This window comes from Saccharibacillus kuerlensis DSM 22868, from assembly GCF_000378145.1.
In the GTDB taxonomy this organism is placed as follows: Bacteria; Bacillota; Bacilli; order Paenibacillales; family Paenibacillaceae; genus Saccharibacillus; species Saccharibacillus kuerlensis.
Genome location: NZ_KB899279.1, coordinates 194,470 through 252,140 on the forward strand (window position 1 = coordinate 194,470; position 57,671 = coordinate 252,140).

Consider the following 57,671-nt stretch of genomic DNA (forward strand, 5'->3'; position numbering starts at 1 on the left):
CCAAATCGGAAGACTGAATACTAAACCCGCCTTTCATTCCTAACGATCAAGCCCATTTCACAGATAAAATGATATATTCCCTCAAATCGACGAATATATGCCATCATTTCGTTGACACTCCAAATCGAATAGTCTATCATTCTCGGCGAATAGGGAAGCGATTACATCATGAATATTCCTTCGCTGTTCTCTTACTTCTGACTATCTTACATAAAGGATACGATGCCATGAAATCAAATAGACGCTTAACCGTGAAAGAAATCGCCAAGGAGGTTGGTCTGTCTGCAGCCACCGTAGACCGTGTGCTGAACAATCGGGGCAAGGTCAAGCCGGAAACCGTGCAGCTTGTGACGGATAAGGTCCGCGAAATGGAAAATGCCTCCGACCATTCGGCGAATGCCCTGCCAAAAAGCCGCAGCATTTCGCTTGCCGTCGCTTTCCCCGAGCTGCCGGAATATTTCTGGAGCCAAGTAGAGACCGGCATTGACGCCGCTGTTCACGAATTCCGGGAATTGGGTCTTCATGTACATACGATACGTTCCAAAGATTACGATCTTACCGACCAAAAAAATACGATGCTTCAATTGATCGAATCCGGCGAATACGATGCAATAGCCATTTCGCCCAATGATCCGCAGGAAATGACAGACGTCATCGACCATGCAGTAAGCCGAAATCTGACCGTAGGCACTTTTAACAGTGATTCTCCGCTCAGTTCCCGGCTTTTCTATGTAGGATGCGATTATCGGGTTGCCGGTCGTTTGGCCGCTGATACGCTGTGCCGATTCATCGGGCGGCAGGGACGAATTGGCCTGATCATGTCGTATACCAATTTTCAGATGCAGCAAAAAGTCACCGGATTCCGTGAAGTCATCGGCAGCTGTCCGCTTGTGGAGCTTCGGGCGCCGCTTAAGGTCGAGCAGGAAGAATATACGTCGTTCGAGACATTTGCCGATTATTTTGACGGACTGGACGGCATCTATGTAGCCAGTGCCAAGCTGCATGTTATTGCTCGGCATCTTGAAGCGGCAGGCCTTGCAGGACATGTAGCGCTGATCGGGCATGATATGAATGAGGAGATTCACGAAGCTCTGCAGCAGGACATCGTTACGGCGACAATCTGCCAGAATCCGTTTAACCAAGGTTATCTGATTATCAAGTTGATGTTCGAATATCTTTCTTCCCGAAAGCTGCCCGCAGTGAAGGAAAAAATGATGAAACTTGAGCTTGTGACGAAAGAGAATGCGCAATACTATATTTGAACGTATAGGCTTGACTGAGTTGTTGGCAGAGGGAGTGCCGCACATGTCGGAAACTCTCCTTTTTAGCGCGAAATGATGGATGTACGTCATTATCGAATGGACGTCTTTCGTCATTCACATCAATCATTCACATTAATCATTCTCATCAACATCCGGGAGGGAACCCGAATGAAATTCACCGACGGCTACTGGCACATGAGACCCGGCATAACGCTGAATTATCCGGTGGAAGTGCGCGATCTGCATGTGCAGCAGGATGGGATCGAAGCATTCGCTGCCTGCAAAAAGATTGTTACCCGCGGAGACACGCTCAATACGGCTATCCTCACTTTCCGCTATTCTTCTCCGATGCCCGACGTGATCTGCGTGGAATCGGTGCATCACGAGGGGAAGCGGATAATCGGACCCCATTTTGACAAAAATATTGATGCCGATACACAGCCGATCGTAACGGAAGACGACGAGGCAGCAGTGCTGACCAGCGGAAACTTGAGCGTGCGTATCGATAAAAATAATGGTTGGAGCACTCACTTCTACTACCGGGATCGGCGGCTGACAGGCAGCGGCTTCAAAAGCCCGGGACACCTCAAAACGGCGGATGGAAGTTATATGCGCGAACAGCTTGATCTTGGCGTCGGTGAGCGCATCTACGGGCTTGGCGAACGCTTCACTCCTTTTGTCAAAAACGGCCAGGTGGTCGATCTATGGAACGAAGACGGCGGGACGTGCAGCGAGCAGGCGTACAAAAACGTCCCGTTCTATCTGTCGAGCTTTGGCTACGGCGTGTTCGTCGATCATCCGGAAAAAGTATCGTACGAGGTCGGTTCGGAACAGGTGGAAAAAGTACAGTTCAGCGTTCCCGGCGAGCGGCTGCGCTATTATATCGTCGGCGGCGACACGCTGAAAGAAGTATTGAAAAACTACACGGCACTGACCGGACGCCCCGCTCTGCCTCCCGCTTGGTCATACGGCCTGTGGCTGAGCACTTCGTTCACGACTCCTTATGACGAAGATACGGTCAATCACTTTGTTGACGGCATGTTTGAGCGGCATATTCCGGTGCATGTGTTCCACTTCGACTGCTTCTGGATGAAGGAATTCCAGTGGTGCGATTTCCGCTGGGATACCGAGCAGTTCCCGGATCCTCAAGGCATGCTGGATCGGCTCAAAGCCAAAGGCATGCATATCTGCGTATGGATCAATTCCTATATCGGGCAGAAGTCGTACTTGTTCCGGGAAGGGATGGAGAACGGCTATCTGGTCAAAACGACCGAAGGCGACGTATGGCAGTGGGATCGTTGGCAGGGCGGGATGGGGCTAGTGGACTTTACGAATCCGGAAGCGGCGGAATGGTTCAAGTCCAAGCTTCGCCCCTTGATCGAAATGGGCGTAGACAGCTTCAAAACGGACTTTGGCGAACGGATCCCGACAGAAGGCATTGTCTACCATGATGGCTCCGATCCGGTGAAAATGCATAATTACTATACACTGCTGTACAACAAAGCCGTATTTGAAGTGCTGGAAGAGGTCAAAGGACGCGACCAGGCTCTCGTATTCGCCCGTTCGGCAGCGGCAGGCGGCCAACAGTTCCCCGTACACTGGGGCGGAGACTGCACAGCCTCCTACGTCTCGATGGCCGAAAGCCTGCGCGGCGGATTGTCGCTTGGCCTATGCGGGTTCGGATTCTGGAGTCATGATATTAGCGGCTTCGAGAACACGGCTTCGCCGGACATCTACAAGCGCTGGAGTGCATTCGGCCTACTGTCTTCGCACAGCCGATTGCACGGCAGCCAGTCGTACCGGGTACCGTGGCTGTTTGACGAAGAGGCGAGTGAAGTGCTGCGGCACTTCACCGCTCTCAAAATGCGCCTGATGCCGTATCTCTTCGCGGCTTCGATCGAAGCGGCGGAGAGCGGCCTGCCGATGATGCGGGCCATGCTGCTGGAATTCGGCGAAGATCCGGCATGCGAGGAATTGGACCGCCAATACATGCTGGGCGGCTCGCTGCTCGCAGCGCCGATCTTCAACGAGCGCGGCGAAGCGCTCTATTATTTGCCGGAAGGCCGCTGGACCCACCTGCTCAGCGGCGAAGAAGTTCAGGGCGGACGCTGGCGGCGCGAACAGTACGATTATTTCAGTCTGCCGTTATTCGTACGGCCGAACAGTCTGCTGGCGCTTGGCGCGGATCATTCGCGTCCGGATTATGACTATGTCGACGGTGCGGAGCTGCATCTGTTCGCACTGGAGGATGGCCGCGAGGCACGCGCGGAGATTTATGCGGTGTCCGGAAGCGAGGCCGTGACGCTTGGCGATCCCGAGAGTCAGGGCGCGGAGCGGAACGCACGGGAGGCGGATCAGGGCGCGGAGCAGAACCTATGGGAGACGGGCCGGAGCGCGGACTGGGACGCGGATCAGGACATCCGAAGCACGGACCGGGACCGGGGCACGGACTGGGACGCGGACCTTGACGTTCAGGACGCGGAACGGGACGCATGGAATGTGGACCGAGACATAGGCCGGGGAGCCGACGCAGCTTCGAAGAAGCGACAGCCTGAATTGTCCGTCGCCGTACGACGCGACGGGCGAGTATTAACGGTAACCTCGACGATGGCAGATGCAGCTTCGCTTCCGCGGGTAGAGACTTCTGCGTCTTCGGCGGCAAATGCATTCCCGCTTCCACCGGTAGAGACTTCTTCATCTTCGGCGGCAGACACATTCCCGCTTTCGCCGGTAGAGACTTCTTCGTCTTCGGCGGCAGACACATCCCCGCTTTCGCCGGTAGAGACTTCTTCGTCTTCGGTAGAAGGCGCATCCCCAGGTTTTGAGGCCGCAATGTCTCGACGCCCTTGGACGCTTGTGCTTCGGGGAATCGGCTCTATCGAATCCGCCGATGGAGCAGAGTTTACTGTCACTGAGCAGGGCGTCATGCTGACACCGGACAGAAACGGCTCATTTACCATTACACTGAACCGCCGTTAAGTCGAGCGGCCTGTCTCCAATAGACGGGCCGCTTTTTTTCGCCTCGACCTCCTGCTTTCCAGCCCGGCTGCTCCGCAGAAATTATTCGCCTGTTTGTTAACCTTACTAGGGCATGTACGCAAACTCATCAACTTTTTCGAATAGAAGATGCTTTCAACACCCAGGTCTGGTTTCCAAATTCAAATGAAGTCTTTGAACGTAAATACGAAGCCAATTATTGGTTCGCGTATATGCCGTAATGGAACGCGTCCCATAAGAAATGCTGAATAAGACGCGTTCAACAAGAAACGATGAATAGGATACTTCTAATAAAAAGCGTCTAATAAGATTCCATCAATAAGATTTAAGGTAAGGCCCAATAAGTGCTTATATGCAATTATTTTCCGCAAAAGCTCACCTAATCGTACAATAAGTGCGTAGGTGCAACTATTTCACATAAAAGTAAGGTTAGAAACGCGAAAACGCTGAAATAAGTGTATGGGAGCACTTATTTCAGCGAAAGTTAAAAATGTGAGAAAAATAAGTGTATAAGCGCACTTATTTTCTTTCCCCCTATTACACCTTCAATAAACTCTTTTGGATTTTGTGGAAACAGGTTTGCATACAGGCCCTAAACGTTTAAGTTTAAAATATTGCGGGGTTCGCTGCACGCGTACTCCATTCTACTCCACTCGAAAGAAGGCGAGATTTTGTCCAATGTCATTCTGCGGCTCAAGCAGTTCACTCAGGCTTCCCGCATGCTGTTTCTTCCGATCATGGTCATCTGCATTGCACTCGGGACTCTGGCAGCTTATTTATGGAACGACGTTTTTCATCCCGTCTTATTCCTGATCGCGCTGATCGGCTCCTGTGCCGCGCATCTATTCTCTACCATGTTCAATGACTTCTGGGACTACCTCAGCGGCGCGGATGTGGCAGCCTACGAAACAGAAGATACGGCTTCGACCGATTCCGGCTTTCTGACCCAGAAAATCTGGAGTCTGCCGGTATTCCTTGGCGTAACTCTTCTGATGGGAGGAATAGCGGCTCTCAGCGGATTGATCCTGTTCCTGACCAGCGGTTGGGGAGTCATTCCGCTGTGCGTCATAGGTGGATTTCTTGCCTTCTTCTATGTGGCGCCTCCGGTACGTTTCGGTTACTGGGGTCTTGGCACAAGCGAATTGGCGCATGTGATCTGCTTCGGCGTTCTGCCGGTCATGGGCGCTTTTTATGTCCAAACCTCGCATTTTGACTGGAAGCTGCTGCCGCTATCGCTGCCGATCGGCCTGCTGACGACGCTTGTTTTTTTCAACCATCATTTCCTGCATTGGAAAACGGATCGTCAGGTCGGAAAACGCACGCTCGTCGTTTCGCTCGGCGAATCGAGATCGTTCCGCCTTTCGACCGTCATCTTCCTGCTCGTCTGTCTGAGCGTGATTGTCTGCGTGCTGACGAATACGCTGCCGGTGTACGCACTGCTTGCCTTGATTACGGCCTGGCCGCTTATCCGGATGTACCGCAGCATGCGAAGCGAACGCAATCTGCAGTCCTACAAATCGCTTATGGCCATGTCCATGACAATGACGATTCGCTGCGGAGCGATCCTGATTGCAGCGATGTTCGTGCAGGGCTTCAGTCCTTTTTAACAAAGTCGGAATCAGGTTCTGATACATTCCGATTTTTCCGTCTTCCTACCGCCTTAGGGCGGTTTTTTTGCGTTTTATCGATTTTTCGAAGCAAGATTACCCCATGAAATTTGGAAAGATCAAGCAAAAAGAAAAGGAAATTATAGCCTTAACGGCAAACCTGTTTTAAAATAGAAAAAACAAAAGAAATATAATTGTCATTTTCAGAAAAGGAGGTCTAACATGCCTGACCGCAACAAAAATAAGTGGCTGTTGGCAATGGCCGCTGCGCTGCTGCTGACGAGCGCTTGGACGTGGAGTCACGGAGCCGCTTCACTGGCCAGCCACAGTACACCCGCACCGTCGTCTTCGTCGGTCCTGACGTTTCTCGACTGATCCTGCGGACAATCGCGGATTTTCTTCGCCTACATAATTCAACATCCTATGTTGATTGCATTTCTCGCTTGTCCGCTCTTCAAACTGATGGATGTGCTAACCCACCCGCCTTCGCACTCGCTACGGGTATTTTTCCGCGTGCTCTGGCGGGATTTTTGTCTGCCTTGATCGGTTTGCATCGGGATTAATTGGAATGACAAACAGACCCTCCATCTAAGACAGAAGGCCTGTTTGTCGTTTTGTCTGTTTGTCTGTTTGGTCGGACCGAAAGATTCATCGGCGCGGCAGAAGACGGCTTTACAGCGGCCGCCTGTCCGCCTCCTGTCTTGTACCCCTTGCCTCTTCGCTTTTCGCTTTTCCCTTTTCCCGCCGCCTTGCTTATCCCTGCCCTACGCCAATTCGGCGGCGATAAGCCCAATGGGCGGTTGGTCCATGTCCTCCGCCCAGATTCAGCTCAGGCGCACCTTCGATTGCGGCCTGGATGAAATCGCGCGCGGTTCGTACCGCTTCGCGTACATTCGAGCCCGCAGCCAATCGTGCGGCGATTGCGGCCGAGAACGTACAGCCCGTGCCATGCGTATGGCGTGTCGGAATGCGCACTCCCGACAATTCCTCGAAGCCGCGGCCGTCATAGACCAGATCGACGACCAGATCCTGCACGGACGTTCGGGATTCCCCACTTTCCGATTGCGCTTTTTCTTCTCCATGTTCCCCGGCATGTCCGCCTTTGATCACGACGGTCTTCGCTCCGTATCCGGCGATGCGCTTCGCCGCTTCACGGCGATCTTCCATCGTCTTGATCTTCATCCCGGCCAGTACCTCGGCTTCCGGAATATTCGGCGTAGCAACAAGGGCAAGCGGCAGCAGATGCCGCTTCATCGCTTCCACCGCCTCCCATCTCAACAGTTCCGCACCGCCCTTAGCGATCATCACCGGATCGACTACCACATTGGTCCAGCCGAAAGCGGAAATTCGCGCAGCAGCCGCTTCAATGATCTCCGCATCGAACAGCATGCCGGTCTTCAGCGCATCGACTCCGATATCCGAACCGACGGCATCGATCTGCTCCGCTACCGCACGAGCCGTCATCGGATAGACGCCGCTGACGCCAAGCGTATTCTGCACGGTTACCGCAGTTACAGCCGACATGCCGAAGACACCTAGTTCCTGAAACGTCTTCAGATCGGCCTGCAGACCGGCACCGCCGCCGCTGTCTGATCCGGCGATCGTGAGTCCGCGCGGCGCCGTCATCTTGCACCTCCGCCGATTACCGGCGAGAGAGACAAAGCCCGGACCCTGCCTTCAGACATAGAATCGGAGCGGAGTCCCGCCAGCTCATCCAAGAGCGAGACCTGGAAGCTGCCCGGACCGCGGCCGCCCGATGCGGATACTGCCGATTCGGCAGCGGCTCCGTACAGAGCCATCGCAGCCGCTCCAGCTTTCAGCATATCCCGCTCCACGGCCGCGAATGCACCCATCACCGATGTGAGCAGGCAGCCTGCACCCGTTACACGGGCAAGCAGTTCATCGCCGCCGCTTACGACGTATCCCGATGCTCCGTCCGTAATGACATCTTCGCGGCCTGTCACCGCAACTGCTGTGCCCAGTTTGATCGCCGCGCGTACCGCCAGATCCACCTGCGCTTCGCCGCCGCCTGCTCCGGCGTCCACTCCCTTGATCTCGCGGATTTCACCGGTCAGATGCGCAATCTCTGCCGCATTGCCCCGCACGATCGAGACTTTCACTTCGCGCAGGATGCGCAGCGACGAGTCCGTCCGGTAAGGCGTAGCTCCGGCTCCCACCGGATCGAGCAGTACCGGCACACCGACTTCGTTCGCCGCTTGTCCCGCGATGATGCAGGCTTCGACCAGCTCTTCCGTCAGCGTTCCAATATTAAGCACTACCGCGCCGGCGATCTTCGCCATGTCCGCGACTTCCTCCCGCGCATAAGCCATCACTGGCGATGCGCCCAGTGCCAGCAGACCGTTAGCTGTAAAGTTCGTCACCACCGTATTTGTGATGTTATGTACCAACGGTCGCTCACTGTGCAGCTTGTCCAACAATCCGCCCAGTTCTTTTTCCATACTTGTCAGCCTCCCGATTTCTTTGTCGCCGCAGCTTGTGCCGCTTTGCTGCGACCGCTCCGATTTCTGCGCAGCCGCCTGACCCTCTTTTAGACCGGCCACTCTTCCAGCTTGTAAGCCATATCCCAGAACATATACTCCAATCTGCAGCTGGAATCGTACTGTTCTTTGAGTTTGAGCTTGCGCGATTCGCTCAGCGACCCCGCCCACTCGTCAAGCAGCACGCGCATTTTATCCGTGACGCCCGCTCCGCGGCTGCCGTAGAACTGCATCCATTCGTAGAACGGATGATCCGGTCCCGGTTTTACTTCTTCCAGCAGCCGTTCTCCAATCTCCGCATACGTCCACGGGCAAGGCAGCAGTGCGGCCAAAATATCTTCCAATGTACCTTCATAGGCCGAAGTCAGCATATGCTGGATATAATGATGTGCGGATGGAGCAAGCGGGTAACCCTGCAGTTCTTCGTACGTTACACCGGCCCGATCGCAGAAATTCTGATGCGGATGAATCTCGCTGTTCAGAATAAACGCGATCTGCTCGTTGAACATCTGGATATGCTCGCGATTCTCGCATTTGGAAATGGCAATGCCGTAGATGCGCATGTACGCATTGAGGTATTCAAAATCCTGTTTCACATAGTGGATCAGCTGTTCCTTGTCCAGAGTCCCTTCTGCAATACCGCGTACGAAAGGATGCTTAAAGATAGCTTGATAGATCGGGTCGGCCCCGCGGCGAAGTTCTTCAGTGAAAGACATAAAATGATGCACCTCCGATAAGTTTGGGCTGCCGCTCGGTACCCATTCCACGAGAGAGAACGCAAAAAAACCGCTCCGAAATGGAGCGGTTCCTGTTGGATGTATAAGGGATAAATATATCCGTTGCAGATAAGGACCGGCTCCACTTCCCTACGCCGGTACGAGCCGGATCAGGTTCGAAGGGTCCAAGAACTGTTCTTGTCTCAGCCGCGCCGCGGCTCCCCCAGTGGAATGCGATATTCGATTGACGAACGGGCAAGCTGTGTTACGTGTCTACTGTAGCTTCTCCCGCTATGTCTTGTCAATGCTGCCGGTAGCGGAAATAATAATCGATCAGCGGTAAACACATAAAAGCCGCAAGACTTGCAAGTCCGATCGCCACACTTGCAGCGCTCATCGTCAAGCCGTCAAAGCGGTTCAGATCGAAGCTTATAAAGATCATTATAAAACTTGTCAGCAATGTCGTTCCCGATGGAATATATGTGAGCTGCTGCCGGTAAGGATATTTTTTGTAGATCAAGTATGAAGCGCCCATCAGGATGATAAACGTGGAGACTGACAGTAAAACGATGCCGTTCAGCTTGAACACCTCCTTGCCCACGAGAATATCATAAATGCCCATCAAAGAAGTAAAAATATTGTTAATTTTATGTTTCAATCCCACATTTTAGAAGAGTCAGAAAGCTTTTTGTTCAATGAAATTCAGATTATACAAAAAAACGCCCTACGTCAACCAAGCGAATCGGGGCCAACGAATCTTTTTATACTTTTCGGATCAACCCAAAAGCCCTTGATCTACAGCTGAATAAGAATTTTATATTTATGCAGCACCTTTCACTCTTTTTGACAGCTGGTCTATTAAACTTCTTTACGGAGCAAGCATTTTTATGCAAAAATAGGGGTTAAGCAAAAACAGTTGTTCATTAAAGCGAAAACGCGAAAACGCAAGAAAGCAGAAGGAGGCTTACTGATGATCAAATCCCACGAACTGGACTCGGAAATCATTGCGGCACATTTGAGAGAGGCGCTGGAACGGAAACGACTGCTCTTCACCGAACGTGCGGAACGGGACATGGAACGTGCCCATTTCGACGGCGAAATGCTGAGTGAGTTTCTCCGTGCACCACGCAGGATCGACAAGTACGAAGGCCGACGCGACAACGGCTGTTCCTACATTTTGTACGGCGAACGTACAACACGCGCGGTCGTATCTGTACATGACGGTTACGTCACCCTTGTCTGCTTGAAGCATAATCCTTTTCCCGCCGTCGGCTGATTAGATGCAATTTTCGATAATTTCTCACACTTGTTTATACAAAAGCTCCTATCCTGCATTAGCGGGTTTAGGAGCTTTTCTCGTTTTAATGCGCTTTGCTTGCATTTTCCAGTAAACATTGAATATAAAAAACCCTTAGGCTTTTTATAACTTATACAACTCGGCTTATATGAATATTTGATTAACCTAAGTGCTATATTAACGGGCATGCTATTTTGTTTTTTTTAAATATACCTTGAAATCATATGTGATTTATGTTTATTATTTATTGCAAGCGCATTCAAGATTCAGCATTATATAAATCTAATCACTAAATACTTAATTAGATTAACTTTTTAATTAACTAAAACAATCATAAAGGAGATTATGAATGAAAAAGAATTTTGGATACAAGACTGGAGTTACCGTCATTACCGCCGCCCTGCTGCTTCCGGCTTCCGCCGGGGCAATCTCTCCTGCGAACGGTTTGTCAGCGTCTGCCGCACCTGCAGCTCTGCACAAGTCTGTCGAACTGCCGACTTTTAACGCCAAGGCAAAAGCACCGGTATTCCGCGAAGCTTCCGTACATGATCCTTCCGTCATCAAAGTCGGCGATACGTTCTATGTATTCGGTTCGCATTTGGCAGCAGCCAAGTCGAAGGATCTGATCAATTGGGATCAGATCGCCTCCGGCGTAACGAACGACAACCCAATTATCCCGAATGTGAAAACGGAACTGAAAGAAGCTCTGGATTGGGCGGAGACCGATACGCTGTGGGCGGCTGACGTAATCCAATTGGCGGACGGCAAATTCTACATGTACTACAATGCGTGTAAAGGCGATTCCCCGCGTTCGGCCATGGGCATTGCAGTTGCCGACAAAGTTGAAGGCCCTTACAAAGACACGGGCATCTTCTTGAAATCCGGCATGTGGGATCAAGAAAGTGAAGACGGCACGATCTACGACGCAACAGTGCATCCTAACGCGGTCGACCCGGACGTCTTTTTCGATAAAAACGGCAAACTGTGGATGGTCTATGGTTCTTACTCCGGCGGTATCTTCATTATGGAAATGGATCCGACTACCGGCAAGCCGCTGCCAGGCCAAGGTTACGGCAAAAAGCTGATCGGCGGCAATCACAGCCGAATCGAAGGTCCTTACATGCTGTACAACCCGGAGACGGACTATTACTACATGTACCTCTCGTTCGGCGGACTTGACGCAATCGGCGGTTACAACCTGCGTGTCGTTCGTTCCAAGACACCGGACGGCCCTTTCCTCGACGCAGCGGGCAACGATATGACGAACGTCAAATCCGATCCGAGCAAGCCGCTGTTTGACGACGATTCGATCGAGCCTTTCGGCGTCAAGCTGATCGGCAACTACTTGTTCGAAAGACAGTTGGGCGAGCCAGGCACAGGAATCGGCTTCGGCGCCGTATCTCCGGGGCATAACTCCGCTTATTACGACGAAAAGACCGGCAAACAGTTCCTGATCTTCCACTCCCGTTTCCCGGGACGCGGCGAGCAGCATGAGATTCGCGTACACGAAATGTTTATGAACGAAGACGGCTGGCCGGTTGTGGCTCCATACCGTTATGCAGGCGAAACCGATACATTGGCGGCAGTCAAAGCTTCCGAGATTCCGGGCAGCTACCGCTGGATTGCACAAACCAAAGAGATCAGCGCCGATATCGTCACCGACGTTTCCATTACATTGAAAGCTGACGGTACACTGGGCGGCGCCGTATCCGGCACTTGGAAACTGGACGGCACAAACAATGTCACGATCACAACAGGCGGTCAGACTTACAAAGGCGTGTTCCTGCGCGAGACGCATCCGGTAACAGGTGAAAAAACGCTGACGCTGAGCGCTCTGTCGAAAGAAGGCGTCGGGGTGTGGGGAACCAAAGTCGATTCCTCCAAAGCCAAAGACGCGGTATCCGCTGTCAGCAAGGCGCTCACACTGAGCACTTCCGGCGACGTTTACTATGACCTGACACTGCCGACTTCCGGTACGCAGGGTACTCAGATTACTTGGAAATCGTCGAATCCGGCCGTTGTGTCGAACACCGGCAAAGTCACGCGTCCTGCCGCAAAGCAGCGCGATGCTAAAGTGACGCTCACCGCTACGATTACGAACGGCAGCGTCAAGAAAAACAAAACGTTCAAGGTGACCGTGCCGGCAGCGGCGCAGGGTCCATTGATCGCTTCGTACAGCTTCGAAGATGCATCGAAAAACCGTCTGAAAGACGCTTCGCCGAACGGATACAACGGTACCCTCGTGAACGGCGCTTCGTACGTCAAAGGCGGCAAGAGCGGCAAAGCTGTTCAATTGAACGGCAAAGACGGTTACGTGAATCTTCCGGGAGCTGTGACCGACGCACAGGACTTTACCTTCGCAGGTTGGGTGAAGTGGGACGGCGGAGCGGCTTGGCAGCGAATCATGGACTTTGGCAAAGGTATGGAAGGACATATGTTCCTGACACCGTCGCAGGGTCAGGGCGTTCAGTTCACCATCCATCGTGAAGGCAAAGACCAGAGCATCCTGACTTCTTCCCCGCTGCCTACAGGCAAATGGGTGCACGTCGCCGTTACGATCTCCGGCAATACAGGTACGCTGTACCTCGACGGCAAGCCAGTCGGATCGAACAGCCAAATGACTTACGATCCTCGCGATCTGAAAACAACCGAAGCTTGGCTCGGCAAGAGCCGCTTCGCATCCGATGCTTACTTCAAAGGCAGCATGGATGAAGTACGCATTTACGACAAAGCGCTGAGCGCTGCGGAAATTGCGAAGCTGGCCAAGTAATGAAGTGAGATAAAGCAAATGAAGTAAGCGAATCATACGGCAGTACAGCATAAGATGCACAGCATAAGCTGCATAACATGAGATGCACCAAGAGCACCAACAAAAGCCGGTGTCTGCGGATTCTGTCCGCAGACACCGGCTTTTACTATGTTTTAATGAAATTTGCTGAGATTTACTGAGATTTGCTGAGATTTACTGTGCTTCTCTACGTTTTGCTAGGATTTTCTGGGGTTTGCTGTGTTTCACTATGATTCTCTAATCATGTAATCCCCGACAAGGCAGATGTACGAACTTGTCTGACCTCTCTCTGAGCGTACTCTTACTTGTTTTCTTACTTGTTTTCCAACAGATCGTCTAACCAACGCTCCGCAAGACTCGTTGCACCGGGCAGAAACGGCAGCGCACCTACTCCAACTTTGCTGATGCTTCGATAAAAGTGGTGCTCCGCATATTCCTTTTCATCCGTGTATGGAAACAGCACACAGGCGGACGATACGCTCCGCTCGTATTTGTCGCTGCCTTCGCTGCGGTGCACGATGGCATCCCGATATCGGTGCATGACATTGATATCTTCTTCCAGCGGTCCCGGCGTTCCGTATCGTGAAGCGTAGCTGCTGCCGGGAACAGCCGGATCAAGCCGGTATTTGGCGTCCAGTACGAAAGTGACTTCTTTGTCTTGGGCTTTATCTTGGGCTTTATCTTGGGCTTGGTCTTGCTCTTTGTTTTGCGCTTGGTCTTGCACGTCGCCCCTTACGCTTTCCTTTACGCTCTCCTTCGTGTTTTCCTTCGTACTTCTCATCCCTTTATCGTTCTCTTCATCATTCTCTTTATTGTTTTCTTTATTGTTATCTTTATCGTTCCCTATATTGTTCCCCTTGTCCTCGGCTTCACGACTTTGCTCCTGTCCGCTGCTTTCCGATCCCGCTGCGGCTGGAATAGTCCGCTCAGGAGCAGTAGGCCGGCGCAGGGTCAGCAGCAGATCGGGACGCTGTTCCGTTGTTGGTCTGTTTCGGCCAAATATCGACGGGTTGTAGAGCAGCGATATTATAGTCCCACTCTCCCGATGCTCGTACTCAATACGGGAAAATCCGCCGCGAATCAATGACGGGAACAGACCACTCCGATCAATACCGGAACCCTCACGGCGAATCATCCGGCACCGCTGCTTCAACAGACGGTGCAGTTTTAAGAAGCACCAATACTCGTACAGCTGCGCCGTGTCCTTAAGCGATAACCGAAGCATTCCTTCACGGATCGACAGCCCCTTGAGCAGCAGCAGATGCAGCTTGTACATTTCCCGGTAGCCCGGAGCCATCTGAAGCACGAGACTGACATTCATCCGCCGCAGCGGACCGGCATCGCGCAGGAAGTCCGCATTCAGCATGACGCCGATTCGCCGCCGAATCCGCTCCAGTTCCGCAACCAGCAGCGGGTCGCGTCCGGGACGGCTCTCCTGCAGCTCCCGCCGAAGTTCTTCCACACGCCGGACCGTGCGTTCGAGCATCCAGCGAAGAAAACGGTTCTCGTCCGTATCGGTCGAGATGACCCGGCGCGTCTCAAGCAGACGATCCGGCGTATAGCGCATCGGACTCCCAAACCTCAACGGTCCGCCGGACCTCTCCCGATTGCTGCCGGATGACGAATGAAGATGACTCGGCGCCAGATCGATCTCCAGCCATCCCCGTTCATCCGCCTTCAGTCGCTGTGGATGCCGGCGCAGATCGTCCAGCGCGGATCGGCCCGCCCGGCGGACCCGTCCGCTCTCCATCAACCGATGCTCTTTTTCCAGACGCTGATGAGGATTGCTCTCGATCTGCAGCATGGCACTCTCCAGCCGCTCGAACACCCGGCGAAGAATGGCATGGAATTCGGTCAGGCTCTGTCTCGGCGTCTCCGCTTCTCCGGCAGGGCGATAAGTCCGGCGCAGAAAATCAAAGGTCAGGTCGTAGGCTTCTTCATTCACTTCATCCATCAGTCGAACGTAATCCCGCCGGTAATCCAGCTTGGCCGGAAAAATCTCGATTCCGATCGTCAGCACGGGACGGCCGTTCAGGCGAATCTCAAGGTCCGTCTCCCCGATCTCGCTGCCGAAATCCAGTGTGCCGGACAGCACGCTGCTTCCTCTTGGCTTGATCCGTCCGCGCAGATTGACGTTTTCATGATGAAAAGTCAGCTCCAGCGCCGGATCGGCCTTGATCAGCGTCAGTTCGTAGGTCTTGGTTTCGTAAAAACAAGGAAACGCCGGCATCCCCGGCTCCCATTCTTCGGACTGTCCGGTCTCCGGTGAAAAGAGACGTATCCGGCAGTCTGCCAGCCTGGGCGATTGTACGGCGGCTTCGAAACGGGCCGTCAGCCGTTCACCGCTGCCTGGATCGCGGTGCAGCGCCAGACGTTCGGCCGCTTCATGAAACGGCTCTCCCGCAATATACAGTTCGAACAGATTGCACTCGATCCGCAGCAGTTCGGTGCTGGAATCGAAAGCGGCATCGGCAGAAGGCGGCCGGTAAAAGGTCATAGATTCCAGTCCTCCAACAAGAGAATTGATTTTTGTTACTTGTACTTTCTTTTACCTGTACCTTATTCGCAACCTTATCGCCTATGATGCTCCCACTTAAGCCTCTCTAGTGGTTTCTAATAATTGTCCATACCTTCAACTTCCATTCACAATTCCTTTGTACACCTCAATCGCTGCTGCGCGAGAAGCTTTCAGATCGACGATAGCGTCGGGGCGCGGCTGATGCACTGTTGCGACGTCTTCCTCCGTAAGTTCCGGCAGCCATTCGCGGATATGTTCGCCGTTCGGATCGTATTTTTCGGACTGGGTCACCGGATTTACCACGCGGAAGTACGGAGCGGAATTCGCCCCGAGCGACGCGCACCACAGCCAGTTGCCGCGGTTCTGAACGTTGTCGTAATCCAGCAGCTTGCGGCGGAAATATTTTTCTCCCAGCGTAAACGGGCACTGCAGATTTTTGGTCAGGAACATGGCACACAGAATCCGCAGCCGGTTGGGCATCAGTCCGCTCTCGTTCAATCCCCGCATAGCCGCATCAATCGCCGGAATACCGGTTTCCCCTTTGGCCCAGCGCTCGAAATGTTCGTCGGTCAGCGCCGAGAGATCATACTTTTTCTCGTAGGAGAAGTAGTCTTCGTCATAGATCGCCAGATAATAGTAGAATTCGCGGAACGCCAGCTGGCGGACCCACTCATCGCTGTTCTCCAGACGGGTCGCCCGGGCATACAGCTCGCGGATCGAAACGGCTCCGGCATTTACGTGCGGATTGATGCCGCTCGCCGGAAGTTCCGGGTAATAGTCGCGCTTGTCACCGTATTCTTCGATACCATTTTGCAGAAAAGGCTCCAGTTTCTCCGTCCATTCGTCCGCCGGCTCGTAATCATTCAGATCAAACGGAACACGGAATTCGTCCGCCCACTCCCGGTCCACCTGTCCCTCCGTCAGATCGCTAAGTACAGTCGAGGAAGGTTCGTTCGGCGCATGCGCCAGATATTCAAGCCATTTCCGGTGAAAAGGCGCGAAGATCTTGTAGTACCCGTCCTTGCCCGTGAACTCAGCGAATGTCTGGGGATCGATCATCAGCGTATCCAGCAGCGGCGTGAATGCAGCTCCATGCTTATCGGCCGCTTCTGTCAGCTTGCGATCGCGGTCGCGCGCATACGGCGTAAAGTCCCGGTGAACAACGACTTCGTCGATCTCCAATTCTCCTCCTTTGAGCATGTTCAGCAGACGGTCCAGCACCTCGTCCGGCGCGCCGTAAACGATATGCAGCGTGCGCCCTTCCTTCTCGTATAGATCGCGCAGCCGTCTGACGTGACGCAGAAAGTTGACGCCGCTGTGCTCTTTGTCCCGGCCTTTTTGCAGCAAAAAAGGATCGAGAATCAGCAGATGCATCACCGGAGCCCCGGCTTCCTGCAGGTAGTCGAAAGCGGCAAGGTCTCCGGTGCGGAGGTCTTTCCGGTGAATGAACAATTTCAAAGTAAAATCTCCCTTCCGGCAGTGAGATCTGCAGTGCGATTATGGTTTGTGTCTCTTTTATGATCTTTATTTCTTTATGGTTGTGTATCTTTTTTATGGTCTATGTTTCTTTTTAAGACGATTATCCATGTTTCTCATCCTAACCGATCCTGCCGGATTCCGATAATTTGCAGGTGCTCGCCGGACGCAGAGCTGGGAATCTTAACATTCGAGCTTATTTGAGCTACTTTGAACTTTTTTGAGCACTTTTGGCTTTAGGCTTCTTTGGCTTCTTATCGTTTAACGAATCCTGATATCGCTATTCCTCACTTTTCGGTCTTTTTCAGAATCTAACGAATCCTGATATTCTTATTTGCTGCAGTTAGGACTTTCTACAATCAATTCGGCCTAAATAGCGTGATAAGGATTCGTTAGAATTTAAAAAAGCCGTCTGAAGAGCGAATAGCGTGTTTAGGATTCGTTAGATACCATAGCTGATTAAGGGCATCTAACGAATTAGGATTCGTTAGATGCCATAGCTGATTAAGGGCGTCTAACGAATTAGGATTCGTTAGAGTCTTACAACTGATTAAAGCGTTTAATGAATTAGCACTCCTTAGAGGCTCCTAACTGATTAAAAGCATTTAACGAATTAGAATTTGTTAAACGCTCATAACTAGATAAAAGCATCCCACGAATTAAGATTCATTGGTGTGCTAGATTGTGCAGGGTTTCTAAGTCCCTTCACGGATGTTCTCTCGAAAGAAAATCCGCTTTTTTTTGCGTACTCGCAGCATTTGGCTGCGGAACACAGCTGTAGAGCTGCATAGAGCTGCATGGATCTGCATAGAGTCGCATCGTGTCGGCCATTCAATTCGGCCAACTCAACAAAGTCATGCGATCCTATGCGACTTCATCCAATTAGCTCAGCCAATATGACGTAAACCCATCTTCGTCCAGCCGCCGCAGCATGTACGATATCTTGCGCGCACTCTGCGGATAACGAGCCGCCGCCAGCGACTCCCGGCTGCGCCGTCCCGAGTAGACGGCTTCCGCGGAATCTTCCAGCTCACGCCAGTCGAATGCTTTGGACGCCTCGCTGCCGAGGCAGTGGCGCAGCAGATCCAGCAGCACCCTTTTGACCGAATAACGGCTTCCCTGGATGCGGGGCAGAATCTTCTGCATCAGTTGGGCATCGAAAGCTTCCGCGCGCGTCATCAGCTTAAAACGCTCGTTGTAGATCAGATAGAAGCAGATTGCGTCGCGCACCCGGAATCCGACGTGTGCTTGGATTTCTTCCAGCATTCCGTTGATCTCCGACAGTTCTTCAGCCGTCCGTTCGATCAGCTTGGCATAGTCTCCCATAGCGTCTACCAGCTGCAGATAATCGCTGCCCAGCAGATGCCGGTCCGCCAGCAGCGCTTCCTCTTCCTGCTCGGCTTCGGCATAGAGCTGCGGCAGCTGCATCAAGTCGATATGATTGAACTCGATTGTGCCGGCGCGGTCGAGAACCTTTTTGCTGAACGGATATGTGGTCTCGTCCATGTTCACTGTACCGATTACATACACATTGCCCGGAATATACAGATTGCCGTATTCTTCGCGGTCTTCCCGACGATCGAACATCGATTCCGGCAGCAGCGGCTGCGTCACGATCTCCCCGAGCGGGTGCGCCAGACGCTGCGGATCGGTCGAATGCCCGCGATCGGCAGGACCTGTGAGTCCTGCCAATCCTGCGGGATCGGCCGTCCTGTCTTTCCGTCCGATCGATCGCCGGCGTGTCTCCATCAAGCTCAGCACATCGCTAAAGTAATGCTCAACCCGTGCCAGATTCATCTCATCCAGCACGATAAAATAAGGCTTGTCGGCATTGCCCGGACGTGATGCTTCCTTCAACGCCAGCGTCAGCGGTCCAGGCTTGAAGACACCGGACAGGTCCCTATAGCCGATCAGATCGGCGGGATCGCTCCAGTCCGGACGCACCGGAATAAGCGTAAACTGCCCGTTGTCCGGCGCCGCGCCGAGCGCTTCCGCAAACAGCCGCGCAAGCTGCGTCTTGCCCGTACCAGATATGCCCGCGAGGATCACAAACGGACGGGTCTTGAGGGACAGATAGAAATGCTCCACCAATCCATCGGGGAATGAAAAGCCCCGCTGCCGGATGTAAGCCGACACACCGGCTATCGCGGCGCGAACTTCGTCGTCGGGAATATGCGGTGGAGCCGGTTCAGCAGGAGAAAGTGCCGCTGAATCTTCATCTGACCGCCCGTCTTCGGCCTGCGGGGGAGCGACCAAGTATTCGGCGCCAGTCTCCGCAATAATGAAATGCGAAGGACGCATCTCTTGGCCGCCCAGGGGGCGCAGCTCCAGCCGATACGTAAACGGCGTATCCGTGCGGTACAAATAGAGATATTCGGCGCGGTCTTCACGCGGCAGATATGCATCCGGCGTATCGAACGGGCTGCGGACGGCGCCCTTATCCGGCGCTGTGCCGCGCGGCGGAATACGGCGGCTGCCGGAAGCTGTATTCCCGGCGGCACCCGCCTGTGCCTGGCCGGTCGGCATCTGGCTGGTCTGCGTCTGACCTGTCTGCGTCTGACCTGCCTCTGCCGCAGCGGCATAGACGCCGGCCGGGCCGTATTCGCGGTTCTGCACGCGGGTACCGTTCTGGCGATTCGCTTGATCGACAAAACGAGCCGCCCATTCCTTCACTTCCAAATAAGTGGAGGAGAAGACCGACAGCAGGAACTGCTTCAACTCCTTGTTGGAGTCGTAGCGAACTTCAAGCGAGGATTTGCCGCTCGGCACAGCGATACGCCAGTGCTCCAAGCGGGCCTCGTAGGTGGCGTACACGCCGCCGTTTTCGTGCAACAGACGGATCGGCCGGCTCTCGCCAATTGCCGGAAGAGAACCGCCGCATGCTTCTATGAAATCCGGGTAGAAATCGGCCGGAATCTCGAAGCCGTGCCCGAACAGAAATCCGTCGACCTGTTTGCGCGCGATCAGGCCGGGGATGCGATCATCTTTCCACCAGCTTCCGTTTTGTTTGATCATGATGACGTACTCCTCCGTTACAGATCGTCGGGCATCAGCCCGGATTTCTTCGATGAGTTTCTTCTATAGATCACATTATATCTAAGAACGCATATGATATCTAAGAACGTAGCAGCTTGTCTGACTCAAGCAGTCGGTTTACATTCGCTTGAATCGCACACTTTTTAAGTGGAAATCAAGCGGGCTAAACCGAACATTTATATAAAACAAACCGGTATCGATAAACACTCTTATAAAGGTTATACCCAAACAGCAAAAAGCCGCTCCCTGAAACGAAGGGAACAGCTTCTTGATGCACACGGATAAACAGCTTTATTAACGAATAGACAAAAAAGGCTGCCCGGCACGCCTTTGGCGTTCCGGACAACCTTTTCTTGTGCGGCACCTTTCTTATGCGGCATTATCTGCCCTTCATCTTCGGATCGAACGTATCGCGCAGTCCGTCGCCCATCAGGTTAAAGCCGAGCGACGTCAGCAGAATACACAGGCCCGGAAAAATGACGGTCCACGGCGCGGTCTGGAGGAACTGCCGGGAATCGGACAGCATCTTGCCCCATTCCGGCTCCGGCGGCTGGGCGCCGAGCCCCAGGAAACCGAGTCCCGCCGCTTCAATGATCGCTGTCGCAACCCCCAGTGTTCCCTGGACAATGATCGGCGTCAGACTGTTCGGCAGAATATGCTTGAACAGAATACGGCTGTCGTTCGCGCCAAGCGCACGCGCCGCCGTAATGAATTCCTCCTGCCGCAGAGACAACACCCTTGAACGGACCAGCCGACCGTAGGTGGGAATGTTGACGATCGCGATCGCATACAAGGCGTTTTGCAGCGACGGACCGAGAATAGCTACGATGGCGATGGCCAACAGAATACCCGGGAAGGCCAGCAAAATATCGAATACGCGTGAAATGATCATATCCACCCATTTGCCGTAAAACCCGGCGACGATACCGAGCAGCGTGCCGATCACGATCGAACCGACAACCGACAGGAAGCCGACCCAGAGCGAGATACGTGCACCGTAGATCACGCGGCTGAACACGTCACGGCCCAGATCATCGGTTCCGAACCAATGCTCGCCGGACGGCGGCTGCAGACGGTCGGACAGCACCTGTGCCTTGTAATCGAACGGCATGATCAGCGGCGCGGCCAGTGCCAGCAGCACGAAGAAGACCACGAGACTCAGACCGACGACAGCCGTTTTGTTACGTACAAACGATCGGGCTGCTTCCCGCCAGGGGCCGGGCTGCACTTTTTTGTTCGCCAGATTTTCGGACGGACGAATATCGGCTTTCAGGAATGCATCGCTCATACTATTCCCCCTATTTATACTGGATCCGCGGATCGAACACGACGTACAGCAGATCCACCAGCAGATTGATTAAGACGAAGATGACCGCGACAATCAGAATGCCGGATTGAATGACCGGATAATCCCGATTGCTGATCGCTTCGAAAATGTATCGTCCTACACCCGGCCAAGCGAAAATCGTTTCAGTCAGCACCGCACCGCCAAGCAGCGCGCCTGTCTGAAGACCGATAACCGTCAGCACCGGGATAAACGAATTTTTGAGCGCATGCCGGTACACGACGGCAAACTGCGACAGCCCTTTTGCCCGCGCCGTGCGCACATAATCGAGCTGCATCACTTCCAGCATGCTGGAACGTGTCATCCGCGCGATGACCGCCATCGGAATCGTGCCGAGCGCGATCGCCGGCAGCACCAAATGTTTCGTGACCGTCCAGAGCTGCGCGAACTGTCCCTGAATGATTGCGTCGAGCACGTAGAAGCCGGTGACCGCCTCCATCGGATCGCGCGCGTTCATCCGACCGCTCGAAGGCAGCCAGCGCAGCTCATTGGCGAAGATCCACTGCTCCATCAGACCGAGCCAGAATACCGGCATCGAGACGCCGAGCAGCGCAATCAGCATACTGACGTAGTCGAACCATGAATTGTGCTTCCATGCGCTGATAATTCCCGCGTTAACGCCAATGAGTACGGCAAACAGCATACTCGCCATCGTCAGCTCGAACGTCGCCGCCAGATACGGTCCGATCTCCTGTGAGATCGGTGCGCGTGTACGGATCGAGTTCCCCAGATCGCCGCTCAGCAGATCACCTAGATAACTGAAATACTGCTGCAGCCACGGCTTGTCGAGTCCCAACTGATCGCGCAGTGCCTGCTTGGACTGCTCAGTCGCTTTTTCCCCCAGAATCGTATCCGCCGGATCGCCCGGTATGGCATGAATGATCGAAAAAACGATCAGCGTCATGCCCAGCAGTACCGGAACAAGCACCAGCATTCTTTTGAATATGTAAGAACTCATTGTCTATCACCCGCCGTAGGTTTGGTACGGGTAGCCCCGTTGGTACAAAGGACGGCCCGAAAGTCCGCCGCAGAGCGGCGTCCCTCTCGGGCCGAAGAAAACCTTTTTACTGCTGGATTGAACTTACCTTTGGACCGAAATTACTATTAACTCAAATTACTGTTGAATCTAAATTACTCTCGGATCGAAATTACTGTTGGATCGAAATCTCCGCATAAGGTTCTGAACCTGTCGGAGACGGTACATACCCTTGCACCTTGTTGGAAGCGGCCAGCAGCGGTGTGGAATGCACGAGCGGCACCCAAGGCGCATCTTCGTGCACGATGACCTGCGCTTCTTCGTACAGCTTGGTCCGCTCGTCCTGATCCGTCTCCTGCTGCGCCTTTACCAGCACCTCATGCAGCGGATCGCTGGCATATTGGCTGTAGTTGTTGCCGCCGATGGAATCCTTGTCGAGCAGCGGGTAGAAGAAGTTGTCCGGGTCGCCGTTGTCTCCCGTCCAGCCGATGATGAACAGATCGTCCTTCTCGCCCTTGCTCAAATCGTCCAGGTAAGTCGCCCATTCCGGCGATTCGATATTGACCGTTACGCCGATCTGCGCGAAGCTCGCTTGAATCACTTCGGCGACCTTCCGGCCGTCCGGCATGTACGGACGGGATACCGGCATCGCGTAGAACGTCAGCGGCTGCTCGATTCCGTTGGCGTATCCGGCATCGGCCAGCAGCTGCTTGGCTTTCTCCAGATCGTAAGGATAGTCTTCGATGCTGTCGTTGTAGCCCCACAGCGACGGCGGGATCGGGTTCTTGGCCGGCTCCGCTTGTCCTGCGAAGAAGGCGTCGACGATGCCCTGTTTGTCGACTGCATGACTCAGCGCAATACGTACGGCCGGATCGTCGAACGGCTTCTTGGTTACGTTGAAGCCCAGGTAAGCGACGTTGAACGGAGGGCGGTTGAACTTCTGCAGATCCGGGTTGCTCTCCAGCGTCGCCAGATCGTCGGGACTGAGATCTTCCATGAAGTCGATCTCGCCGTTCTGGAGAGCGTTGAAGCGTGCCGTGTTGTCCGGGATCGAGCGGACAATGACTGTATCAACCTTCGGCAGTCCTTCCTGCCAATACTCCGGGTTCTTGTCGAGCGTAATCGAATCGCTGCGTTTCCATTCCTTGAACACGAATGGACCGGTTCCGATTGGGTTTGCTTTGAAGTCCGCACCCGATTCCTGAATGGCCGTCGGACTGGCAATCGAGAACGCAGGCATCGCCAGGTTCTGCAGGAACGGTGCCTGCGGCTGATTCAGCTCGAATACGACCGTCGAAGCGTCCTGCGCCGTTACACTCTTAATGACACGCGCTTCCGCAGGACCGAACATGGAATCGTAGTAATCAAACGAATCGCCTTCGAACTTGAACTCACTCTCCGGGTCGTTCCAGCGGTTGAAATTGAAGACGACCGCATCAGCATCAAAATCCGTCCCATCATGAAACTTAACGCCCTGCCGCAGCTTGAACGTATACGTCAGTCCGTCTTCGGAGATTTCCCAACTTTCGGCCAGTGCAGGTTCAACTTCAGTCGTACCGGCTTTGTAAGCGAGCAGCGGATCGAATACCTGCTGAGCAATCTTCAGCGATTCGCCATCGGTTACAATCGCCGGATCAAGTGCCGCAGAATCTCCGCCGCGCCCTACAATCAAGGTGCCGCCGCTGCCGCCTTCGGCAGTCGTTCCCGATGCAGCAGGTTCAGCGCCTGTATTGTTGGAAGCTGCCGGTTCGGCTGTACCTCCTCCTCCACCGCAAGCTGCCAAAATAAGCACCAGTGACAGCATCATCGTAAACAGGAATCCTAATCTTTTTCGCATAAATCGTACACTCCCCTCAAGATCGCATTCTGCCCGTACACGGAGCCCAGCTGAGTCCAACATGTTACAACAGTTATGTATATTGGCTTGTTTATCACTCATTGGCTTCGGTCCGAGTGATTATACCTTACATAAATATGATCAATTTCGCAATATGTATTTCTAAGTATCTAGTTTTGTGTAATTTTAATTAACATATATAGTTGGTTTGTCTGTGAAATATTTTTCATCTATAAGTGCAGTTTCAAGCATAAATCGAAACGTTTGGAAAGCTTTTCGCTTTTTTATTGACTATCGATTAAATAAGACCTGGCCGCAGTTCTTTTATGCCTAATGCTCCTGTTTCGCTCCCTTTCCACTCCTCAACTCTTTGTCCTCTCCTTTCCACAAACAGGATTTATTTTCTAATGCAAGGCAACTTTCTCCCCGTCTATCCCGTTCAATTGGAGACTTGGATCTATACAAAAAAGAGCTTCTTCTATCCAAAGGGGGCATTTTCCATGCCAAAAATCAAAAAAAGTCATCGGATATTTCTGCTCATTTTCGCCGCTGTCCTGCTGACTGCCACCACCTTATTTATTGCGCTGCAGTTCAAACTTCACGGATTGGAGCGCGACATGCGGATCTATTTGATCGAACAGGGAGTCGCCGAAAAGGAGATTCTGCACATTGAAGCCAGACGGTCCAAGCTGCCTACGTATCCCGTTCTCGTCACCCTGTCGCACCGACCGGATCAGCCTTATATGTTTAAGCCCGACGAAGAAAAACGAGGCGAATTCGTGCTCATCGGTTCCGCTCTCCCACCTCAGTTGATCGATCGCGAAGCGCAAACCAAGAGGTATATCGCTTATTTGCAAGCCAGAGGGTTCACCGATATCAAGCATCTTGGTACGACCGACTCGGCGCTGATGGAAAAAGGCGAAGCCGTCTGGGAGCTTGCGCAGCAGTATTGGACGGTTCCGGAAGCCAATCCGCAGTCTTTTGAAGGGCAGCGGGCGTACACGTACAAATTCAACGTGGAACATCCAACTATTCGCGAATCTCTCGGGCTGCATGCAGAAGATCGTCTGAACGCGTATCTCACCTTGATCGGCGATCAGGTTCGAATGGGGTATTTCAACGTACAATATGTCGCCGCCGAAGACCGGAAGCAGCACAAAGAAATTTTCTACACGCTGCAAGGGAAACTTCCCGCTGAGTAACTTTATGGCACGGAACGCTATCTTTTTTGCTCTCATAATTCTCTTAACGAAAGCGAGGCTTCTATCATGCGCAGCCAACAACTTTTTTCTGCCATACTCGTTCTGCTGATATCCGCCGCTGCCGCCTATCTCTTCTTCTCGCCTACTGTAAATTTCAGATTGTACGAATCCGAATGGCTGCCCGGATTTCTCGTCGCCCTGACGGGTGCCGGACTCGGTATGCTGCTGCTGTTCCCGCACCGTCATCAGTCCGTTTTATGCAGGGTTGTGCTGTGGGGATCTTGGGCGGTTCTGCTGCTGTATGTGCTGGTGCTGACTCCGTTCGCTGTGCTGCTGTTTGGTCCTTGAACGGGAAGTTGTGGCCGGGGCAGTCTTTTTAAAGGCCGTCTTTTTGAAGAAGGTTAGGGGCTGAGAAAACTGATATATTTGGCATAGGCTGCGGAAGGCATGGATGTGGGACACATAGGCTACAGGGTGCATGTGACGCACATATTGTATGGACTGTACAGGAGGCATACGGGGTACGAGCTGTATAGGTACAGACTGCACGCTTCAATTTGCAGAGCTTAACAATTCTAACGAATCGTAATCACGCTATTTGCTCTCCAAAAGACTTTTACAAATTCTAACGAATCCTAGTCATGCTATTTGAGCCAAATTGGCGTTAAACACACCTGTTAGCTGTAAATAGGGATATGAGGATTCATTAGACTTTTAAAAACACTTAAATCCGTCAAATAGCGATACTAGGATTCGTTAAAATCAAGGATTGTTAAATCAAGAATGAAACAGAATGAGAGAGCCGCGTTCCAGGGCATAGAAGAAGGAGACGTTACAATGAATTCCAAGAACAGACTGCCGCAAAAAGCACTGCCGATCCTGCTTATGCTGAGTCTGACTGCTGCCGCTGCCGGATGCGATTCAAAGCCGGGGCCGACTGAAGCTACAGCGGCGCAGACCTCTTCCCTATACGAAGCCCCTAATATCGACCAAAGCCGGGTGAATCCTCCTCAGCCGCCGATCGACGAAAGTCCAGTGGGCTCGCCGGAGCACTGGGAATATGGAGATACGCATTCGCATCCTTATGAAGGCACGCTGGTTTCTTATGAGATGGACGGCAGCCGGTTGGTCAGTCTTGATTTCAAGCCGACTTCCGCCATTCTGACCTCGACCAATCCGGTTGATATAATCGCCATGGGCAGGGAGAAGATGAACACCGTCTCGACTTTCCCCGTTCGAGGAGACTTGGACGAACCCGGCACGCTAAATCAACGGCAGATGAAGCATCTGGTCAAAGGCGGAACATATATCGTCAATATTGATCTATGGGTCGCAAGCCAAGACTCTTTCCTGGCTGCCCAGATCCCGAAAATATATTACGCCAAAGGCGACCAGTTCTACAGTCTCGCGGACGATTCGCCGTTTACGGATTGTACGGGAGCTTACAACGAGTGCCGCCGGCTTACTCCATAAAAAAGAACGGCTTCTCCTGTATGTGACAGGGAGCCGTTCTTTTGCTTATGCTTTTTACTTATGCTTTTTACTTATGCTTTTTACTTATGCTTTGCTGCTTGTGCTTTAAGGTTTGTAGTGTGAGGTTTGGTTTATGCGTTATGGTTTATAATTTACTGCTTATGCTTTACGGTTTATGTTTCACTGCTTGTCCTGACTGATCATCCTTTATAGCTTGCCCTTACCGTTTATCTTTTACGGATTGTCCTTACGGCTTGCTCTTTAAAACCAGTCCTTTATAGCTTGTGCCCTATACGTTATACTTTGTAATTCATGCTCGCTTTCTACCTAAAAGATACCGAATCGCTCAGCGGGGCTCCAGCGCCTTCTCTACCGCATAATCGTCCAGCGGAAGATCCGGTTCCAGACCGAGCGCAAGCTGGGAAAGCTGCCGGCCGAGAAACGGTCCCATCGTCAGTCCCGATGCGCCCAAACCATTGGCGGTGATCAGACCTTCCCAACCGGGAACCCGCCCGATCACCGGCAGAAATCCGGGCGTAAACGGCCGGAAACCGACCCGTACTTCCTGCAGCTCACCGTCCGCCAGTCCCGGTGCAAGTGCAAGCCCTTTGTCCAGCACTTCATGCATGCCGCCTGCCGTTACGCGGACATCCGTCAGTTGCACGTCGTTCTCGTGCGTGGCTCCGGCGACCATTTTGCCATGATCAAAAGCCAGCAAATACTGATCATTCGGCGGAATAACAACCGGCCATTCTCCGCTACCAGGCTGCTCCGGCATCTGCAGGTGCAGAATCTGTCCTTTCTGGAAAGTGACGCGGAAATGTAGCCCAAGCGGCCGCAGCAGCTCATTCGCCCACGCTCCCGCGCAGATTACCACTTCGTCTGCTGGGAAATATTCGCCGTTTACGGTGACGCCAGTGACGCGTCCTTCCGTGATGGATTCACCTTTTGCTGTTACATCAACTGTGTGCTCTGGAAGAGGCTCACCTTTTGACACTACATCAGCTGCGTGCTCTGGAAGAGGTTCACCTTTTACTGTTACATCAGCTGCGTGCTCCGGAAGAGGTTCACCTTTTGCCGACATATCGGTGGTGCGCCCTTTTACTACGCTCAGCGCCGCCTCCCCTTCGATCACCGATACGCCATTGCGCTGTGCAGCGGAGATCATGGCGTCCCGCAGGGCACGTCCGTCTACCCGGGCAGCTCCGCTGACGCGCACAGCCATATAGCCGTCGTTCAGCAGCGGAAACAATTCCCGGACCTGCGCTTCGTCCAGCACCTCGATCTCTCCGATCTCCGGCGCATCCTCGCGGCGTTTCTCTGCCCGTTCGCGCATCTGCTCGATTTTTTTCGGATCGGTATGCAGACTGAGCGCGCCGACCCGGGCATAGCCGGTGTCGCTCTCGCCTTCGCTCCGCAGTTTCTCCGTCAGCTCCGCGTAGTAGCGTGCGCCTCCCTTGGCGAGCCGGTACCACGATTGATTGCGCCGCTGCGACAGCCACGGGCAGATAATGCCGGCAGCCGCGTCGGTAGCACGTCCGGGATGGCGACCGTCCACGAGCATCACTTGGGCATCGGATTGAGAGAGATGGTACGCGGCGGAAGCTCCGAGAACACCGGAACCGACGACGATAATTTTTTTCATAAGATTGGAATTCCTTTCCGTTGGTTCATGTAAGTTAAGTTCCAAAAAATCGTTCAACACACGAATGTAACTATTATACCGGATACCGGGTTTATTCTTGTAGAAAGAAAACCGAAGATCTACGGTCAAGGAGGCCCCCTATGCTCTACCATCTGTTTCCGCATCTCAATCCAATGTTGGCGATTCTCGTCATCGGTCCCATCCTGGCCGGACTTGCAGCGATCGCCGGCAAAGAGCTCAGGCTTCATCCGATCTGGCCCACAATCGTGAGCCTGTTTATTCCGCTGCTCTTTATCTGGAAGAACCTGTACACGCTCCAAAACAACCTGGATGCCTGGGTCATCTACGGCTTCGCTTATGCGGCTATTACGCTGCTGGTTTATAAGTTCGCTAAGAAGGGAAAAGTGCGGGGGTAAGGGATTATTCGAATCGAACTTTTAAAATGAACAGCCGATGCAAGACAAAAAACCGGACTTTCGGTAGAAAGTTCGGTTTTTCTTGCTTGGTTTTTTTAACAATCACTGATTTTATTCTTTTCGATCATCGTAAATCTCATCAGGAACCCGCAGCTGATGCCCGTTTATTGTAACGTGATCCTCGTCAATCCAATCAATCGAAACGGCATCCGTATCCTTTTGAAAATAAATCGTTTTGTGTTCTGCATTACCGTCGTTAAATCTAAGCTCGCAGAGTAGGGATAGGGAAGTCGTTGCGCCAGCGTCCGATAAGTAGGCAATGAGTGTATATTTGTTATTGGGAGACTGCTGCTGTTCCAAGACAGTGCCGCGCGGCAAACGATCCAAATCATAGTACCAACTTCTTCCCCATAGGATCAGCACTAACGCCATCAGAAATAAAGTTAAAGCTATGATGGATAAACTACATTTTTTAGATGAGGCTCTATCTTCTGCAAATCGATCCATTAAGACACTCCTTCTAAAAATCATAAATTCTTTCGAAATGCCGCAGCCCTCTGTACAAAAGCAGCAGCGCAATCACGCTAATTAGTAAAGTGACTAAATGTTCGACACTATCTCTTTTTTACCGATGTTTATCCACTTCTAAATAAACGCACCGACCGCCTATTTCGTTGTTCCATTTTATAAACAGGCCAGTGACAATGTCGCCGCGCGTCAAGTGTGAGGAGAACACCAGCAAGTCCCTCCTCACTCTAGCCTTATCCTCGCTTACACCCTAAAATGAAAAAGAGACGCATGGCATACACATAGAAACCCAACCTTGTACATCGGAGGAACTCATGAAAAAACATATACACGTCGTCGGAGCGGTCATTGTCGAGCAAGGTAAGATTCTGTGCGCGCAGCGCGGGAATACAAAAGCTCTGCCCTACAAATGGGAGTTTCCCGGCGGCAAGATCGAGGAAGGCGAGAGCCCGCAGGAAGCGCTGAAGCGCGAGATTGACGAGGAAATGAACTGCGTCGTGGAGATCGGGGAGTTTATCGAAACGACGGTGTATGAATATGACTTCGGCTTTGTACATCTATCGACGTTCTACTGCACCCTTGTAAGTGGACAGCCTACGCTGACCGAGCACGTCGAGATCAAGTGGCTGCCGGCCGGCGAGCTGGACCAGTTGGATTGGGCACCTGCGGATATTCCGGCGGTGGAGCGGATTCGGGAAAGGATGGTGAAGTGATGGACGATTCGATTCGGCACTTAAACGACTCGCTGAGCTGGGGGTTTATTGATCGCCATCAGGAATCGCTGGACCCTTACAAACCGAAGCTTCTGGTCAATAACCGGGACACCGGAGACTATATTCTGACGCCTCTGCTGGAAGAGCTTCGTCAGTGCCGCAGCTTCACTTTCTCGGTCGCTTTTATTACGGAGAGCGGTCTGGCCGTGCTTAAATCTCAGCTGGCTGACCTGCACGCCCAAGGGATCGTCGGCAGAATCTTGACTTCGCATTACTTGAACTTCAATCATCCAAAAATTTTCCGTGAGCTGCTGAAGATCACCAACGTCGAAGTACGACTCACCGAGCTAAGTGGATTCCATGCCAAAGGCTATCTTTTTGAACACTCGCGGCATTCAACCATCATTATGGGCAGTGCCAATCTAACTGCAGCTGCACTCAAAACAAACTACGAATGGAATGTGAAACTGACTTCCTTCGAACATGGCGGTCTTCTCGGTCAGTTCCATGAAGAGTTCGATAAAGCCTGGCAGTCCGCCATTCCGCTCACCACAGAATGGATCGAAGCTTATCAAGTTCTATACGAAGAAGTGCGCAAAGCCAATAAGAAGATGAAAGCAGTCGTCCCTCTTCTTCCGGAAAATGCGAATCCCTACAACGCGTTCGTTCACATTGAGCCCAACCGTATGCAGCAGCAAGCTTTGCAGAACCTTAGCGCTTTACGAAGCAGCGGCGCTGCCAGAGGTCTGGTCATCTCAGCAACAGGAACTGGCAAGACGTACTTGTCTGCGTTCGATGTCAAAAATGCGGCGCCCCGCCGGATGCTATTTGTCGTGCACCGGGAGCAAATCCTTAAACAAGCGCTCAGCGATTACCGAAAAATCATCGGCGGTCCGGAAAGCGACTTTGGCATCTATTCCGGTAATCGTCGGGATGCACAGGCCAAGTATCTGTTTGCAACAGTACAGACGATCGCCAAGCCTGAACATCTGGTTCAATTCGCTGCGGACGACTTCGACTATATTCTGATCGATGAAGTCCATAAAGCCGGGGCAGCTTCTTATCTCAGCGTCATCCAGCATTTCACGCCTAAGTTCTTGCTTGGCATGACTGCGACGCCCGAACGTACCGACAGCTTCAATATCTATGAGCTGTTCCACTACAATATCGCTTATGAGATTCGGCTTCAGGAAGCGTTGGAAGAAGATATGTTGTGTCCTTTTCACTATTTTGGCGTAACCGATTATATGCGTAACGGCGAGCTGCTCGATGACCCGTCTCAACTCTCTCTTTCTGAAAAAGAACTGCGCGTCAATTATCTGATGGAAAAGGTCGAGTACTATGGTTATTCCGGCGAAAAGGTGCGAGGATTGATCTTCTGCAGCCGCATGGCGGAGGCCAACGAGCTATCACATCTGCTGAATGCCCGAGGCTACCGAACAGCGGCACTGACCGGCACCGACAATGCGGAAGAGCGCGAACGCCATGTGCGGCAGCTGGAACAAGGCGAACTGCAGTATCTGCTTACGGTAGACATTTTTAACGAGGGGATCGATATTCCGTCCGTCAATCAGGTGATCATGCTGCGGCAGACGAAGTCGAGCATCGTATTCATTCAGCAGCTTGGCCGAGGACTGCGGAAGCATGATAGCAAAGAATTCGTAACGGTCATCGACTTCATCGGCAATTACAAGAACAACTATATGATTCCAATCGCCCTCTCCGGAGATCGATCGCAGAACAAAGACAATATCCGCCGCCATATGAAAGATACAAGCTATATCAAAGGCGTGTCTTCAATCAATTTCGAGGAAGTGGCGCGTCAGCAAATCTTCAAATCGATCAGCGGCAGCAACCTAACAGCGTTCAAGCTGCTGCGCGAGGCGTATACTGATCTGAAGCACCGACTGAACCGTGTCCCGCTGCTGTTTGACTATGTCGAAAACAACTCGCTCGATCCGCTGATCTTTGCCGACGAGTTCCCGAGTTACTATCATTTTCTGTTGAAAGTCAAAGAACCTGTACCGAGTCTATCCCAGCAGGAGCAGCAGTACTTGACCATGCTCTCAGGAGAAGTTCTGAACGGGAAAAGACGGCATGAGATTCTCCTGCTGGACATGCTGCTTGGGCAAGGGACAGTCCCAAAACAAGCTTACGTTGAACGTCTTCGGGAAGATGGTTGCCGGGTAGGCATTGACACACTCGATTCGGTGATGCGTGTGCTGAGTATGGAATTTTTCAACGAGCAGACACGGAAAAAGTACGGAACCCTACCGATTGTCCAGCTGAATGACGATCAGAGCTACAGCTTTTATCCTGTCATGCAAGAAGCTTTGCAGCAGCAGGGTTACTTTAAGCAGCTGGTCTCAGATCTTATTCAGACCGCCTTCTTGAAAAACGAACAATACGATTGCAAATCTACGATGACGCTGTACAAGAAATACTCCCGGAAAGACGCCAGCAAGCTGCTGAACTGGGACAAAGACGGCAGTTCGACGATCTTTGGCTACAAAATCAAAAACGGAACCTGTCCGATCTTCGTCACATACAAGAAACACGAGAATGTCGGCGCCAGCACCAAGTATCAGGACGAATTCATCAATTCGGAAGTGCTGCAGTGGTCCACACGGAGCCGAAGAACGCTGGCATCCGAAGAAGTGAAACTGATCTTAGACGCCGATCGGGAAGGCATTGAACTGCATATTTTCGTAAAGAAAGATGATGCGGAAGGGCTTGAATACTATTACCTGGGCCAAGCGAATTATGATGGCAAGAGCGCAGTCGAAAGTACCATGTCGGATGAAAATGGCAATTCAATCCCCGTGGTGCATATGAATTTGGTGTTGGAGCATGCGGTGGAGAGTAAGTTATATGGGTATTTGACTCGGGGGTAACTCAACGCAAATAAGCTGGAGCTGATTGGGATCAGTCTCCAGCTTATTTGATTAGAAAGTTGCTCTTTCAAAGACTTGAAAATAAATCCAACCTAAAATCGTTGTGCCATCCTTATACTTTTGAGCTTCGACGAGTTTTATTAAAGTCTACACGTTTCTTAGGATTGGCTTAAACCTCAGCGGGACGGCTACCTAATACTTTCGACTCTTATTTGTTGAGGCAGTTTATAAGATATTCATAAGCTTAATAGCTCAGCAGAATCAAATCTATATTCCTCTTATCTACAATAAATGAATTTTTCTCTTTGGTTACAGCTTCATTTTTCTAAACTGCTTGGAGATTATAGCTGTAGCTCGTAAGTAAACTCAGTTGCACGGCCGCATTCTGGTAGTTTCCAATCGGGTTGATAATGACAAGTACGATTTTCTTCCGCCACTCCCCAACCTAACTGCTGAGCAAACACAGTCAGTGACTCGGTTGGGCGAACAAACAGCACCAACTAGCTGACAACCAACTAATGCTATATCATTGCCTAAAACCCTAAGCAAATTTCATGTTTATTTAATTAAAGTCAGTTCCATAAACTTCATTAAATTCTTTTAATTCGATTTCGGACAAACTATCCAAATTAACAAATGAATTTATTTTAGGATAAAAGTCAATCAGTTTAAAACCTATTGATTCTATTTCATCGAATTCTTGATAAGTAATTCTTTTTTTGTATAAATCAAGCGTGGGCGCTGTTTCCAAAAAGTCAATGAATTGTTCTGCGTTTATGTCTCCTTTATAATATTCGCTAAATAATTCTCTTGGATAAGTGTTTCTACCTTTAATCTCAATTTGACGTGGTGGAGTTCTCTTAAAATACCCATTAAATGAAGTTGCATCAGTTACTTGAACACCGTTAAAGTTTAGTTTTTCACCTTGAGAAGTATTCACAACGACAATTTTATAAAAGCTTTTAATATTCTTCACATTTAATTTTTCTTTTATTTTCACGAGATTCTCTTCTAACATGTAATGAGCAGAAATACGATCTAATTGTTTACAGGCATCACTTATTTTATCAAGATTATGAGCATATTCTTTATAAGTGACAGGATGTCTTAAGTGTTTTGCTTCGACAAAAAACAATATATCATCTATCACAAACAATGCATCACATTCATATTTGGGGTGACGGAGCGGTAGACATTTTATCCCTACTTCATTAAGTGAATTCGAAATTTCCTTCTCAAACATCGTTCCTTTTAAATTTACTCCAATATTTCTGTTCGTAAAATTATTCATTATAGCTCTTGAAGGGTCAGTTTCTACACATGCAGTCGGTACTACAACATAATACTTTCCAAATTCTATAAATGGATTGTCAATCAAGTCTTCCGAGGAATTATCAAATTTCATGAAATCGAATACTTTATTAGCTGCTTTTTTATCCAGCCCATGTTCAACAAATTTTTTAATCCACTTATTTTTTGTCCTTGTAATACAAAATTCATTAACTGTATAAGCCGAACGTTCGGCTTTTAAAATTCGAGATTCAAGAAATTTTCTACACTCTAGTGAAACTACACTATAAGCTCTTACTAATTCTGCTAAAGAGATATCGTTAAATTTAATTGAAAGATCAGAAGTTGAAAAATATTCTTCAATAAATTCGCACGCCATTTTTTCTTCCATTGATATAAAGGATTGAGGAGGAAGAACTCCAGTGAACTCATATTTTTGTGGGTAATGGATTTTTTCATACGCAAACCTGCTTATTTTAGCATTTCTTATATCCATAAATTTCATATGTGTTATATTTTTACCTAAAGCATGTTTTCCTTTAGCAGTAACACAAAAAGAAGAAGTAGTATCTAATTCCGCTTCAAAATAAGTCCACAATTCTAACATTGTATCTAGAGTGTTCTTCAAGTCTACCCCTATTAGATGATGTTTCGCATTATTAATGTATTTTCTTTCAATTTTTGAAGTTACCTTATTAAAAGATATCTTTTTATATCTCATATATTTTAATACTGCGCCTGAGAATATCGTTATATTTTCTATTAGATCTGCTTTATTATCATTTAATCCACCAAACCCAAATTTTTTTTCATATAAAATTGATAATTCGTGTTCTAAAGCTATGAGGAAAGCTTCTGCATAAAGTTCATCCGAAAGTGAATCATCTACTTTTTTCAAAAAGACATTAGTAAAAGTGCTATATAAATTGTTCAAATGTTCTACTTCTTTTTGGAAATTTTCGATTTCATTTTGATTAATAGGATTTTTTAAGTCATCAATAATTTTTTTGTAAAGTTTATTATCTCTTGGTTTACCTGTACCCCTTATATCTATACAAATCCCCGATTTTTTAAGTTCATCGAGTCCAGCTTTTAAACTCAAATTTTCAATGGTATCATGTATATGTTTTAAAAACTCTTCTTCCCTTCGTGTCAAACGTTCTAACTTATATATTTCCATAGGATCTCCTCTCACATTTATCCAATATTAGCAACTTAAATTATTCAGATTTTAAAAATACAAGTTTTAAAAGCCAAATGATTTTCGTTCAGATTTTCGGATTTTTAAACAAGTCATTACTTGAATTTCGACTGATCTCTACGTTCAAAATGCGCATGCAGCCGATACTCGCAAACTTCCCACGTCCACCGATGCAGTAGATCCTTATCTCCTTCCGCCACTTCAAAACTCAATCCAAACTCCCCATCCGCAAACTCCACCTGACTGCCTTTCACCCCTGCCCACTTGCTCATTGGCATGCCCGCGATCAGCTTCGCCACCTTCGTTCGCGTCTGCTCGTTCCAGTTCCACAGCCGCTTCGACTCCTTGTCGCTGAAGTCGATCCGTTTGCGGTACTCCTTCTTTGTCAGATAATCATGAAAAAACGCTGCAACTTCTTCCGGCGTTACCGCCTCATTCCACCGATCCGCGCCGCGTTCCAACATATACAGCAGCACAATCATCTTGTAGCTTTTCGCCATCACAGTCTTTTCCACGTCGCGCAGCCAAGCTTCGTAACGCTCGAATACCTGCTGCTCCTGCTCATTCAGCATACTCGCCCAGTTTAGGAACCCAACATAAGACCCAAACTCGTCCCGATAGCCTTTGCTCATAGATCGGCCCTGCAAATGCAGCTCCAGATAAGTCGGAACGCGGCCAAGCTCACCCTTAAGATCTAGAAAATCGCGATGCAGCTTCTCCCGGTACGGCGCGCGTTTGCGGCTCAGTTCATCCAGTAGATTGACGACCGCCGTCTCCAACTGGATCGAGCAGCTGTCCGGCACAATCGGGATTCCGGTTGGCCGTTCCTTTTTTCCAGCCGTATCGTCTTCATCGCCATAGTCCGCAAACAAACTCAGCTTCACGTCCGCGTTCCGGTAGTTGCCGATCAGATCGATAATGACGCAGTGCGATTTGCCTTCCGCTAGACGCAGCCCCCGGCCCACCTGCTGGATGAATACGGTCAGTGACTCGGTCGGCCGGACGAACAGCAGCGTATCGACGCTTGGAATATCCGTGCCTTCGTTGAATAGATCGACGGTGAACAGTACTTCCAGCTCTCCACCGTCCAGTCTGCGAATCACTTCTTCCCGACTCATTTCCCGAGTGCGCGAGTGCAGGCTGAGTGTCCGGCTGCCCCTCGTGCGGAAATAGTCTGACAAATAATCCGCCTGCTGGATCGAAGAACAGAATGCGATCGTGCGCGTCTGCCGTCTGAGCGTCCAAGCCTCATAGACGCGCTCCGCATACTCCTGCCGAAGCTGCGCTGCAAGCAGCTGCTCCTCGTCGTAATGGCTGCCCAGCCAGCGAATACCAGAATAGTCCGTCTCGTCGTGCACGCCGTAATACTGGAAAGGCGCCAGCCATTCTCGCCGGATCGCCTCGATAAAATGAATCCGGTACGCCACGTTCCCGCCGCACAGCGCATACACGTCCTGCCCGTCCATCCGATCCGGCGTCGCCGTAATGCCCAGCATAAACTGCGGTTTGAAATAGTCGATCACCGACTGATACGATCTTGCCGCCGCATGGTGGAACTCATCGATCACGATCAGGTCAAACGCATCCGGCGCAAATGTCTCCCGATGCTTTTTCATCCCCAGCGTATAGATCGAAGCAAACACGCAGTCTGCGCCGCTTTCTTTGCTCTGCCCGTTATAGAGGCCGTGGCTGCGCTCTGGAAGAACATGCGCGAACGAGCGAACCGCCTGCTTCAGAATCTCTTCCCGGTGCGCAACAAACAGAACCCTTTGATATCTTTGCGCCAAAAAAGCAGCCAGATACGTTTTCCCGAGTCCTGTCGCCATCACCACCATTGCGCGGTCGTACTCTTCCTCGATCGTCGCCGTCAGCGCATCCAGTGCCATCTCCTGAGCGGGCCTCGGCTGGATCGCTGCGTCGGTCTTCCGTTCCTCTGTCGGACTCTCTTCCTGCACATCCCCGACGTCCGCTTCGGCTTCTTCCATCTCGATCACCTGCCGCTGCAGCTCGGGATTTTTGCGGTGATTGAGCAGATACTCTTCTTCGTACAGCGCGATCGTATCCTCTGTCAGCGGCAGCGTGGCGTCGTGATAAAGGTTCTCCATGAACTGGTCCATCGCATTGCGGAACGTATACGGCTCCGCCTGCGCGTTCATCGCCAGATTCCATTCATACCCCGTCTTCATCGCCGAGAACGAAAAATTGGAAGAGCCGACGATCAGCAGCCCTTCCCCGTTTTCGTAGTCGAATAGATAAGCCTTGGGATGAAAAGACGTACCCATGCTCCGCCACAGCCGTGCTTCGAGCCGATCGTCGATAGCCAGTAGCTTACGCAGCCCTTCCGGCTGAGTAATGTACAGATAATCCCCCGCCAGCATCTTCACTTCGGCCCCGCGATCCAGCGCCTTTTTCAGATGCGGAGCCAGTAGATTAACGCCGGACTGCATGAGAAAAGACGTCATGATATAGATGCCCGTCGCATTCTGCATCCCCGCAATCAGCTCATCCCCCAGGTTGCGGGTAATGAGCTTGACGTTAAGATTCGTGGACATCGATTAGGTAGATCCGTTGGTCGAAACCGCCGCGCTTGACGGCTTTGTCGACGCGGATCTGCTCCAGTGTCTCGGGATCTGCGCCGTGCGTGACAGCCAGCGCGTGGATCACTTCGAGCATGTCGGCGAGTTCTTCCAGCGCGTCAGCGTCGGAGGAAGCGGCGAAGTATTCGTCGGCTTCCTCGCGCAGTTTGGCACGGAGTTCGGTTGCGTATTCGGCTTCATCCAGGATGCGGGTGGTGAATGATTTGCCGGTGGATTCAATGATATTAGGGATGAGGTCGCGGATTAGTTTGTTGTGAGTTGTCATAACTAAAATGGTGCTCCTTATAGTTTCTCTTTTAAAGGATTCAAATCAATTCATAAAGTAAAATTTGTGCTTCAAGAAGAAATATAGACCATATCCTCTAAAGATTTTCCATATGCAGCAAATATACCTCTTAAGTTAGCTTCAAACTTACTTGCCGCCCAATGATCGCACTTTATAATGATTAACTTATTTTTAGCCCGAGTTACTGCTACATAATGATTATAAATGCTAGACATATCATGTAATCGATAATCCTCTGCAAAAACTATAACTTGGTCAAATTCTAATCCTTTAGAGGAATGAAAAGTAATAGATGTGTTTTGATATCTCTCAGATTCAAAGGCAACATGAAACGACTCATTTTTCAAAGTTTCTTGAAGCTTTCTGACATGTCTCATTTCAATTGAGTAGTTAAGATATTCTCCTAAGCCGGAGATATTCTCAAAAAACCCATCAGAATCATAGAGAGAATCTTTGATTCTTTGCAAAAAATCACTTATAATTTTTACTTTTCTCTTAGAGTTTTCTCCTTCATTGGGAATCTCTGAAATAAAGTCATAAACAGAATAATGATTCAAAACATAGTTTTTAGCGATTGAATTATAAATCCATGCTGACTCTGTAGTTATATCCGCCAAAGGAATTTTAGGTATATGAATACATTCAAAGCCAACACTCGAAAGTTCTTCAGCACCTTTTTTAGAATTATCATTACTAAATCTTAACAAAGCCGTAGTTTTCGAATTATCTATAAACTGCAATACATCTTGGTACCAAGTATTATAAGTGCTATTTACCCATATTATATTTTCTAATTGTTTAGTTTCTACATAATTTACACGAGTTTCTTCACATAATAGATTAGAGTAATTTTGTATTTGCTGACAGGATCGGAAATTATCCGAAAGTGAAATTTTACTAAAATTATCTTTTCTCCATATGCTTTTAAACGCTTCTGGATAAGCGCCTCTCCAAATGTATATGGATTGTTTGTCATCGCCAACTATGAATGTTTCAATGTCGAGTTTTTCTGCTAAAAACATAAATAACTCATGCATGCTTTTATCACAGTCTTGATACTCATCGATATAGATTTTAAAATATTTAGCTTGCAAGTATAACTGACATGCTTTTGATCTTTTAACTATATCTTGAGCTAATTCGAAAATAAAATTTTTCTTGTCGTCACTATATGCACCTAAAGTTGCTTTTTGTGCTACTACCTCTAAACCCTCCTCAAAAGAAGAAAAGTTTGTTGAATAATCCGCACTTAAAATTATGTCATACGTAGGTCCGTAAACATCTTTAATAAAAGGTTGTACGATCTCTTCGATTACAAAACTATTGTTTGTTCCAATAAAATGCCTAGATACATCAACTTTAATTCTTTCCTTTATTTCTTGAGCAGCCTTTATAGTAAATGTAACAGCAGCTATTACTTTGTGATCTTTATTTACTTCTATTTCATTCACTATTTTATTCACCATTGTATGCGTTTTTCCAGTTCCTGCACTTGCACTCACCACTAAATGACCTCTTTTTTCTACTATTTCTTTTTGAGTACTCGTTAGTTTATTCAATTTTTTATCACTTCTTTCAGACAAGCAAAGTTGTAGTGTTCATATATTTCTTTACATGTCTTTTCGTCTAAGTACTGTAATAGTTCTACCATATTAGTGTGTTTTGCAGCTTGCAAGTAACTAACGGGATCACTTTTCTTTAACCATACTACTAGTTTATCGTGTATTACTTCATCCAAGTCATTTTCTAGATCACTTTTTGATAAAAACAGCGAAAAGTCTTTTCTTATTTCATCTAGCTTTTTTTGATTGTTATTGTATAGAGTTATTTTGTCTGTAATACTATTTGACGTTACTGGTTTGATCGGCAATTTGTATTTGGCGTCTTTTGTATACTTGTTGCATCGAAAAAATCCTAAAACACTATATCCCTTTTTACTACTGCGAAGATCATTATCTGTCTTGATGATGCATTTTATGCCTAACCCTTTCAATATATCAAAGTACTTTTCAAATCCTATACCATTGGCTGCTAAAAGATAAGCGCCATCGGCTTCGTAGAATGGATTTACTACAGAAAGTACTTTTTCGAAAAACATTATTTCAGAAGGACCTTCTACCAAAAGTACTCTATCAGCGAATATTGCTTCTGATAAGTTTCTATTTAAAATCTTTTTGTAAGATTCGTAAGCATCAGGAATTTTGTAAAAAGCACTTACGCTATCGACCTTTGTTTTGTTATAAATTCGAACAAGGTTTACAAAGTTCATTTCGTAGAGTATAAATGGTGAATGTGTCGCTACAAAAAGGTATTTATACCTTTCATCCGAAAAAATTATTCTTGACAGTGCAATTTGCATAGAACGATGCAAATGATTTTCTGGCTCTTCTATTAAAAAAAGCGTTATTTTTTTTTCGCTCATTTCACTAGCTATTAAATCAAACAGAGAATAAGACAAAAGTTTTTTCCTTCCATCACCGGCTGTTGGATAGAGATTAGTATCATCATCACGCTTAACATAGGGAATTAAATTTGAGTAAAGGCCTTTAATTGCAACTTCAGATTTTACTGAAACTGAAATATTATCATTTCTATATTTTTTATATTCGGGAGTCACTTTTGCTTCAAAATCTTTAATCCCTGACAGAGAAGCTATCTTTTCATTAAGATCGCCTATAACTCCTTTGATTTCTTGTAATACATTTTTGTCTTCTTCTTCATCATTTTTCATCAACTTACTCACATTTTTTTTAAATAAATTTTGAAGGTCTACATACGAATCTATATAGACCACATTCATAACGTAATCTATTTCATATAAATATCCTCTTTGTTTCATTTCTTGTAAGTTATTAATGTCTCCCCCCCAATAAAGAAGAGGTACTCCTGTAAGTTCAGCGTAATCGTACTGTGCAACAAGTCTTATAAAAACTTGCTGATGAGAACTCAATAAAGCCCCTTTCAACTGAGCTCTTAATTTCTGATTATCTGTACAAGTAAGATCGCTAATGTCTATTGTTAAAGTTATTTCAATCGGTAAGTTCGTGTTTCTACAGTGATAATCAGAGTCAAAAAAATTCTGCCTTCTCACATCCTTATCAAAAACAAACCTAAATGCACTTAAAAAATTTGATTTTCCCACATCGTTCAAACCGAAAAAGGCATTTTTATTAGCTAACGTTACTTCTACATCTTCAAAATTTCTGAAATTTTTAATGTGAACATTTTTGAATTCCAAAATACCCAGCCTCTTTTCTTACTAAATTAAATTATGTTCTTCTCTACATAGTAAGCAGCAAGTCCAGACAAGTTCAAAGTTTCAATTAAAAAACGATCTTTTTCAAAAATCCAAAGCTCAAATTTTTGTTCATCTTCGTTAAATCGAATCTCTCCGTAACCAGTAAATCTAACTTGTCATTTTCACTTACATATCTCTGGATAAGATGAAATAAGCTAAATGCATCTGGATCATTTGCCAAAAAGGCTTCTCCAAATCGAATGTCAACATTGCTTTTGTTTTGCTTTACAGAAATCACCGCATCGGTTTTACTGAAACTTACTGCTTTTATAAAACCGCCTTTAATCGTTTTAGTTTTTCCGATATCTTTTTCATTGAAAGTTTCAAGCTCTTTTTGACGAATATTAGGGGCATGCAAATTTCCTACTTCTTCTTCGTTGCTAAGCTTTTCTCCATCCGCAACTAACTGAACTATAGGCCGAGTACCCTTGCCTTCAACAATCGGGCTTTTTTCTTTTCTCACTGACTTCCTTTTTTAAGTTTTTCTTTCTCTTCATTCGTTAAAGTAGAATCAAAATATGCATTTTTTAATGATTGTTGTATTCTTTCTTCTGAAGCTGTTACATTGGCTACTTGCGAACGATCTACTCCAGTTCCAGTTTTGATGCGTTCAAACCTATGAATGCAATTTGCCGAATGATCAGAACGTTGCCAAGTTTTAAAATGTTTAGTTCGACCAGATGAAAATACCAGCTTAGCTTCGCACCCTAATGTCGAACAAATCAAATTCCCTCTGTAAGTACTGATATAAGAGTCTTTGTCAATATCACCTTTCGTCAGTGTACGAACTAAAATCCCCTGTTTCACATAATCTGCTGATAAAATCGACATTAAAACTACCCTCTTTCTTAAGATTAGTTTTTGTTATGTCATAATTATGAGAATACACAAAATTTATTTAAGGTTCTTTTTCAATTTACTAGTTACACTTTTAGATCTTTCGAACTCATCCAACCACCCCGCAAACCCTTCCGCCTTACAATAGCTGAGGAACAACCAATCCATCGCCCTCGTCATCCCAATATAAAACAGCGAAACTTCCCGCTCCACGTTCTCCTCCAGCTTAAAAGGCATACTTTCCACGTTCACGATAAACACCGCTTTAAAGTCCAGCCCTTTCGAACTGTCGATCGTCGACAGTTTCACGGTCTGCGCGTTCCGATCATACGCCCGCTTCGCTGCAACGTTCTCCGCGATCCAGTCGTGCGGAATCTCTAGCTTCTCCAGCTCTTTTTGCAGCCGATCCACGTACGAATACGAGTAGTTGTTTCGCACCCGGTACAGAATCGCGATGTCCGCGTAAGGCACTTTTTTCTCTTCATGCAGCTTGCGGATCGCGCGGGCGACCCAGGATGCTTCTTCATTAAAGTTGGCGCACTGCTTGATAATTGGTTCCGCGCCTTTGCGTTTGGTGCTCTGAGGCGGGATGATCTCGACGCCGTCGACGCTGGTGCCTTCCTTCACGCGGTCCTTCAGCGCTGAATGCGTACGGTAGAAGTCCCAGGCGAAGTTCACGATCTGCGAGGTGTTGCGGTAGTTGATGCTCAGGATCTTGGAACGTCCGCGGAAGTCAAGACCGGTGCTGGACGAGAGACTTGTTTTCCTTTTAAAAATGTTCTGGGCCTTGTCCTCAACGAGCAGCAAGGATTGGGTTTCCGGGTTCAGCACCTTACTCAGCAGCTCCAGCCACGACGGTTCGAAGTCCTGACCTTCGTCGATCAGGATCGCGTCGTATTTGGGCAGGATGGTCTCGCCGCGGTCGATCTTGGGCAGCAGACTCTCGATCCCGTCGTCCCGGATCTTCAGCGCATTCCACAGCCATTCATGGAAAGTAGCGGTTTCGATATTGTGCTTGTTGGCAGCTGAATTGCCGTTCTCGTCCGGGCTCATGCTGGCAAAATCGAACAGGTCCTCCGGTTCTTCCATCATCTTCTCGATCATGCCCTTCAGCACGCGGGACAGCGGGATGCCGTAGCAGAGCACGAGAATCTTCCAGTCCGGATGGTCTTTGGCCAATAGGCGGGCACGAGCCGATAGGATGAGCGTCTTGCCGCTGCCGGCGACGCCGCGGATCAGCCGGTTCTTATCGCCAAGCTGACGTGCGAGCGATTCCTGGTGCAGATCCATCGCCTGAAGATTGTGCAGCGACAGCAGCAGCTGATCGTCGTAATGCGACGGCTGCTTGTACTCTGCGCTGATCCGCACTTCGGGGAACAGATGGTAGCGAATCGCTTTGATGTCGTCTTGGCTGAGGATCTGGCTGGGATGAAAAGGAATCGTGAACATGCCCAGCATCCGCTCCAGCAGTCTTGTGCCGTCAAAGCCTTCGTGATCGGTGTCGATATCGTCCCGGGTCAGCAGAAACTGCGGTTCGATCACCCGCTGCAGACTGTGTTTGACGATATGTGTTTCCCGCATTCGGGTCAGCACGACGCCGAAGCCGAACCGGAATTTGAGTTTGCCGTGATAGGTACCGCCGGTCTGGACCAGGCTCTTGTCTTTCTTCAGCTTGTCGGCAATACGGAAAGCATAACTGCGCGCCTGCTGCAGCGGATTGATCACGGTGCTCAGCTCGCCCTGCGTGTTGTAGATGCGCCATTCGTCGGGATAGAGTTCGTACAGCGTGCTCTCGGTATAGTCTTTCACTTCCAGCACAAGCATGCCGAGGTCCGGTCCGATTACAACATAGTCGGGGCATCGGCCGCCGATTCGGGGTTCGAAATAAACGATATAATCGTCGGGAAGATGTTCGCGGAGCGTATGGAATAACAGGCGTTCGCCTGCGGTCGCTTTTTTGGGGATGGTTTCCGGGATCATGTAAGCCATATGTCATCACTCCTGATGTGGTCAGACCCCTGTTGAAAGTGGCGGTTGGAGATCCGGTGCTTCCGGAATCTGACGGGATGGTGCTTAGACCGAATTTGAACGGCCCGTGCACAGGATGGCAAAGCATTATGAATGAACATGAAGCAGCATCAGCTGCAGATAAATGCAATCGGACGAACAAAAGTCTGAGCAAAAAAACTCAACCAGGCCCTCCGACATGGGTCACGAGTTTGGTACTTAACTAAAAACTATTGTAACTTGCTTAGCGTTATTTTGGAACTAGATTACCAGTAATTTTTCTAAAATTTCCTTAATGAGTTGAGGAAGCACTACTTTTCCGTACATTTCTTTACTACTTATGATGCGCTTCAATAACGAAGAGCGCAAATTGGCTAAGAAAAAACCGCACCCATAGTGGGCACGGCTTTCTTTTAACCTTTATATTCTTAGGTCTTTTTTAATCAAACGCTTTTTCTCTTGAATATACTTTTGCATCTCAGTATCCATTTTCACACGTTCTTCTTCCGCAGGGGGTACTATTACAACTCCGCTTGGTTGTCTTGTGGCAGCTTGTCCTGCAGGTGGTCGAATACCTGGGCGGTTTGAATTTCCGAAAGGAGTTAAAGAACGCTTTTGCACCTTACGCATCTTGTTCCCTCCTTATCATGCTTATTAACGGTAGTATAACTGAAAAAGACGATCTGCACCATTTTCGTCGATTACCATTTGATTACTGCTTATTAATTCTGCGCCAAATCTTTCAATATAATAACGGACTAAATTAGTTTTTGATTTAAAAGAAATCAGTCCTCCACCGCCGATTTCTCTGCTGCGTTCACAAGCAGCTCCCAGCAAAATATCGACTACATTTACATAAGCTCTTTGCTTGTTGGCATATCGGTTAGCCGGTGCACTCTCTAGCAGATCGACAAAAACGTAACCTTCTGCATCCCGGTAAGCGATAGCACCCTGAATATAGGCATTGCCAATTGCCAGCAATTTGTATGGTCTTGAAGAGAAACTTTTAAGCGTATAAACGCTCCAATCAAATTCCTGTTCCCAATCCATCTGTCTTAAAGAACGTGCCTCTACCAAGGTTAATAAATGAAGTTCTGCCGGGTGATACGCTCCCTTGTAATCTTTAAGATGCCAGCTCGGCATAACTAAATCTTCCTTTCTTCAATTCCCTGCTCTGTAACCATCTGCCGCGCCACTCAATTCACGCACCAACTGCACTAACTCCTCCACGCATTCTTGACGCAGCCCCAGATCCAGCATCACCACTTCCACCGTTACTCCATCCCCACTGTCGTACGTGATCCGCCTGTTCTGGTCCGCCATGAACGCCGAGCTTTGAGGATAGATCAGATAGACCTTCTCCGCTCCATACTTTTTCCCATACGCATACGCCTGATACATATCTCCCTGCGAGATTCCGTAATCAGGTCTACGACCGTCCAGCAGCTTCCACTTGGTGTCCATCACGATGACGCCTGAGAGACTGCGCAGCACGATATCCGGCCTCAGTTGAAATCTGGCGGGAGTCTGGAACAGCTTGTGAGACAAGTCCTGGGTGCTCACCTCTACCCCCTCCGGAGTCAGTTTCCGCTGCAGCAGCACGGCGACGTAACGCTCAAATACTTTTTCCATCGGAAACAGCAGAGCATAAACTTGATCCGAGCCACCGAATGGCGTAAAGCTCCGGTCGTCCAGAAAGACCCGGCACCAGGCCAGCAAAGTCTTATATTCCTGCATGCTGCGATCTGACGATACCCTGCTCCAATCCTGCGCCACATCGGCGGACGCTGGAATTCCTTCAAATGCATTTAACAGCGTATAAAGGTCTTTCCGCACTCCGCTGCCGCGTGTGATCCGAATCAACTTTTCCAGCGTCGCCTTAATCAGACGATTTTCCGGTCGGTCAACGCTGAATTCGTCATAACGGATGTAGAAGCGCTCCCGATGAAAAGCGTTATGACGGATATGCTGCGCCACCTGAAGCTTGCCCCTATAAAAGCGTTCGTTGCCTTCGCGTTCCCGGTAGTCTGACTTCAGTCCGCGCTTGACCAAAATATGAGCTTCCTCGATGAACATGCGGATAAAAATGTCCAGGATGCTGCTTTTGTCTGTACCGAGGCCGACTTTGCCGAAAGCTTTACTCGGGATCTCCCCAATTGTGCGCAGCATATGCAGAAAAGTCCGCTTGGTCTGCGCTTCGGAGCCTTCTTCGTCACGGACGTACAATTTGGGCAAAATCTCGATCTGGCTGCCATCCGCGAGGACGATAACGCCTACGTAGCTTTTGGCGTTGATGAGCCGGCCTGCGCCCCTGCGGCTCGACAGGGTAAGCAGCTCGAGCGCCTCACTCTCGCCGCCGCCTGTCCGGTGTTCAAGAATAAACTGCTCCAACCGGTCGAATACGTTCTCCGGAATACGGGTGTACCCGTAAGTTTCGCCGGACGGATGCTTGCACAGCGTACCGAATTCTTTTAACGTCACGCGGTAGCTTTTCTTGTCGGAATAAGTACTCATATTACGCTCCTACTCGGATTTTCCGTAGTCGTAAATTCCACGGTAGGCGGCCGCCCGTCCGAACGCCTCACGATTAATCCGGTACGTTACCCGCTCATCCATGTCGATCTCCGTATTTCTGCCGAACAGCTCGTTTACCTGCACCGATTCCCGAATGATAAACTGATCTCCGGCATTCTTGTTATTGTCCCCCAGCACCAGACGAATCTTCTCGTAGTCTTCGTAAAAATACTCCTGCAGCAGCGGAATCACCGTATGCTCGAACAGATGCCCCAGCTTTTCCAGCGTCGGCTCTTGTCCCAGACCGAGGAAATACGCATGTCCCAGCATGTGCTCCCGATCGTACAGAGCTTCGATTCTCCGGTTTATCATATCCAGCATTTGCGGGAAATCCAACTGCTCACCGACGACTCTCATCGCAGACAGCTGTTCCGGAACAGGCATCATCTCGGCAAAAGTAAAGCGCCGGCGCAGAGCGGTATCCAGACGGGCGATCGAGCGATCTGCCGTATTCATCGTTGCCAGCAGATAGACGTTGCCCGGTACGCCGAAAGATTCGCCGGAATACGGAAGCTGCAGCGTGATTGCTTCCGGCATGCCGAGACGCTTGGACGGTTCGATCAGCGTGATCAGCTCACCGAAGATCTTGGAGATGTTGCCGCGGTTGACTTCGTCGATAACGAAGACGTAATTGCGGTCGTTCTCGCGAATAGCGACATCCGTCTCGTTTCCGTCATGTTTTTCCGCAGCAGACCGTTCGTCTGTCAGAGGCTCCCCCGCAGCATCGCAAAACCGTTTAAAAATCCCCGGTGCGATCTCGTAGGAGACTTCGCCGGAAGTCGATTCCGGCTCTCTGTCGGCCATAACCGGCTTGATACCTTCCATAAATTCCTCGTACCCATAGGATTGATGGAAAGTCGTGAAAGCAATCTGTCCTGCTGTTTTGTAAGCCTCGTAGCGAGCTTTTACCGATTCATATCCGCTCTGCTGCGCTTCGTCCAGTACATCCTGAAGCGGCTTCTTCTCGATAATCGCTACCGAGTACAGCACGGTGTGATACGTTTTGCCTGTTCCTGGTGGGCCGTATAGGATGATGTTTTTGTCGAGCTGCGATAGATTCTCAGACGATTGAGCCGACTGCATAATAGAGGAATTCATTGCTCCACTCTCCTGCTCTTGTAGAAACTTTTCATAGCGGTCCAAGCCATTTTCAAAGTCCTTATTTTGGTTTTTACGATCGATCTCTGCAAAATTCTCCGCTTGACGGATAAGCTTTTTAAGCTCCCTATAGCGTTCCAGGTCATCGACTTCGAACATATTGGTCACTGCCAAATCGGCGGAGTTTGTCAATTTATTTGCTGCACCAGCAAGAGCCGAAGCATAACTATTAATCGTTTTGCTAGCAAAAGACTTTCCACTACCATAAGTTTGGGTTTCCATCCATTTTTTAAATTTCTCTCTACGCAGCCCCGCTTGCTCACTCATATTTTCTCCTTCTCCTTTTGCATCGATAGTCCTTAGCCTTTATGTATGACAAGCATACTCTGTCCTTCCGTCACCCACCTACCACCAAACAAGTGTTCGAGACACCCCGCTGTCACAACTCCCCTTTACAATAAACTCACTAAGCCCATTCAAGCCTAAATAGAGGAGAGATTCAGAGATGAAATATATCGTATTCGACCTGGAATTCACTGTTCTTCGCACGCAAAGCATCTGGCAGAAACGCTGGAGATCGGAGCGATCGAGCTTGTTCAAAACAAATTTTCAATAGTCACTGATCTCTATACGGCTTCCAAATATATATGTGATTGTAACTTGCTTAGCTATATATGGGAACTCTGTATATCAGTCTTTCTTTTTCCGTAATGAATTCACTTGTGCAGACGTTTATCTTGTAGAGGTGATTTCATGGAAAACTACTGGAGTCTTTTCGTTTTTCTAATCATTGTTACTTCCCGGTCCTTATTCACTTGGCGGATCGTGCGCGGTGAAGATCGGCGGACGCTGATGGATCTGGATAATGTGAAACCGCGTATGTATTCACTTGGCATCAGCCTCGCACTGCTTGTAGGGCTTGGCTTTTTAGTCTTTTACGCTGGAAACGAACCTTACTTCTTGGGTCTGGCTCTCGGCATCTTCGCTTTGTTCGGCCTGTCGCATGCTTTACTGGAAAAGAAATATCTGCCGCATACCCGAAGACATGTCGCAACATTGCTGTCAGTAAGCGTAGGGGTTGTCGCGATTCCCGTCTTTTACCTGCTGTTTAGCCAAATGGCTTAGAGAGGAGTAATTGCATTGAATCTGAAAAAAGTGCTGTTCTACGTAGTCGGTCTGTGTCTGCTGGGGATGCTTATATACACCGGTTAGGTCAGTGTGGTATCGCAAGATCCGGAAGCGCAGCCTCATATGACCCGTACGGAAGAAAGTAACGAGTAAATGCCGAACTTAAAAATCAGGGAGGAAAACAGATGCTGACTGCTCCTATTATCGTTCTGGTTCTGGGCTGTCTGCTGATCATTCTGCTCGCGAACGTTATCCTTCCCCGCTATTTCGTGACAGGCGAAGATCAGCGCGCACTGAGCGATATGCCTCGCTTGAAGGGATATATGCAGGGCGAAATTCACCAGAAAGGAGACAAAAGGCCATGTCCAATCAACTTCTCTTATTCCTTTCTATACTTACCTTGGTCGGCTCTCTGCTCCGTATGCTGATTGTGCGGGGCAAGCCCGAGTTTGAACACGATCGAGATAAGTACCGCTACTACTTCATGACCGCTCTCTCCGCTCTTCCTGCCATCCCTGCTTTTTTCCTGATTCTCGGATCATCGGACATGACGGTATGGACCCCGGCGCTCAGCCTTCTGGCCCTGTCGATGGTGCTGAACGCGGGAGTGGAACGTCACTTTGTGAGAGAAACACGGCAGCACTGGGTGACGATGAGCATGGCGATCCTACTGATCGGCTCCGCCGGTGTATTTCATTGGATGTACCTCTGAGGCTAGGCTTTCAATTTCAAGTTCTAACTTCCAACCTCTAAACACAAAAAGCCCGCTGCCGAAGATCTCGGTTAGCGGGCTTTTTGCGGTTTATGGGATTTCTTACTTTTCGGTGTGCAAAGATTACAGCATGAATGCTATGGACACCTAATAAGGATGCTTACTACGGATACTTAGTCAGACGCTTAGTGCAGATGCCCAGTAAAGACGCTTAGTAAAGATAGTTAAGAAAGAGGCTCAGTACCGGCGCTCAGTAAGAACACTCATTACGCATACTTAGGCTTCCAGCACCTGCTGCGTATTCGATTCATCGGAATCTTCGCCAACCATGCTGCGCAGTGCCGTTTCGTTGTGACGGATACGCTTCAGGATTTCACCGTTTTTGCTGACCAGTTCGATCAGCGAAGCGGAGACCTGCTCCAGCGCTGCGGTGGACTGCTCGCTGATTGCTGCCAGACTTTCGGAGGAACGTTCCACTTCTTCAGACGAAGCGCGAACGTTGCCGATCAGGCCGTCGTAATGAACAACCGACTGACCTACTTCTTTAACAGCCGATGTGATGGAAGTGAAGACGGTACGCGTTTCTTCCACCATGCCCATGCACTCCTGCATCCGGACAGCGATAGACTGCATGTTGCGCTTGGTGCTGTCCGAATGGCCGCCGACCAGGGAAAGATTACCTGAGATCTGCTCAGCCGCTCTTGCCGACAGATCGGCCAGCTTGCGAATCTCACCTGCAACAACCGAGAAGCCGCGTCCGAATTCTCCGGCACGAGCCGCTTCGATGCTGGCGTTAAGCGACAGCAGATTGGTCTGCGAAGAGATTTCCTGAATAGTGCCGATCAGCTGCGACGAAACGGATACCTGCTCGGCCAGCTGGTTAACTTCTTCCGCTGCGGCTTGCACTTGAGTCTCGAACTCGCCGATCAGGCGGTACAGCCCGTCAACGATCTCGTCGCCTCTGTGAGACGAATCCGCTGCCGTTTCGCTCTTCTCGCGCAGTTGACGTACCGATTCCAGCATACCGCCAAGCTCTTGTCCGCTGACCCGGATTGATTCGGTTACGCTGCTCAGCAGCTCATTTTGCGATACGGCGCCCTGCGTGACTTCCTGCACCGCAATGTTCATCTCATCGAATGAAGTGGCATTCTCTTCGCTGCTCATCGAGACGGCTTCCATGTTTTCCGAAACGACCCGTACATTTTCGCGCAGACTCGCGCTCTGTCGTTCCGTTTTCTCCAGCAGTTCCTGTGTCTGCTGCTGCTGCTCGGCAATCTGTGCCAGCATCCGATCGGCGATCTTCTGGAAGTTGGTCAAGATAACGATGATAATAATGAAGAAGAACAAATGCGCGATGATCTGGTCTTTACCCAGGCCATAAGCATCGCCTTTGTAGATATAAGCGGCCAACAGCATCGCTGCTCCTACAAATCCGGTATACATCGGTCCACGCTGCATATAGACAAGGGACAGCACGAGCAGCAGATAGACGGTTACGATATTGACCATGCTCGGTACTACGATGAAAGCGGCCGTATGGCTGATCGCGACCATCGATAGGGACACGTAAGCGATAGCCCGTTCTTTTTTGCGTCCGAAATGCATGATCCCGATGATAGCAATTGTAAGGAGATCACCAGTAATCAGCGTATACCGCCCTACAGGGTCAATATCGACGACCATGTACAAGAGAAGTGCCAGTATTACCGTAATAAGCAGCGAGTAAAATACGAGCCGGTTTTTGAGACGCATATCTTCGTAACGCAGTTGATTCCAATCTTTCATCACGTTCACATCCTTAAAAAATTTTCGCAACTATTTATTTGTTTATCGGCATAAATACCTACTAATATTAGCCTACAGTTCTACGACTATCGGATTACTGCAGTTTTCGTTTCGCTTAAATGGGAGCCTTTTGACCAGCAGCGGCAGCTCACACACCTGATAAAGGATAAGAGATCAGGATATGCCAAAAAAACGCCTTCGGCTGCAGGCCGAAAGGCGTTTTTCGTATTCCTATTTTTTACTTTTTCACCTTCACCAACAGTGCATTGCTGACCTGGCGGCCCGGTTTTGTCACATATTTGCCGTTCACATACAGTCCGGTTGAAGCTCCGCCGTCCAGATTCATCGCTTGATAGGCACCAACCTTCTTCATGATCTGCGTCAGCTGCGAGATCGTAGGTCCGTTGACCGTCAGGAGGATCAGCTCATGATTGCGGGTAATGCCGATCGCACTGCGCGTAGCGCCGCCTTTCAGAATCTTGGGGTCCCGGAAACCTTCGGCCTTGGGATTGAGCGCGACCCTGCCGTCTTTGAGCAGAATCGGTCCCGCCTGCAGGCCTCCTTCTACAAGACCCGCATCGTACGCCGCCCCGAAGCCAAGACCCGGAATCAGCCGCGTAATCTGATTAGTATCATAAGCAAAAACGGTCAGATTCGTACCGCCATTAACAAACTTCACGTCTCCTTTGCTGACCAGATAGCCGTATGGCGCTTTGTACGCGTCTTTGGTATAAGCATTGAAATAGGTGCCGTTGATCGCCGCATAAGCGCCGTTTTGTACCGCTATTTTGTTCAGATGCTGCACAGCGCCTACCTTATGATTGGCAAAAGCAGCGTCCAGCGATACCCGCGGGTGCATCAGCTGCACGGTGACGACGTTGGCGCGGAACGCAGAATTTCCGATGTAGAACACCTTCTGACGGTAGCGCACCGGCTTGTTCGTTAGCGATCCTCGTTTGATAATCGGCAGATCCATTTTTTTCTCGCCACTTGTAATACGCATCGAAGAAATGGAATTTTCCCACTTCAGCCCCAGCCCCAAATGTGTGGCGAGCAGGCCGAGTGGAACATAGGTAACTCCACGTTCGTTGAACGGTGCCGCGTCAACTTTAACCGGTTGGCCGTTGACGGATGCCTTCTTTTTGCCGCTGTATAACGTAATCTTCTTCTTGTTTTTCACAATATCGATCTTGCCTGATGCCGTCCAGTTCACTTGAGCTCCCGAAAGTTTGCCCAGCGCACGGATCGGCACGTACGTCCGCCCCGCTGCAGGGTCCGAATATCCAAATGTTTTAGGCGAAGCCGCTGCGGCGGCCGTTCCTGCAGTTCCCGGTACCGTTCCGATCATCATTGTGCCTGCCGCCAGCGCCACCGCCAGCAGCATTTTCAGTCCTTTTCCCACTATGAATATCCCCTTTTATGTCATTCTCCCGCTTGGAAGATCCTGATTTTGCTTTCTTTATCTATATCTGTTTCCCGCAGCCCAGAATGAAGCTTTTACGAAAAAACCCTATTTAAATGTTGCGGAGATATGAAGAGAGATATTGCGAAAAAGGTTGTGGAAAAGACTGTGGAAGCATTGGCAGAAAACATGGGAAGAAATCCTGTGATTCATACTGTGAAAAGTGCTGCGAAAAGTAATGCCAAATACAATGTGAAAGGTAGTACGGAATGTAAGGCAAGATGTAATGTGAAAAGTAATGCGAAAAAGAAACAATCTTAGGCGTAACTTTTACAGACGACGATGGGTTAATGAATATAAAGAACCTTTATTTGGAATTTTTCGATTGAGGAGGAGATTAGTGTGAGTAGAATGAATGGAGCGAGCCTGGAAGACGGAGCGGGCTTAGGAAATCGATTCGGCTTGATGAACCGGCGCAACCGAAGGAACTTGTTGAAGGACAGTCCGGAATTCGAAACCATTCAGGCGGAATATGAGCAGCTCTGGATCGAAATGCAGGAAGCCGACGCGGAAAAAGTGTCTCGGATGCTGGAACGCAGCCGCCGGGGCGCCGTCTGATCGAAACGCTGAAGCCGCTGCGCACCCATCTGCTGTGGGCGATTCCGCTCGGTACGGCGACCGTAGTCAGCGCGTCTTATCTGGTATTTATTTTTGTGTCGCTGTGGGTGGAGTAAAAAAGCGCGAGAAACCCGGCTGCATATTGATTCTGCGGCCGGGTTTTTCGTTCAGGCAGAGTAGAGTGCGGAATGCGGAGTGGAATGCTGGATTACCGAGTGTGATATTGAAATGCCGAGTGGAACTGCTGAGTTGCAGAGTCGAATGCCGGAATGCGAGTAAAATGTTGAATTGCCGAGTGCGATACCGAAATGCGAGCAAAATGCTGGATTCCATAGCGTAATATCGGATTGCCGAGCTAAACTAAATTTGTGAGAAACAAAATAAGTGCAGGAGTACACTTATTTTAGGCCATTAGCTCTCCACAGACAAAATAAGTGCTCAGATACAATTAATTTACTACCAAACGTTAAAAATGCCGAAATAATCAGGAAATAAGTGTATCTACACACTTATTCGGCTGAAATGGTGACATATCGCTTAAATAAGTGTATCCACGCACTTATTTGGTCAAAATGGTGATGCAGCTGCCCAATTACACGTATCTGTGCGATTTTTTTGTTCAGACTAATGTGACAGATTAGAAAGCGCATGGCAAAGCACGAAAAAACCAGCTCCAGAATAATCTGAAGCCGGTTTTTTTGTTATGCCAAGTTTGTGGTTGAAGACGAATCGGCGATCAGCTTCCCTGCTGCTCAGCGCGCCGGAGCAAAGTCCTTGACCGGCTCCATGATCCGTTCGATCTCTGTCAGTGTCTCTTCGCTTAGCTCAATGCCGGACGCTGCGGCGTTTTCACTCACCTGCTGCGGGCGGCTGGCTCCGATAATGGCAGAGCTGACTCCCTTTTGGCGCAGCACCCAGGCCAAAGACAGTTGGGACAGCTTCAATCCCAGGCTGTCGGCAAGACCGTTCAATTCCTGTGTAACGGTCAGTACGTCATCGCGCATGTAGCTGTTGATGACCTGGTTGACGGAATTATCGGCGCCGCGCGTACCTTCAGCAGGCTTCTGGCCCGGCTTGTATTTGCCGGTCAAGATGCCCTGCGCAAGCGGCGAGAAGACGACTTGTCCCAGTCCGCCTTTCTCCGACGCCTGCAGCACTTCCTCTTCGATATAGCGCTCGAACAGGTTGTAGATCGGCTGGTTCGAAGCCAGCGGACGCAGGTTCCGGCGATCGGCAATCTGCACCGCATCCGTGATCTGCGCGGCGCTCCATTCACTGACGCCGGCATACAGAATTTTGCCCTGCGCCGTCAAGTCGTCAAGCGCGCGCAGCGTTTCTTCAACCGGCGTGCTGCTGTCGTAACGATGGCAGAAGTACACATCGATGTAGTCGGTGCCCAGCCGCTTCAGACTGGCTTCGCACTGCTCCATAATATGCTTGCGCGACAAGCCGTAATCGTTGGGACCTTCACCCATTGGGAAGAAGACCTTGGTGCTCAGCACATAGCTGGAGCGCTCATATTTGCTCAGCGCGGCGCCCATCGCTTTCTCGCCTTCGCCGCGATTGTACGCATTGGCCGTATCAAAGAAATTGATGCCGTTCTCGAAAGCAGCTTCGATACATTCATCCGCCGCTTTCTGTTCAGCAGCCGTGCCGTAAGTCAGCCAGCTGCCTAGTCCAATCTCGCTCACTTTAAGGCCGGTACGGCCCAAATTCCGATATTTCATCAATCTTTCCTCCTTGGATTAGCGAAATGTTCGATTGAGGTCCGCGGCGGCGTGCAGCCCATCCGCCGCACAGACCTTAAGTAATACTCGAATTTTCTCTTCGTGTTTTTCATATTTCTCTGTTCATATCTCTCTCTTCACATTTCTTTATTCATTAATCATTCGATTAAATATTAACGATTTAAACGAAAATTTGCAACCGCTTAAATAACGGTTGCAGCCGTTAAAAAATAGACAAGCGCTGCTTAGAATAACAGTCACAGCCGCTTAAAACTGGATAAGCAGCTGCTTAAACCAATATTCGCAATCGCTCTCTCATCTGCTTAATGACGAATCCTATAAATTCGCAGCTATATATAGGGCTTTTCTTCATTTCTTGCTTTTGGCAACCGATAATAAAGTGCTGGGCCTGCTTCTTGTGCAGCGTTCAGACAGATCTATAAAGGGAGAAGATAAGACGATGCTGCAAACGCCTCAACTTTCCGTCACGATTCGAAGTACCGGTATGTATCATCCTCAGGAACGATTCGACAACTCTTACTTTATCGACTACTTCATGACGCGCGACAACAACGATATCACCCGTCTTCTGGAGCACTTGGGCAAAGAAACCCGCTATCTTAGCCGCAACAATCCCGACGAAAACTCCTTGACGATGGCCCAATTTGCGGCCGAGCAGGCCATTGAACGTTCGGGACTGCAGCCTTCAGATATCGAAATGATCATGTTTATCTCCGATACCCCCGAGTATACTTATCCAACGAATGCCGTACTGCTGCACGAACGACTTCGAACACCGAACGCGCATCTTGTCTACGACATGAACGCCAATTGCATTGGGGCGATCTCTGCACTCGATCAGGCCTCCATCATGATGAAAGCCAAAGGAATCAAATATGCGCTGATTGCCGGCGGCGTTTCTGTCAGCAAAGCGGCGAGCGATAAGGAACCGATTATGTTTTCCGCATTTGCGGACGGCGGAGGCGCGCTTATTCTCGAATTGGGCGAAGCGGACGCGGAGCAAACGGGCTTTGTCGATGCCGACTTCTATACGGAATCAATTATTACGGATACGGCAATGTATCCGAATGTCGGCCATTCGCGTATGCTTGATGCCTCAATCCCGGAAGCGGAAAAAAGAGTCTACCATAAAGAAGTGGACGTCAGCTTCTTCTCCGCCAAGTGGCAGGGGCTTATCACCGGCCTGCTGGCCAAGCATGGACTGGCGCCAGGCGATGTGGATCACTTTATTTTCTCCCAGCTCTCGCTTGCCGAGAACTTGAAAACATTGAATCTGCTCGGCGTCGATCCTGGCAAACAAATCTACGTCGGCGACAAATACGGTTATACCGGCGTAACCGGTCCGATCTTCGCTCTGAACGAAGCGATGCAGGACGGACGCATCAAGCCGGGCGACAAGCTTGTAATCTGCTCGGTAGGACTAGGCTATGTGATGGGCGCCTGCCTATACCGATTCTGATCGAGCACGAACCGGCTTGATGAGGTGTGATTCACTTGATCGCATACGTCCGGTTGATCATGTGTGATTCGCCTGGTCACATAGGGCAAGTTTGATCATGCGAACCTTCCCTGGTCTGGTTTGATCTGGTCTGGTTTGATCTGGTCTGGTTTGGTCTGGGCTCATCTTTCACAATTCTCACTCTCCGCTGCTCAGCCTGCTGTTGTGCACAGTATCAACGGCACAAAAAAGCTGTTCCGAATAACGCCCTCGGCGTCCGGAACAGCTTTTTTGATTTCGGCTTTAGGGCCTAATCTATTCACTCTGGTTTACACTGCTTTACTTTAGTTTATTCTGGTTGCTCTATTTTACTTTACTTCATCCATGCTCTTCACAAGTATGCCGGAGAAATTTGTCTTCTCGGCGAT

44 protein-coding genes, 1 pseudogene and 1 riboswitch (1 of these 46 running past the window's edge) are annotated in these 57,671 nt (G+C 49.6%); of the genes and pseudogenes, 17 read left to right on the top strand and 28 right to left on the bottom strand.

Annotated features, from left to right (window positions below; all coding sequences use genetic code 11):
• The first annotated feature begins 227 nt into the window (after nt 1-227).
• The 4 genes and pseudogenes from F456_RS0105660 (at nt 228) to F456_RS24235 (ending at nt 6,241) form a co-directional block, all read left to right on the top strand.
• Entirely contained in the window at nt 228-1,262 is a 1,035-nt protein-coding gene (locus F456_RS0105660; protein WP_018976032.1) for a LacI family DNA-binding transcriptional regulator, read from the top strand.
• Between the two features lie 168 nt (nt 1,263-1,430).
• Nucleotides 1,431-3,569 (top strand): annotated as a pseudogene (gene yicI, locus F456_RS21845) (alpha-xylosidase); the annotation flags it as partial.
• A 1,361-nt stretch (nt 3,570-4,930) separates the two neighbouring features.
• Nucleotides 4,931-5,866 carry a prenyltransferase gene (locus F456_RS0105670; protein WP_018976034.1) on the top strand — a complete coding sequence of 312 codons (936 nt, stop codon included), beginning with the start codon at nt 4,931-4,933 and terminating at the stop codon, nt 5,864-5,866.
• A gap of 222 nt (nt 5,867-6,088) precedes the next feature.
• On the top strand, nt 6,089-6,241 hold the full coding sequence (locus F456_RS24235) for a hypothetical protein (protein ID WP_018976035.1): 153 nt from the start codon (nt 6,089-6,091) through the stop codon (nt 6,239-6,241).
• Nucleotides 6,242-6,619: 378 nt separating this feature from the next.
• Here the strand turns inward: F456_RS24235 and thiD are convergent, their stop codons facing one another.
• The 4 genes from thiD to F456_RS0105695 form a co-directional block, all read right to left on the bottom strand.
• Complete coding sequence (gene thiD / locus F456_RS0105680; protein WP_018976036.1) at nt 6,620-7,492, bottom strand: bifunctional hydroxymethylpyrimidine kinase/phosphomethylpyrimidine kinase; 873 nt, start codon at nt 7,490-7,492, stop codon at nt 6,620-6,622.
• A complete protein-coding gene (gene thiM / locus F456_RS21850) occupies nt 7,489-8,325 on the bottom strand; it encodes a hydroxyethylthiazole kinase (protein ID WP_051086699.1) in 837 nt (278 codons plus the stop codon). Before thiM ends, thiD begins: the two co-directional genes overlap by 4 nt.
• Before the next feature lie 89 nt (nt 8,326-8,414).
• On the bottom strand, nt 8,415-9,080 hold the full coding sequence (tenA, locus tag F456_RS0105690; protein ID WP_018976038.1) for a thiaminase II: 666 nt from the start codon (nt 9,078-9,080) through the stop codon (nt 8,415-8,417).
• A gap of 130 nt (nt 9,081-9,210) precedes the next feature.
• Nucleotides 9,211-9,315, bottom strand: a riboswitch (TPP riboswitch).
• 66 nt (nt 9,316-9,381) lie between these two features.
• A complete protein-coding gene (locus tag F456_RS0105695) occupies nt 9,382-9,738 on the bottom strand; it encodes a YesK family protein (protein WP_018976039.1) in 357 nt (118 codons plus the stop codon).
• Between the two features lie 312 nt (nt 9,739-10,050).
• On the opposite strand from F456_RS0105695, the gene F456_RS0105700 reads away from it, so the two are divergent.
• Complete coding sequence (locus tag F456_RS0105700; RefSeq protein ID WP_018976040.1) at nt 10,051-10,356, top strand: hypothetical protein; 306 nt, start codon at nt 10,051-10,053, stop codon at nt 10,354-10,356.
• 370 nt (nt 10,357-10,726) lie between these two features.
• Entirely contained in the window at nt 10,727-13,147 is a 2,421-nt protein-coding gene (abnB, locus tag F456_RS0105705) for an arabinan endo-1,5-alpha-L-arabinosidase AbnB (protein WP_018976041.1), read from the top strand.
• 331 nt (nt 13,148-13,478) lie between these two features.
• On the opposite strand, the gene F456_RS21855 is transcribed toward abnB, so the two are convergent.
• The 6 genes from F456_RS21855 to F456_RS0105735 all read right to left on the bottom strand — a co-directional run bounded on the left by F456_RS21855 (nt 13,479) and on the right by F456_RS0105735 (nt 24,353).
• On the bottom strand, nt 13,479-15,662 hold the full coding sequence (locus F456_RS21855; protein WP_018976042.1) for a DUF2357 domain-containing protein: 2,184 nt from the start codon (nt 15,660-15,662) through the stop codon (nt 13,479-13,481).
• Between the two features lie 135 nt (nt 15,663-15,797).
• The gene (locus F456_RS0105715) at nt 15,798-17,141 is read right to left on the bottom strand and encodes a cryptochrome/photolyase family protein (protein WP_018976043.1); all 1,344 of its coding nucleotides are present in this window, start codon (nt 17,139-17,141) and stop codon (nt 15,798-15,800) included.
• A 900-nt stretch (nt 17,142-18,041) separates the two neighbouring features.
• The gene (locus tag F456_RS23470; RefSeq protein WP_018976044.1) at nt 18,042-20,174 is read right to left on the bottom strand and encodes an McrB family protein; all 2,133 of its coding nucleotides are present in this window, start codon (nt 20,172-20,174) and stop codon (nt 18,042-18,044) included.
• Between the two features lie 400 nt (nt 20,175-20,574).
• Nucleotides 20,575-21,483 carry a nickel transporter permease gene (gene nikC, locus F456_RS0105725; protein ID WP_018976045.1) on the bottom strand — a complete coding sequence of 303 codons (909 nt, stop codon included), beginning with the start codon at nt 21,481-21,483 and terminating at the stop codon, nt 20,575-20,577.
• A 10-nt stretch (nt 21,484-21,493) separates the two neighbouring features.
• Nucleotides 21,494-22,498: an ABC transporter permease gene (locus tag F456_RS0105730; RefSeq protein WP_018976046.1), complete on the bottom strand. Its 1,005-nt coding sequence runs from the start codon at nt 22,496-22,498 to the stop codon at nt 21,494-21,496.
• Between the two features lie 190 nt (nt 22,499-22,688).
• A complete protein-coding gene (locus F456_RS0105735) occupies nt 22,689-24,353 on the bottom strand; it encodes an ABC transporter substrate-binding protein (protein WP_018976047.1) in 1,665 nt (554 codons plus the stop codon).
• A 500-nt stretch (nt 24,354-24,853) separates the two neighbouring features.
• Here F456_RS0105735 and F456_RS0105740 point away from each other — a divergent pair, with 500 nt between their 5' ends.
• The 3 genes from F456_RS0105740 to F456_RS0105750 all read left to right on the top strand — a co-directional run bounded on the left by F456_RS0105740 (nt 24,854) and on the right by F456_RS0105750 (nt 27,028).
• A complete protein-coding gene (locus F456_RS0105740) occupies nt 24,854-25,555 on the top strand; it encodes a hypothetical protein (protein ID WP_018976048.1) in 702 nt (233 codons plus the stop codon).
• Nucleotides 25,556-25,621: 66 nt separating this feature from the next.
• On the top strand, nt 25,622-25,903 hold the full coding sequence (locus F456_RS0105745) for a hypothetical protein (protein ID WP_018976049.1): 282 nt from the start codon (nt 25,622-25,624) through the stop codon (nt 25,901-25,903).
• A 489-nt stretch (nt 25,904-26,392) separates the two neighbouring features.
• Nucleotides 26,393-27,028, top strand: a complete 636-nt coding sequence (locus tag F456_RS0105750; protein WP_018976050.1) for a hypothetical protein — start codon at nt 26,393-26,395, stop codon at nt 27,026-27,028.
• A gap of 346 nt (nt 27,029-27,374) precedes the next feature.
• Here F456_RS0105750 and F456_RS0105755 read toward each other — a convergent pair whose 3' ends face one another.
• On the bottom strand, nt 27,375-28,673 hold the full coding sequence (locus tag F456_RS0105755) for an NAD(P)/FAD-dependent oxidoreductase (RefSeq protein WP_018976051.1): 1,299 nt from the start codon (nt 28,671-28,673) through the stop codon (nt 27,375-27,377).
• A 140-nt stretch (nt 28,674-28,813) separates the two neighbouring features.
• Here F456_RS0105755 and F456_RS0105760 point away from each other — a divergent pair, with 140 nt between their 5' ends.
• Nucleotides 28,814-29,089: a hypothetical protein gene (locus F456_RS0105760; RefSeq protein ID WP_018976052.1), complete on the top strand. Its 276-nt coding sequence runs from the start codon at nt 28,814-28,816 to the stop codon at nt 29,087-29,089.
• Nucleotides 29,090-29,200: 111 nt separating this feature from the next.
• Here F456_RS0105760 and F456_RS0105765 read toward each other — a convergent pair whose 3' ends face one another.
• Nucleotides 29,201-29,596, bottom strand: coding sequence for a DUF5412 family protein (locus F456_RS0105765; protein ID WP_018976053.1), 396 nt, complete (start codon nt 29,594-29,596; stop codon nt 29,201-29,203).
• 335 nt (nt 29,597-29,931) lie between these two features.
• Here F456_RS0105765 and F456_RS0105770 point away from each other — a divergent pair, with 335 nt between their 5' ends.
• Both F456_RS0105770 and F456_RS0105775 read left to right on the top strand, forming a co-directional pair.
• On the top strand, nt 29,932-30,330 hold the full coding sequence (locus tag F456_RS0105770) for a (deoxy)nucleoside triphosphate pyrophosphohydrolase (protein ID WP_018976054.1): 399 nt from the start codon (nt 29,932-29,934) through the stop codon (nt 30,328-30,330).
• On the top strand, nt 30,330-33,224 hold the full coding sequence (locus F456_RS0105775; RefSeq protein ID WP_018976055.1) for a DEAD/DEAH box helicase: 2,895 nt from the start codon (nt 30,330-30,332) through the stop codon (nt 33,222-33,224). Before F456_RS0105770 ends, F456_RS0105775 begins: the two co-directional genes overlap by 1 nt.
• Nucleotides 33,225-33,786: 562 nt before the next feature.
• On the opposite strand, the gene F456_RS0105780 is transcribed toward F456_RS0105775, so the two are convergent.
• The 12 genes from F456_RS0105780 to F456_RS0105835 all read right to left on the bottom strand — a co-directional run bounded on the left by F456_RS0105780 (nt 33,787) and on the right by F456_RS0105835 (nt 48,739).
• Entirely contained in the window at nt 33,787-35,694 is a 1,908-nt protein-coding gene (locus tag F456_RS0105780) for a hypothetical protein (RefSeq protein ID WP_018976056.1), read from the bottom strand.
• Nucleotides 35,695-35,810: 116 nt separating this feature from the next.
• Nucleotides 35,811-38,267 (bottom strand): DEAD/DEAH box helicase family protein, encoded by a 2,457-nt coding sequence (locus F456_RS0105785; RefSeq protein ID WP_018976057.1) that lies wholly within the window; start codon nt 38,265-38,267, stop codon nt 35,811-35,813.
• Nucleotides 38,251-38,577: a nucleoside triphosphate pyrophosphohydrolase gene (locus tag F456_RS0105790; RefSeq protein WP_018976058.1), complete on the bottom strand. Its 327-nt coding sequence runs from the start codon at nt 38,575-38,577 to the stop codon at nt 38,251-38,253. Before F456_RS0105790 ends, F456_RS0105785 begins: the two co-directional genes overlap by 17 nt.
• A gap of 71 nt (nt 38,578-38,648) precedes the next feature.
• The gene (locus F456_RS0105795; RefSeq protein ID WP_211223567.1) at nt 38,649-40,157 is read right to left on the bottom strand and encodes an ATP-dependent helicase; all 1,509 of its coding nucleotides are present in this window, start codon (nt 40,155-40,157) and stop codon (nt 38,649-38,651) included.
• The gene (locus F456_RS0105800; RefSeq protein ID WP_018976060.1) at nt 40,154-41,836 is read right to left on the bottom strand and encodes an ATP-dependent nuclease; all 1,683 of its coding nucleotides are present in this window, start codon (nt 41,834-41,836) and stop codon (nt 40,154-40,156) included. Before F456_RS0105800 ends, F456_RS0105795 begins: the two co-directional genes overlap by 4 nt.
• Nucleotides 41,837-41,921: 85 nt before the next feature.
• Nucleotides 41,922-42,359, bottom strand: coding sequence for a hypothetical protein (locus F456_RS0105805; RefSeq protein ID WP_018976061.1), 438 nt, complete (start codon nt 42,357-42,359; stop codon nt 41,922-41,924).
• The gene (locus F456_RS0105810) at nt 42,356-42,727 is read right to left on the bottom strand and encodes a hypothetical protein (protein ID WP_018976062.1); all 372 of its coding nucleotides are present in this window, start codon (nt 42,725-42,727) and stop codon (nt 42,356-42,358) included. Before F456_RS0105810 ends, F456_RS0105805 begins: the two co-directional genes overlap by 4 nt.
• A 63-nt stretch (nt 42,728-42,790) precedes the next feature.
• Nucleotides 42,791-44,722: a 3'-5' exonuclease gene (locus F456_RS0105815; protein WP_018976063.1), complete on the bottom strand. Its 1,932-nt coding sequence runs from the start codon at nt 44,720-44,722 to the stop codon at nt 42,791-42,793.
• 438 nt (nt 44,723-45,160) lie between these two features.
• On the bottom strand, nt 45,161-45,370 hold the full coding sequence (locus F456_RS0105820) for a hypothetical protein (protein WP_018976064.1): 210 nt from the start codon (nt 45,368-45,370) through the stop codon (nt 45,161-45,163).
• A gap of 24 nt (nt 45,371-45,394) precedes the next feature.
• Nucleotides 45,395-45,883: a hypothetical protein gene (locus tag F456_RS0105825; protein WP_018976065.1), complete on the bottom strand. Its 489-nt coding sequence runs from the start codon at nt 45,881-45,883 to the stop codon at nt 45,395-45,397.
• A gap of 18 nt (nt 45,884-45,901) precedes the next feature.
• Nucleotides 45,902-47,254: an McrC family protein gene (locus F456_RS0105830; RefSeq protein ID WP_018976066.1), complete on the bottom strand. Its 1,353-nt coding sequence runs from the start codon at nt 47,252-47,254 to the stop codon at nt 45,902-45,904.
• A gap of 9 nt (nt 47,255-47,263) precedes the next feature.
• Nucleotides 47,264-48,739, bottom strand: coding sequence for an AAA family ATPase (locus F456_RS0105835; protein ID WP_018976067.1), 1,476 nt, complete (start codon nt 48,737-48,739; stop codon nt 47,264-47,266).
• Between the two features lie 426 nt (nt 48,740-49,165).
• Between F456_RS0105835 and F456_RS0105845 the strand changes: the two genes are divergently transcribed.
• The 3 genes from F456_RS0105845 (at nt 49,166) to F456_RS0105855 (ending at nt 50,252) form a co-directional block, all read left to right on the top strand.
• Nucleotides 49,166-49,537 (top strand): hypothetical protein, encoded by a 372-nt coding sequence (locus F456_RS0105845; protein ID WP_018976069.1) that lies wholly within the window; start codon nt 49,166-49,168, stop codon nt 49,535-49,537.
• A 188-nt stretch (nt 49,538-49,725) separates the two neighbouring features.
• Entirely contained in the window at nt 49,726-49,968 is a 243-nt protein-coding gene (locus F456_RS24240; protein WP_157059999.1) for a hypothetical protein, read from the top strand.
• Complete coding sequence (locus F456_RS0105855; RefSeq protein ID WP_018976071.1) at nt 49,902-50,252, top strand: hypothetical protein; 351 nt, start codon at nt 49,902-49,904, stop codon at nt 50,250-50,252. Before F456_RS24240 ends, F456_RS0105855 begins: the two co-directional genes overlap by 67 nt.
• A 276-nt stretch (nt 50,253-50,528) precedes the next feature.
• Here F456_RS0105855 and F456_RS0105860 read toward each other — a convergent pair whose 3' ends face one another.
• Together F456_RS0105860 and F456_RS0105865 are read right to left on the bottom strand one after the other, a co-directional pair.
• Nucleotides 50,529-52,037 (bottom strand): methyl-accepting chemotaxis protein, encoded by a 1,509-nt coding sequence (locus F456_RS0105860; RefSeq protein WP_018976072.1) that lies wholly within the window; start codon nt 52,035-52,037, stop codon nt 50,529-50,531.
• 238 nt (nt 52,038-52,275) lie between these two features.
• A complete protein-coding gene (locus F456_RS0105865) occupies nt 52,276-53,439 on the bottom strand; it encodes a phosphodiester glycosidase family protein (RefSeq protein ID WP_018976073.1) in 1,164 nt (387 codons plus the stop codon).
• A gap of 402 nt (nt 53,440-53,841) precedes the next feature.
• Here F456_RS0105865 and F456_RS0105875 point away from each other — a divergent pair, with 402 nt between their 5' ends.
• Nucleotides 53,842-54,057, top strand: a complete 216-nt coding sequence (locus F456_RS0105875; protein ID WP_157060000.1) for a hypothetical protein — start codon at nt 53,842-53,844, stop codon at nt 54,055-54,057.
• Between the two features lie 752 nt (nt 54,058-54,809).
• Here the strand turns inward: F456_RS0105875 and F456_RS0105880 are convergent.
• Complete coding sequence (locus F456_RS0105880) at nt 54,810-55,784, bottom strand: aldo/keto reductase family protein (protein ID WP_018976076.1); 975 nt, start codon at nt 55,782-55,784, stop codon at nt 54,810-54,812.
• Between the two features lie 460 nt (nt 55,785-56,244).
• Between F456_RS0105880 and F456_RS0105885 the strand changes: the two genes are divergently transcribed.
• On the top strand, nt 56,245-57,264 hold the full coding sequence (locus F456_RS0105885; protein ID WP_018976077.1) for a 3-oxoacyl-[acyl-carrier-protein] synthase III C-terminal domain-containing protein: 1,020 nt from the start codon (nt 56,245-56,247) through the stop codon (nt 57,262-57,264).
• Nucleotides 57,265-57,611: 347 nt separating this feature from the next.
• Here F456_RS0105885 and F456_RS21865 read toward each other — a convergent pair whose 3' ends face one another.
• A protein-coding gene (locus F456_RS21865; protein WP_018976078.1) for a hypothetical protein crosses the window boundary here: on the bottom strand, nt 57,612-57,671 show its 3' portion. 297 nt of this gene lie beyond the right edge of the window; 60 of the gene's 357 nt are visible here — the last part of the coding sequence; its start codon lies off the right edge, out of view — the gene reads right to left on this strand; the stop codon is at nt 57,612-57,614.

Coding starts and splice junctions, on each gene's coding strand:
- F456_RS0105760 (WP_018976052.1), top strand. CDS start 28,814: ATGCTCTACCATCTGTTTCCGCATCTCAATCCAATGTTGGCGATTCTC.
- F456_RS0105845 (WP_018976069.1), top strand. CDS start 49,166: ATGGAAAACTACTGGAGTCTTTTCGTTTTTCTAATCATTGTTACTTCC.
- abnB (WP_018976041.1), top strand. CDS start 10,727: ATGAAAAAGAATTTTGGATACAAGACTGGAGTTACCGTCATTACCGCC.
- F456_RS0105790 (WP_018976058.1), bottom strand. CDS start 38,577: ATGACAACTCACAACAAACTAATCCGCGACCTCATCCCTAATATCATT.
- F456_RS0105835 (WP_018976067.1), bottom strand. CDS start 48,739: ATGAGTGAGCAAGCGGGGCTGCGTAGAGAGAAATTTAAAAAATGGATG.
- F456_RS24235 (WP_018976035.1), top strand. CDS start 6,089: ATGCCTGACCGCAACAAAAATAAGTGGCTGTTGGCAATGGCCGCTGCG.
- F456_RS0105735 (WP_018976047.1), bottom strand. CDS start 24,353: ATGCGAAAAAGATTAGGATTCCTGTTTACGATGATGCTGTCACTGGTG.
- tenA (WP_018976038.1), bottom strand. CDS start 9,080: ATGTCTTTCACTGAAGAACTTCGCCGCGGGGCCGACCCGATCTATCAA.
- F456_RS0105770 (WP_018976054.1), top strand. CDS start 29,932: ATGAAAAAACATATACACGTCGTCGGAGCGGTCATTGTCGAGCAAGGT.
- F456_RS0105815 (WP_018976063.1), bottom strand. CDS start 44,722: ATGGCTTACATGATCCCGGAAACCATCCCCAAAAAAGCGACCGCAGGC.
- F456_RS21855 (WP_018976042.1), bottom strand. CDS start 15,662: ATGACCTTTTACCGGCCGCCTTCTGCCGATGCCGCTTTCGATTCCAGC.
- F456_RS0105810 (WP_018976062.1), bottom strand. CDS start 42,727: ATGTCGATTTTATCAGCAGATTATGTGAAACAGGGGATTTTAGTTCGT.
- F456_RS0105730 (WP_018976046.1), bottom strand. CDS start 22,498: ATGAGTTCTTACATATTCAAAAGAATGCTGGTGCTTGTTCCGGTACTG.
- F456_RS0105700 (WP_018976040.1), top strand. CDS start 10,051: ATGATCAAATCCCACGAACTGGACTCGGAAATCATTGCGGCACATTTG.
- F456_RS0105830 (WP_018976066.1), bottom strand. CDS start 47,254: ATGAGTACTTATTCCGACAAGAAAAGCTACCGCGTGACGTTAAAAGAA.
- F456_RS0105775 (WP_018976055.1), top strand. CDS start 30,330: ATGGACGATTCGATTCGGCACTTAAACGACTCGCTGAGCTGGGGGTTT.
- F456_RS0105750 (WP_018976050.1), top strand. CDS start 26,393: ATGAATTCCAAGAACAGACTGCCGCAAAAAGCACTGCCGATCCTGCTT.
- F456_RS0105660 (WP_018976032.1), top strand. CDS start 228: ATGAAATCAAATAGACGCTTAACCGTGAAAGAAATCGCCAAGGAGGTT.
- F456_RS0105885 (WP_018976077.1), top strand. CDS start 56,245: ATGCTGCAAACGCCTCAACTTTCCGTCACGATTCGAAGTACCGGTATG.
- F456_RS0105785 (WP_018976057.1), bottom strand. CDS start 38,267: ATGTCCACGAATCTTAACGTCAAGCTCATTACCCGCAACCTGGGGGAT.
- F456_RS0105755 (WP_018976051.1), bottom strand. CDS start 28,673: ATGAAAAAAATTATCGTCGTCGGTTCCGGTGTTCTCGGAGCTTCCGCC.
- thiM (WP_051086699.1), bottom strand. CDS start 8,325: ATGGAAAAAGAACTGGGCGGATTGTTGGACAAGCTGCACAGTGAGCGA.
- nikC (WP_018976045.1), bottom strand. CDS start 21,483: ATGAGCGATGCATTCCTGAAAGCCGATATTCGTCCGTCCGAAAATCTG.
- F456_RS0105880 (WP_018976076.1), bottom strand. CDS start 55,784: ATGAAATATCGGAATTTGGGCCGTACCGGCCTTAAAGTGAGCGAGATT.
- F456_RS0105745 (WP_018976049.1), top strand. CDS start 25,622: ATGCGCAGCCAACAACTTTTTTCTGCCATACTCGTTCTGCTGATATCC.
- F456_RS0105820 (WP_018976064.1), bottom strand. CDS start 45,370: ATGCGTAAGGTGCAAAAGCGTTCTTTAACTCCTTTCGGAAATTCAAAC.
- F456_RS0105825 (WP_018976065.1), bottom strand. CDS start 45,883: ATGCCGAGCTGGCATCTTAAAGATTACAAGGGAGCGTATCACCCGGCA.
- thiD (WP_018976036.1), bottom strand. CDS start 7,492: ATGACGGCGCCGCGCGGACTCACGATCGCCGGATCAGACAGCGGCGGC.
- F456_RS0105740 (WP_018976048.1), top strand. CDS start 24,854: ATGCCAAAAATCAAAAAAAGTCATCGGATATTTCTGCTCATTTTCGCC.
- F456_RS0105855 (WP_018976071.1), top strand. CDS start 49,902: ATGTCCAATCAACTTCTCTTATTCCTTTCTATACTTACCTTGGTCGGC.
- F456_RS0105780 (WP_018976056.1), bottom strand. CDS start 35,694: ATGGAAATATATAAGTTAGAACGTTTGACACGAAGGGAAGAAGAGTTT.
- F456_RS0105860 (WP_018976072.1), bottom strand. CDS start 52,037: ATGAAAGATTGGAATCAACTGCGTTACGAAGATATGCGTCTCAAAAAC.
- F456_RS0105765 (WP_018976053.1), bottom strand. CDS start 29,596: ATGGATCGATTTGCAGAAGATAGAGCCTCATCTAAAAAATGTAGTTTA.
- F456_RS23470 (WP_018976044.1), bottom strand. CDS start 20,174: ATGATCAAACAAAACGGAAGCTGGTGGAAAGATGATCGCATCCCCGGC.
- F456_RS24240 (WP_157059999.1), top strand. CDS start 49,726: ATGCTGACTGCTCCTATTATCGTTCTGGTTCTGGGCTGTCTGCTGATC.